At 45.1% G+C, this 57671-nt stretch carries 38 protein-coding genes, 1 tRNA gene and 1 pseudogene (1 of these 40 running past the window's edge); 23 read left to right on the top strand and 17 right to left on the bottom strand.

Going from position 1 to position 57671, the window contains the following annotated elements:
* Positions 1–375: 375 nt before the first annotated feature.
* From QT996_RS03790 to QT996_RS03805, 4 genes are all read right to left on the bottom strand, one after another.
* Positions 376–753, bottom strand: coding sequence for a hypothetical protein (locus tag QT996_RS03790; protein ID WP_333044645.1), 378 nt, complete (start codon positions 751–753; stop codon positions 376–378).
* Positions 754–926: 173 nt separating this feature from the next.
* Complete coding sequence (gene ygfZ / locus QT996_RS03795) at positions 927–1976, bottom strand: CAF17-like 4Fe-4S cluster assembly/insertion protein YgfZ (protein WP_333044646.1); 1050 nt, start codon at positions 1974–1976, stop codon at positions 927–929.
* A 144-nt stretch (positions 1977–2120) separates the two neighbouring features.
* On the bottom strand, positions 2121–2504 hold the full coding sequence (locus tag QT996_RS03800) for a hypothetical protein (RefSeq protein ID WP_333044648.1): 384 nt from the start codon (positions 2502–2504) through the stop codon (positions 2121–2123).
* A 192-nt stretch (positions 2505–2696) separates the two neighbouring features.
* Positions 2697–2768, bottom strand: a tRNA-Val gene (locus QT996_RS03805).
* A 72-nt stretch (positions 2769–2840) separates the two neighbouring features.
* On the opposite strand from QT996_RS03805, the gene QT996_RS03810 reads away from it, so the two are divergent.
* Together QT996_RS03810 and mazG are read left to right on the top strand one after the other, a co-directional pair.
* Positions 2841–3470 (top strand): metal-binding protein, encoded by a 630-nt coding sequence (locus QT996_RS03810; protein ID WP_333044650.1) that lies wholly within the window; start codon positions 2841–2843, stop codon positions 3468–3470.
* A 66-nt stretch (positions 3471–3536) separates the two neighbouring features.
* Complete coding sequence (gene mazG, locus QT996_RS03815) at positions 3537–4364, top strand: nucleoside triphosphate pyrophosphohydrolase (protein ID WP_333044652.1); 828 nt, start codon at positions 3537–3539, stop codon at positions 4362–4364.
* Positions 4365–4500: 136 nt separating this feature from the next.
* On the opposite strand, the gene QT996_RS03820 is transcribed toward mazG, so the two are convergent.
* A complete protein-coding gene (locus QT996_RS03820) occupies positions 4501–4902 on the bottom strand; it encodes a helix-turn-helix domain-containing protein (RefSeq protein WP_172192721.1) in 402 nt (133 codons plus the stop codon).
* A 180-nt stretch (positions 4903–5082) separates the two neighbouring features.
* Here QT996_RS03820 and QT996_RS03825 point away from each other — a divergent pair, with 180 nt between their 5' ends.
* Positions 5083–5466, top strand: coding sequence for a hypothetical protein (locus QT996_RS03825; RefSeq protein WP_333044654.1), 384 nt, complete (start codon positions 5083–5085; stop codon positions 5464–5466).
* Positions 5467–5594: 128 nt separating this feature from the next.
* Here QT996_RS03825 and QT996_RS03830 read toward each other — a convergent pair whose 3' ends face one another.
* Positions 5595–6080, bottom strand: a complete 486-nt coding sequence (locus QT996_RS03830) for an allophycocyanin subunit alpha-B (RefSeq protein ID WP_190746013.1) — start codon at positions 6078–6080, stop codon at positions 5595–5597.
* A gap of 483 nt (positions 6081–6563) precedes the next feature.
* Here QT996_RS03830 and rlmD point away from each other — a divergent pair, with 483 nt between their 5' ends.
* On the top strand, positions 6564–7976 hold the full coding sequence (gene rlmD, locus QT996_RS03835; protein WP_333044655.1) for a 23S rRNA (uracil(1939)-C(5))-methyltransferase RlmD: 1413 nt from the start codon (positions 6564–6566) through the stop codon (positions 7974–7976).
* 42 nt (positions 7977–8018) lie between these two features.
* Here rlmD and QT996_RS03840 read toward each other — a convergent pair whose 3' ends face one another.
* Positions 8019–8315 carry an XRE family transcriptional regulator gene (locus QT996_RS03840; RefSeq protein ID WP_333044658.1) on the bottom strand — a complete coding sequence of 99 codons (297 nt, stop codon included), beginning with the start codon at positions 8313–8315 and terminating at the stop codon, positions 8019–8021.
* Entirely contained in the window at positions 8312–8662 is a 351-nt protein-coding gene (locus tag QT996_RS03845; protein WP_333044660.1) for a type II toxin-antitoxin system RelE/ParE family toxin, read from the bottom strand. Before QT996_RS03845 ends, QT996_RS03840 begins: the two co-directional genes overlap by 4 nt.
* 450 nt (positions 8663–9112) lie before the next feature.
* Here QT996_RS03845 and QT996_RS03850 point away from each other — a divergent pair.
* Together QT996_RS03850 and QT996_RS03855 are read left to right on the top strand one after the other, a co-directional pair.
* Positions 9113–9724 (top strand): annotated as a pseudogene (locus tag QT996_RS03850) (Uma2 family endonuclease); the annotation flags it as partial.
* A 76-nt stretch (positions 9725–9800) separates the two neighbouring features.
* Entirely contained in the window at positions 9801–10214 is a 414-nt protein-coding gene (locus QT996_RS03855; protein ID WP_333044661.1) for a nuclear transport factor 2 family protein, read from the top strand.
* A gap of 250 nt (positions 10215–10464) precedes the next feature.
* Here the strand turns inward: QT996_RS03855 and QT996_RS03860 are convergent, their stop codons facing one another.
* From QT996_RS03860 to QT996_RS03880, 5 genes are all read right to left on the bottom strand, one after another.
* Positions 10465–11997 (bottom strand): ATP-binding protein, encoded by a 1533-nt coding sequence (locus QT996_RS03860; RefSeq protein ID WP_333044662.1) that lies wholly within the window; start codon positions 11995–11997, stop codon positions 10465–10467.
* Between the two features lie 35 nt (positions 11998–12032).
* The gene (locus tag QT996_RS03865; protein WP_333044663.1) at positions 12033–17390 is read right to left on the bottom strand and encodes an ATP-binding sensor histidine kinase; all 5358 of its coding nucleotides are present in this window, start codon (positions 17388–17390) and stop codon (positions 12033–12035) included.
* A gap of 1029 nt (positions 17391–18419) precedes the next feature.
* Positions 18420–19088 (bottom strand): 2OG-Fe dioxygenase family protein, encoded by a 669-nt coding sequence (locus QT996_RS03870; RefSeq protein WP_333044665.1) that lies wholly within the window; start codon positions 19086–19088, stop codon positions 18420–18422.
* 188 nt (positions 19089–19276) lie between these two features.
* Positions 19277–20041, bottom strand: a complete 765-nt coding sequence (locus QT996_RS03875; RefSeq protein ID WP_333044668.1) for an aldolase/citrate lyase family protein — start codon at positions 20039–20041, stop codon at positions 19277–19279.
* A 92-nt stretch (positions 20042–20133) separates the two neighbouring features.
* Positions 20134–20646: a hypothetical protein gene (locus QT996_RS03880; protein WP_333044669.1), complete on the bottom strand. Its 513-nt coding sequence runs from the start codon at positions 20644–20646 to the stop codon at positions 20134–20136.
* A gap of 160 nt (positions 20647–20806) precedes the next feature.
* Here QT996_RS03880 and QT996_RS03885 point away from each other — a divergent pair, with 160 nt between their 5' ends.
* From QT996_RS03885 to QT996_RS03930, 10 genes are all read left to right on the top strand, one after another.
* Complete coding sequence (locus QT996_RS03885; protein ID WP_333044671.1) at positions 20807–22879, top strand: FAD-dependent oxidoreductase; 2073 nt, start codon at positions 20807–20809, stop codon at positions 22877–22879.
* 292 nt (positions 22880–23171) lie between these two features.
* On the top strand, positions 23172–28988 hold the full coding sequence (locus QT996_RS03890) for a HAMP domain-containing protein (protein ID WP_333044673.1): 5817 nt from the start codon (positions 23172–23174) through the stop codon (positions 28986–28988).
* A gap of 144 nt (positions 28989–29132) precedes the next feature.
* Positions 29133–29960, top strand: a complete 828-nt coding sequence (locus tag QT996_RS03895; RefSeq protein WP_333044674.1) for a protein-glutamate O-methyltransferase CheR — start codon at positions 29133–29135, stop codon at positions 29958–29960.
* On the top strand, positions 29914–30639 hold the full coding sequence (locus tag QT996_RS03900) for a chemotaxis protein CheB (RefSeq protein ID WP_333044675.1): 726 nt from the start codon (positions 29914–29916) through the stop codon (positions 30637–30639). The genes QT996_RS03895 and QT996_RS03900 overlap by 47 nt, the downstream gene beginning before the upstream one ends.
* A gap of 7 nt (positions 30640–30646) precedes the next feature.
* On the top strand, positions 30647–32713 hold the full coding sequence (locus tag QT996_RS03905) for a response regulator (protein WP_333044677.1): 2067 nt from the start codon (positions 30647–30649) through the stop codon (positions 32711–32713).
* 143 nt (positions 32714–32856) lie between these two features.
* Positions 32857–33684: a type I methionyl aminopeptidase gene (gene map / locus QT996_RS03910; RefSeq protein WP_333044678.1), complete on the top strand. Its 828-nt coding sequence runs from the start codon at positions 32857–32859 to the stop codon at positions 33682–33684.
* Positions 33685–33889: 205 nt separating this feature from the next.
* Entirely contained in the window at positions 33890–34582 is a 693-nt protein-coding gene (locus QT996_RS03915; protein ID WP_333044679.1) for a response regulator transcription factor, read from the top strand.
* 483 nt (positions 34583–35065) lie between these two features.
* Complete coding sequence (locus QT996_RS03920) at positions 35066–35425, top strand: hypothetical protein (protein ID WP_333044682.1); 360 nt, start codon at positions 35066–35068, stop codon at positions 35423–35425.
* A gap of 285 nt (positions 35426–35710) precedes the next feature.
* Positions 35711–41122 (top strand): nSTAND1 domain-containing NTPase, encoded by a 5412-nt coding sequence (locus QT996_RS03925; protein WP_333044683.1) that lies wholly within the window; start codon positions 35711–35713, stop codon positions 41120–41122.
* 211 nt (positions 41123–41333) lie between these two features.
* Entirely contained in the window at positions 41334–43607 is a 2274-nt protein-coding gene (locus tag QT996_RS03930) for an FdhF/YdeP family oxidoreductase (protein WP_333044684.1), read from the top strand.
* 191 nt (positions 43608–43798) lie between these two features.
* Here the strand turns inward: QT996_RS03930 and QT996_RS03935 are convergent, their stop codons facing one another.
* Positions 43799–45040: a glycosyltransferase family 2 protein gene (locus QT996_RS03935; protein ID WP_333044686.1), complete on the bottom strand. Its 1242-nt coding sequence runs from the start codon at positions 45038–45040 to the stop codon at positions 43799–43801.
* Positions 45041–45371: 331 nt separating this feature from the next.
* Here QT996_RS03935 and QT996_RS03940 point away from each other — a divergent pair, with 331 nt between their 5' ends.
* From QT996_RS03940 to crtB, 6 genes are all read left to right on the top strand, one after another.
* Positions 45372–45779: a hypothetical protein gene (locus QT996_RS03940; protein WP_333044688.1), complete on the top strand. Its 408-nt coding sequence runs from the start codon at positions 45372–45374 to the stop codon at positions 45777–45779.
* A complete protein-coding gene (locus tag QT996_RS03945; protein WP_333044689.1) occupies positions 45773–48295 on the top strand; it encodes a protein kinase domain-containing protein in 2523 nt (840 codons plus the stop codon). Before QT996_RS03940 ends, QT996_RS03945 begins: the two co-directional genes overlap by 7 nt.
* Before the next feature lie 176 nt (positions 48296–48471).
* On the top strand, positions 48472–48864 hold the full coding sequence (locus QT996_RS03950; protein WP_333044690.1) for a DNA methyltransferase: 393 nt from the start codon (positions 48472–48474) through the stop codon (positions 48862–48864).
* Between the two features lie 119 nt (positions 48865–48983).
* Positions 48984–49661, top strand: a complete 678-nt coding sequence (locus tag QT996_RS03955; RefSeq protein ID WP_333044692.1) for a hypothetical protein — start codon at positions 48984–48986, stop codon at positions 49659–49661.
* Between the two features lie 407 nt (positions 49662–50068).
* A complete protein-coding gene (gene pds, locus QT996_RS03960; RefSeq protein ID WP_333044694.1) occupies positions 50069–51442 on the top strand; it encodes a 15-cis-phytoene desaturase in 1374 nt (457 codons plus the stop codon).
* Between the two features lie 92 nt (positions 51443–51534).
* The gene (gene crtB, locus QT996_RS03965; protein WP_333044695.1) at positions 51535–52464 is read left to right on the top strand and encodes a 15-cis-phytoene synthase CrtB; all 930 of its coding nucleotides are present in this window, start codon (positions 51535–51537) and stop codon (positions 52462–52464) included.
* A 142-nt stretch (positions 52465–52606) separates the two neighbouring features.
* On the opposite strand, the gene QT996_RS03970 is transcribed toward crtB, so the two are convergent.
* Together QT996_RS03970 and QT996_RS03975 are read right to left on the bottom strand one after the other, a co-directional pair.
* Positions 52607–53104, bottom strand: coding sequence for a hypothetical protein (locus tag QT996_RS03970; RefSeq protein ID WP_333044697.1), 498 nt, complete (start codon positions 53102–53104; stop codon positions 52607–52609).
* A gap of 386 nt (positions 53105–53490) precedes the next feature.
* Positions 53491–56214 (bottom strand): valine--tRNA ligase, encoded by a 2724-nt coding sequence (locus QT996_RS03975; protein ID WP_333044699.1) that lies wholly within the window; start codon positions 56212–56214, stop codon positions 53491–53493.
* A gap of 158 nt (positions 56215–56372) precedes the next feature.
* On the opposite strand from QT996_RS03975, the gene QT996_RS03980 reads away from it, so the two are divergent.
* Positions 56373–56750, top strand: a complete 378-nt coding sequence (locus tag QT996_RS03980; protein ID WP_333044701.1) for a GxxExxY protein — start codon at positions 56373–56375, stop codon at positions 56748–56750.
* Between the two features lie 71 nt (positions 56751–56821).
* Here the strand turns inward: QT996_RS03980 and QT996_RS03985 are convergent, their stop codons facing one another.
* A protein-coding gene (locus QT996_RS03985) for an FAD-dependent oxidoreductase (protein ID WP_333044702.1) crosses the window boundary here: on the bottom strand, positions 56822–57671 show its 3' portion. Its footprint extends 803 nt past the window's final position; only the last 850 of its 1653 coding nucleotides appear in the window; its start codon lies beyond the right edge, outside the window; its stop codon occupies positions 56822–56824.

The raw sequence follows: 57671 nt of genomic DNA on the forward strand, positions 1-57671 counted from the left end.
AGTTTTTGAGTAACAGCTTGCCGGATATTCAAAGGCAGCTACTTTTGGCTGCAATCATTTTTTAGTCTAAACTACAGTAATTGAGTGAGGCAAATTTTTCCAAATTGAGCCTGGTTGGATTTACTTAACAACAACGGAACTGGAAAATTTGATACCGGGAGCTACAATTGCTCTCGGTATTTTCTATTTGGGAAAGCCGAGCGAAAAGCTACCTACAAATGCCGTGAACCCCCTGTGATTTCAGTAATGCTTATGAGGCAGGCTTTCAGTAAATGCAGGAAAGAGGATGATTCGGATCTGGAAATCGCTACTAAACAAACAAAGTCCGCTTGTGCGGACTAAGAATATGATATTTGAAAACTGGATGCGATTGAATTAGTTGGCTCGATCGCTGCTACCTCGATCTGTAGCTTTTTCTACTGCTTCCCGTGCCGGTGTAACTGCTTCGCCCACGTTATTTTTTACTGATTCTATAAATCTTTTGGTACTGGGGGCAATGGGTTGGTCAAGATTCAGCTTTTCTCGGATATTGTCAACGGCATCATTTCCGCCCTTCTCGATATCGGTTGTTAGCGGCCGATCGGGACGGGCAACTTCGTAAGACTTAGCTTCAGGGGTTAAATGTGTAGCGTTCGCTTGCATTTTGTTGCCCGAAAATTCCAATTCGGAGCTAAAAATCAGCGCTATTCCTACAGCAAAGATTATTCCTACTCGCAGGCAAGTTGTAACTAAGCGCAATGTAAAATTTTTCATTGAAAAACTCAGTTTTTTCTGTGACGACTGTAATACAGAATAATTGCTGTTGTTTGTTTGCAAATCTATCTAAAGATAGGACTTCATGTCAATTTACTGGGTTAACGTTCACCCAAATCAACCTCAACAAAAAAGTTTTTGGCGCTGCGGCGCCCACAGACGACCGATCGCAACTAGGAACTCAAGAAAGGTACATTTACTACTTCCCCTGATACCGATCCGACTTGCACTTTCAGTCCTTCGCCGCCCGCTTTTGTGCGGATGTAAGCAAGACCAAAAAAGCCCGATTCAGTTTCCGTAAAACTGGTGAGTTTGCCGACTTTTTCTTCTCCCATTGTGACTGCTGTTCCGGGTTCAACCGCACCGCTCAACTGCACGCCCCAAAGTTGCTGTTTGACTCCTTTGTAGGTGTTCAACCGCGCAATAGTTTCTTGACCGATGTAGCAGCCTTTGTCATAGGTAATCGTGTGTAAAAGGCGGGCTTCTAAGGGGTTGTAATCATCTGTGAGTTCAAAATCGGGTGCGGGGCGTCCTTGTTCAATTCGCAGTTGTTCCCAAACTCGATCGCCGATCGGTACGGCCCCAGCTTGGACTAATTCCTTCCACAAGTTGGCTGCATCGCTTGCTGGCGCAATTAACGTGTATCCGGGAGTTGCTAAACCGCTACCAACCGCAACTCGGACTTCCATACCTGCAAAATTTATCAATTTGTGAGTAGCGTAAGGTTGATTTTCGAGTTCGGTAACTCCGATTTTTTCTAGTAGTTGAGTGCTTTCGGGCCCGAGGAAACTGAAAGCAACAGTTGTATCGGTTAAATCTGTTAACTCGACGCGATCCATTGGGAAAATATAGCGATCGAGCAATTCCAGCAGTTGGCGGCGGCGGTTGGCTGAAACTAACAGCAGTACGGCATCTTCTGTAGCATAAGCGGTGGCGAGGTCGATCGTCCGGGCGGTGGAAGTCACGAAAACGGTGTCGCAACCTTGACCGGGTTTGAGTATATTGAAGTTATTGGTACTTTGATTGTGCAAGAACCGCAGGCGATCGCTGTCTGAGATTTGAATGCGTCCCCAGTGAGTGCGATCGTACAAAGCCGCACCTTGTTTCGTTGCTGCGATCGCTTCTGCGTCGTTACCAAAACTCACTGGCACAATTTCTTTGGTTGTTAACTCTGCAAAAGTAGCACCGCTGGCTGCTTGAATTTCGTGCAATTCCTGAATCATAAGATTTTGTTGACTGTTAACTGTTGGCTGTTGAGTTTTAACTGATGACTGTTGACTGTGGAGTCTTAACTGTTGACTGTTCGCGGTTCGCTGTTGGCGAGAAAGCTCACCACTGACAACTGTCAACTGACAACTGACAACTGACTATTTGCTCAAGTTGGCGAATATTTCTTGTATTAATTGACTGGCTTTGGCATCAAGACGATTCCAATCTACATCGCCCGTGTCCTCCTCAATCAAGCTAGTATCAATTACAACTTCTTGGCTTTGCAGTTGAGTGTGGGCGGGCTGGTAGTTGACAAAGCAGACTCGATAGCAAAGTTCCCAAATATCGACGCATCTTTGCTCACCTTGATGCTCTAAAATTAGTTGATAGCCCGGAATCGGAATCTGCACTTCTTGATAAGTACCCGTCCAAACAGACTCCTCTAATTGTTTGCGGATGTTGTCGATCACTCGGATCATCGCTGGCTGCATGAGCAGTTCAGCTTGCTGCCACGCGATCGGGCTAGTTATTTTAGGCTTCATATACACGGTTCTAAAAAAGAAAATCAATAAATTAATTTTCTAGCATTGGGTGCCAACTTTTGAGACCTTTGCCACAGAATGTTAAATTTAGTCGTCACCCAATTCAAAAGTCAACCGTCAACAGCAACAGTTAAAGCCGTTCTTGGCTTGACGGCTAAAAACGGCTTTAACTGTTGATATTAAGTTATCGGATGGGTAATGTAGGATTTGAACCTACGGCATCCTGCGTGTAAAGCAGGCGCTCTACCACTGAGCTAATCACCCAATTGCACTCACCGGGATTTATCATATCACAGTAACTCAGAAAGATCAAGTAAAAAAAATCCTAAACTTTAAATGCCCTCTGGCCGCACCCACGATCAAATAACCATGTGGAGTTTGCCCTTCGTGGCAGCCCTCACCTTTGGCCAGACTCAGAGCAGCAACCTGACTTTGCTCGTTTCCGGCAGTTTCTTATTCGGCGGGCTGATGTTTGGCCCCGACTTGGATATCTACTCTTGCCAGTATCAGCGCTGGGGATGGTTCAAACCCATTTGGCTCCCCTACCAAAAAAGCCTGCGCCACCGCTCTTTTTTGTCCCACGGCCCTCTGATCGGTACTGCTTTGCGAATCTTGTACCTCGCTATCTGGATCGCGGTTTTCGGAGTGTTGGGATTGGCAGTTGCCGAAAAAGTCGGGAACTTCGGCGGGAATTGGCAGGATGTGGTTTTGAGTTACGGGCGATCGATCTGGGAACACCACATCGAAATTTTAGCCGTTTACATCGGTCTAGAATTGGGCGCTATGAGCCACTATCTCAGCGATTGGGGTGGCTCGGCTTACAAAAGATTCAAAAAGAAAAGATTGAGCGGGCTGCGCTCTCCTAAGACAATTAAGAGACCCAAAATCAAAGCTCCGACTCGCACATCTAGCAAATCCATAGCAGAAGGAAGAAGGAAGAAGGAAGAAGGAAGAAGGAAGAAGTAATAAAATCAATAGTTGGAGTAACAACGTTATAACCGTCTTGGCGGTTGATATAAAAGGTAAATTATTATGTCTAATTCTGAAAATCGATCGCTCACAGCACTCGAAGAACTCATAGAAGTTGTGGCTAAATTGCGATCGCCCGACGGCGGATGTCCTTGGGATTTAGCCCAAACTCCCCAAACTCTAATTCCTCACATCATCGAAGAAGCTTATGAAACCGCCGACGCGATTCGCAAAGAAGATAAAGATGCGATCGTGGAAGAATTGGGCGACTTACTGTTACAGGTAATTCTGCAAGCTCAAATTGCCAGCGAATCCAATCAGTTTACCTTCGCCGAAATCGCTGCGGGCATTACAGAAAAACTAATTCGGCGACATCCCCACGTCTTTGGCGATGTCGAGCTCAACAGCGTCGATGAAGTCAACGAAAACTGGGAAAAAATCAAAGCAGCAGAAAAAGGCACAACTTCGGAAAAGCCGCCAACTTTAGCCTCGAAAATGAGCCGTTATGCCAGCACTTTGCCGCCGATCGCCGCCGGGATGAAAATCTCTCAAAAAGCTGCGGAAGTGAGTTTTGATTGGGACAGTGTAGACGGGGTTTGGGATAAATTTCACGAAGAAATGGCAGAATTTGAACACGCTCTCAAACACGAGGATAAGGCAGCGCAGCAGTCAGAATTGGGAGATATTATGTTTGTGTTGATTCAATTAGCTCGCTGGTACGATTTAGATCCGTCGGCTGCTTTGCAAGGAACAAACGATCGCTTCGTGCAGCGGTTTGCGAAGGTAGAGGCTGCGTGCGATCGACCTTTGTCAGATTATGCCCCAGAAGAGTTAGAATCTCTGTGGCAGCAAGCTAAAGCTTTAATTGCTAAACAAAAGGGCGATCGGTAATAACTCACTCCCGATCGCTATTGTTAAGAACCGGCAAGATGCCTGTTCTACAACAACTCAATATTTTGCTTGTGGGGTGGGCTTCTAGCCCGCCCTGAAAACCTGATTAACAATACTGCCAGATGTCAGCAATCAACTACTCGTAAAGCTTCGCATCATTGTACGGCGGATGTTCGCAGGCGATATAAAGCGCATTTGTCGGTTCCAGGGCTTCCCCAGTCACCGGGTCGATCGGCTTGAGGACAAAGCATAACAGAGAGAGCGATCGCCAATCCAAATTATCTAGCTTCCCACGTTCGTAACGGTTGACTGTTGCGGCACTGATACCCACATCTTTGGGTACGGGTTGATTTGTAGCTGTAAACAGCGCCTCTTCATATCCCTTTGTTTTGAACTCTGTTTCGCTTACAGACCAGCCTGTTGTCTGTCTTGCTGCTTTTAAAATCTTCCCCAAACGCATCCGCCCCGTCTCAGTGAAGCGAACGGGACGCAATTCCTGCTCTTTGTCTACCACAGCCTTGTTAGAGAGTCCTGACATTTTTCCCACCTACGTTAACTCTCAAACTAGCACAGCATCAATGATTGAGGGTTCACGAGCAACATCTGAGCTTAAGAAGTGTAAATTAAGTTTTCTTGCACTTGTGCAATAAGAGTCTGATATAGTAATATGTAATTGACTCTAAACAGAACTTGCCTCTCAAGCCCTGAGTATACAGCCATGACAGCACTGTTTCGCCGCATCCAACCCTCGAAAAAGCTCCGTATCACCGTCAGGTCGATCGCCCAACTGCTCAAAATCAGCCAAAATCAAATTAAGCGAGTCGAATCCTGGGCTTTCGTGGTGTTTGTGCATCGGCGGGATAGAGGCGGCCTGTTTGTCAGCTACCGCAGGCTGGAAGAATGGCAAAATGCGATCGCCCATCATATCCAAACCTGCCCCACCCTTGGAGAACTCTCGCAGCTCAAAACATCCATTCACTACGACAGCCGGAAATTCAAAAAACAATCTCTCCCAAAAACACTTGACTTTTTAAATCAAATGTGCATTGAAAGACAAGACGAACTCAACATCTGGGAAAGCTTAAACTGCATTGCTTCCTAGCAGAAATGAGGCAAATTTCCTTTCCAAAAAACAGAAGCGAAACATTTGCGAGCAATTGCGAGATAAAATCACCCCAAAAATCACCCGCGAATGCTCCGCCACATTGATGAAAGCAATCACCAAAGCAATTAAGACATTGCCTGAGCGATATAATCAAAATAAGGAGCTGCTTCCTTAGCATCATCCTGATTGAGCAAAGCCAAAGAAGCTTCCTTCAAACAGCGGATAGCTTCGACCATACCAGGAACAGGAACGCCCAGAGAATTATACATTTCCCGAACGCCAATCAAACCGATGCTTTCGATCGGCTCCTTGTCACCCGCCAAGATACCGTAGGTAATCAGGCGCAAGTACCAGCCGTAGTCGCGCAGACACAAAGCCCGTTCGCGTTGGCCGTAAGCATTACCTCCGGGGGAGATAAAGTCAGGGCGTTTTTTCCAGAGTTTTTTGCTAGCTTCTTCAACAATTTTTTTCTCACTGTCAGACAGCGCAGTAGCAATACGCACCCGCTGTTCTCCGGTTTTAAAAAAATCTTTGATGCTTTGAAGTTCGCCGGTACTGGGATAGCGAAGTTCGTCGTCGGCTTGGAGAATTAGTTGGCTAACTACGCTCATTGTTATTCAAAAGAATTGAGGATATTTGAGAGTAAGATTAATTGACATTCTCATCCCTTAAAGATGAGATTCTTGGTTTGGCGATTTACTTTACTTCTAACATTGATCAACATTAGAAGTAGCGGGTAAATCTCCGCAAACGTTATGCTGGATGTTCAAGCCAGTTTCCCTGTGTTCCAGGGTACTGCGGGAAAAACTCAAAAACTGCGAGTGAGAGTTTTGATGTCGGCAGACACTTTGACTGTTTAACGAGTTTTTGCTAGCTCGCCCCAACAGCATATCGCACAGGCACGGGTAGGGGCAACTCACGGCAGGCTTGACTTGCAGGTTGAAGCTTGGCTTTAGCAGCAAGAGGTTCAGCAGCAGGAATACAGCCTGCAATTGAGCTTGAGTGCGATGGATGGAGCCCCGCTTCGCTACGACTTATCTCAGGAAAGAGAGAGCGATATTGCATTACCATATTAAATCCTACCATGACTACTTGTGACCAAATCTAAATTCCCCACCCCAAACTCGACGAAATTGGCAAACCCTTGCCAGCAAGGTCAACTAATTGAGATAGAGATTACCGACTTGACAGACACCGGCGACGGAGTTGGTCGTTTTGGTGAGTTAGTAGTGTTTGTACCCGATACCGTGACGGGCGATCGAGTCCTTGTCCGCCTCGTGCAAGTCAAATCCACCTATGCTACAGGCAAGCTGGACACACTTCTCGAAACATCCGAACACCGCATTCGAGCTAACTGCATTGTCGCCGACAAGTGCGGCGGCTGTCAGTGGCAGCACGTAGACTATCAATATCAGCTTGCAGCCAAGCAAAATCAAATCATTCAAGCCTTAGAACGGATTGGCGGATTTAGCAATCCCCAAGTTGATGAAATTTTAACGGGAAAAATCGAGGGATTTTCCCAATTTTTGGGATACCGCAACAAAGCGACTTATCCCGTGGCAATATCTGCAACAGGTCAAGTCCAAGCAGGTTACTATCAAAAAAGCACCCACAAATTAGTCAATCTCAATCAGTGTCCGGTGCAAGACCCGCGCCTCAATCCTTTGTTAAAAGAAGTCAAAGAAGATATCCACTGGCGGGATTGGCAAGTCTACGACGAAAAGAAACATACAGGAGAATTGCGTCACTTATCCTTGCGGATCGGACGGCGCACCGGCGAGATGCTGCTAACTTTAATAGTTCGCACTGGAGACTTGCCGGGACTCGAAGAGCAAGCATCAGAGTGGCTGAAACAATATCCTCAACTGGTAGGTGTTTGTTTGAATATAAACCCCGCTCAAACTAATGTGATTTTTGGTGCAGAAACTCGCTGCATTGCGGGTCGTTCTTATCTGCGAGAAAGATTTGCTGGGATGAATTTTCAGCTAAGAGCCGATACTTTTTTTCAGGTTAATACAGAGGCGGCTGAAGCGTTGTTAGAGGTTATGGTAGGGGAATTGAATTTGCAGGGGAACGAGATTTTGGTGGACGCTTACTGCGGAATTGGTACTTTTACTTTACCCCTGGCAAAACAAGTAAAAATAGCCATAGGTTTAGAAGTGCAACCGGCGGCGATCGAACAAGCCCAATTAAATGCTGAGTTAAATGACGTGAGAAATGTCGAGTTTCAGGCCGGAACTGTAGAGAGTTTGCTGCCTTCTTTGGGATTGACACCGGATATTGTGCTGCTAGATCCGCCGAGGAAAGGGTGCGATCGCGCAGTTTTGGAAGCTATCAAGGAAATCAAACCAAATCGCATTGTTTATGTTAGCTGCAAGCCTGCTACTTTGGCTCGCGACCTGAAGATTTTGTGCGAAAATGGGGATTATAAGTTAGCGCGAGTGCAGCCGGCGGATTTCTTTCCTCAGACTTCTCATGTTGAGTGTGCGGCTTTTTTGGTGAGGTAAATCAAAAGGGCGATCGGTTTTTGGAATGAAAGGGCGATCGTCCTAAGCTACCTTGGGGCAAATTTCGACTTTGACAGTCATGCCTACTTGGTTGAGCATTATAATCAGAGTATCAACGGAGAACTGCCCAATTTTACCTTGAGTCAAAGCTTTGATTTCGTCGCTTGACTGTTTGAGATGTTGAGCCGTTTGGTCAATAGTCCAACCGTGATGTTTAATCTGATTTTGTAGGGCTAGCATTAGTTGCGATCGGATTAGTAAGTTATCAGCTTCTTGGGCTGAAAATCCGAGGTCTAGAAAGATATTATCAGGGGCTTGGGTAATGGTATTTTCGCTCATTGTTCAGACTCTCTTAAATTCAAACGATTTTGTAAAAGTTGCTGGTAGCGTTTCTGTCCAACTTCGAGATTTTTCTGAGCTGTCTTCTGGGTGTTTTTCTGGAACGCATGGAGAACGTAAATAGCTTCTTCAAATCTAGCAATATAGAATACCCGATAGGCATCTTCTGTCCGAATCCGAATTTCTTCAACGCCTTTGCCTACTATCGACATGGGTTTAAAATCTGATGGTGGTATGCCCTGCTGGATAGTCCAAAGTGCAAAACCAGCTTCTTTTCGGGCATCTTCAGGAAGAGATTGGATTTCTTCGCGGGCAGCACCAACCCACCGAATCGGTTTGATGGTCATCGGGTTTGTTGAGAATCGAATACTCTAACAATTGTAACGGCGATCTCTTAAAATCATCAATAACAGGACTTATGGACTCCGACAAAGAAACCGGGTTTTTTGCCAAATCTGCGGGTTACAATGCGTCTTTTCGTAAAAACCCCGTTTCTGGGTCCCCATGGGTAAGTCCTAAATAACTATCTCAAGCCCGTTGATGAGACACTTAGGCTATAATCAAACAAGATTGTACAATGTGATTCCTTTTCAACTTAACTCTTTAGCGATTCTAGTTTGGTATCTAATGATGCTATAGCAAAACCATTTGATTTGTAAACAATCGATTCAATCATCACAATCGTTTGAGGTTGTTCTACATTCATGACTCAAATAGACTTGCTATATCAATTGAACAACTGATGAAAGAAGCTTTATCTTTGCCAAATGCGTTGAGAGCGCAGTTAATCGGCAACACTTGACGGTTTTCGCCGTTCTTATGTACTTTGGCGGGAACACATGGCTCCGTTCATTGCTTGAGAATTTGCTAGCGGTAATGGAGAGGAAGAGCGCGATTCCCTTCGGGATAGCTTCGCTTCACGTACTCCCTTGACTGTGGCCGCTGACGGTACAACAATTAAACCTGGTAAGTTTTGGGTGTAGGAGAGAATTGTCCGCATTCCTTATTACGGCATTTATGAAATGAGAACTGGCAATTGAGAAGTCTATCACTTAATAGATTTTGGGTATCGAAGGATGGAGCCAAACGAACGCGGTCAGTATCCCATTCCTGTACTAGATGTAGAATTGGGACTGTGGCAGGGAAACTATCAAAATAAAGAACTGCTTTGGCTGCGGTGGTGGGATTCCCAGGGGAATTTGCTGTTAACTGGCTCCGAACAAGTTGAAATTGAGCGGGCTAGAACCGAGCAAGAACGGCAAAGGGCCGAGCAAGAACGGCAAAGGGCCGAGCAAGAACGGCAAAGGGCCGAGCAAGAACGGCAAAGGGCCGAGCAAGCGGAGCGAAAAGCCGCCCAGTTAGCCGATCGACTGCGAGCAATGGGAATCGATCCCGATGCTGAGGATTGATATCAAATTCCCAAAACTCTTTCTGTAGCGCTACCACTTCGCACCTTATCTTTTATAATCACAAACAACAAAGCTGATGGAAACTAAACCACCTCTACCGCCTTTTACCTTGGAAACGGCTAAAGCCAAAGTTCAAGCTGCTGAAGATGCCTGGAATACCCGCGATCCAGAACGAGTAGCCTTAGCTTATACGGAAGATTCTCAGTGGCGAAACCGTGCCGAATTTTTCAGCGGACGGGAACAAATCAAGGCTTTTTTAAGACGAAAATGGGCAAAAGAACTAGATTACCGTTTAAAGAAAGAACTCTGGAGTTTTATAGACAATCGGATTTCTGTTCGCTTCGAGTATGAGTGGCACGATGATTCTGGCTACTGGTATCGCGCCTATGGTAATGAACAGTGGGAATTTGCAGAAAATGGGTTAATGCGAAGACGTGAAGCTAGCATTAATGATGTTCCCATTCAAGAGTCTGAACGGAAGTTTCGATAAGATTTATCTGTCCTATCCTTTCCGGCTGCATCGTCAGGTGATAAAGTAGAGGGCAATTCATGAATGATTGTTACAAGTCGCCACCTATCTCGGCGCAATTTTCAGTGGTTCGATTCACAGTCAACAGTCAACATCACCTGACGGTACAACCGGAATAGATATCCGAACTCAGATTAATTAGCAATTAGCAATTACCCCGTTCTCATTCAACTGAAAACCGCTATATGATGAATTGGGCCCGATGAGTTTCCTAGACCATAGCTACCGCGACATCGGTTGCTATACAGAGAGTTGGCATATCAATAATAAACTGCGTTCCCTCGTCGGGTGTAGAAAAACATTGCAATTGACCGCAGTGTTTTTCTAGCATAATTTTTTTGCTGATTGACAATCCCATCCCTGTACCTTTTCCGATTGGCTTAGTAGTAAAAAATGGAGTGAAAAGTTTAGAACGAACAGTCTCAGTCATGCCAGCGCCATTATCAGCAATTGTTACCCGAATTCCCGAATCAAGGCTAATGTTCTCCTGTGAGGTGCCCGGTAAAAATTCAGTCCGAATTAATATTTGAGGCTCAAAAACTGTACCTTTTTCTTTACTTACCCGCTCTTCCAAAGCATCTATAGCATTCGCTAAAAGATTCATAAATACCTGATTAAGCTGACCTGCATAACAGGTCAAAAGCGGCAATACGTCATACTCTTTAATCACATTAATAGCAGGACGATCTGACCTAGCTTTTAGTCGGTGCTGTAAGATCATCAAACTGCTATCAATCCCTTCGTGGATATCTACTGATTTGATTTCTGTTTCATCTAACCGCGAAAAATTGCGTAGAGACTGCACAATAATGCGAATGCGTTCGATGCCTAACTGCATGGAAGAAAGCAATTTTGGCAAATCGTCTATGATAAATGACAACTCTCCATCTTCTATGGCATTGAGAATTTCTGCTTTTGGTTGTGGGTAATGCTGTTGGTAGAGATTCAATACATAGATGAGTTCTTTAATATAATCCTTGGCGTGCGAGATATTGCCGTAAATAAAGTTAACCGGATTGTTAATTTCATGAGCGACACCTGCGACTAATTGACCGAGACTCGACATTTTTTCACTTTGAACTAGCTGGACTTGTGTTTCTTGCAGTTCTTTGACAAAATGCTCTAAGGCCAGAGCTTTTTGGTGTTCTTTTTCTTCACTGAGCCGAAGTGCTTTCTCTACTTGTTCGCGCTGCTCTATTTCCGACTGCAATTTATGACCTAGACAAAAACTTCTCAAAGCTGTTAGCACTGTAGTGTATAGCTTTGATGTCGTTAATTCAGTTTTAGTTTTATAGTCATTTATATCGTAATTGATAATAACGCTTTTTTCGGGTACTTGTCCGGGTTGACCTGTGCGTAAAATAATTCGCACTAACTGATTGCCTAACACTTCGCGGACATATTTAACAAACTCTAAGCCAGCATCATCCGTTTCCATGATTACATCAAGCAGGATGATAGCCACATCAGGATGTTCTTGAATTAACTCTTTAGCTTCCTTAGCGGAATAAGCACTAATAAATTTTAAAAATTTATTTTCATAAACAAAATTTATTAAGGCTATATTGGTAGCTGTGTGAACGTGAGATTCATCATCTACAATCAAAATTTTCCAGCTTTCTGTCGGAGAATCTTCTGATACTTCATCGGCAAAGAATAACTCTTCATCTGAGTTAACTTCATCCGCAAATAACACTTCTTCAGATGATATTTCATTTGAAAAGCCGTAAATACTCTTGTCCATTGCTGCTTACCTTTCTTTGTTACTGATGTTGGGATTTAGGAAACTACGGTTGTGAATTTATGTGAATTTATTTGGACGGGTAGCTTAATAATAAATTTGGTGCCGACTCCCACCTCACTTTTACATTCTATTTCACCCAGAAGTTTTTGGGTAACTAAATTGTAGACAATATGCAATCCCAACCCGCTACCACCCTGACCGCGTTTTGTAGTAAAGAATGGCTCGAAAATTTTACTTAAATTTTCTGGGGGAATGCCTTGACCGTCATCGGAATATTCAAATCTAAGCCGATCGCCCTCTTGTTGCCAATCAAAAGCGAGCTGACCAGATTCGCCCGGTTCGTAAGCATGAATCAGAGAGTTCATCAGTAAATTTGTGACAACTTGGGATAAAGCACCTGGATAAGAATCTAGGGCTATTTTGGTGTCTCCCTTAATTTCGATCGAATGTTTGCTATTTCTCAATTTTGGTTTTAATTGGATTAAAATTTCATCCAGATAATCTCTTACTATGAAAGTTCGTCGTTCTTCGCTAGAGCGATCGACTGCCACTTCTTTAAAGCTCTGAATCAATGCCGCAGCCTGATTTAGATTAGTTAGAAGGGTGTTGCTGCTTTGGGTGGCTATATCCAAAAATTTTTCTAGCTCGGAGCGCTTCATTTTGCCACTGTTATAAGTAGAAGCAAATTCTGTGGTATGTTCTGCCAAAGCTGACGCAACGGTGACACCTACGCCGATGGGAGTATTAATTTCGTGGGCGACGCCTGCAACTAATCCTCCCAGCGATGCCATTTTTTCAGATTCCACTAGCTTGCTTTGAGTAGCTTTTAAATTATCTAGGGCATTAGATAATTCGTGGGTGCGATCGCACACTAATTGTTCTAAGTTTTGATTGAACTCTTGCAAGTTATTGTAGAGTTGGGCATTTTCGATGGAAATGGCTATTTGGGCTGATAACAATTTTAGCAGTTCTAGTCTATCTGTGGTAAAGGCTCCTTCGCTCAGGTTGTTTTCTAGGTAAAGGATGCCTGTGAGCTTGCCTTGGTGCAGCAGAGGGGTGCAGAGAATTGATTTGGGTTGGGTGGCTGCTATGTAAGGATCGCGGGTAAATTGGCCTTCTTGGGTGGCGTTATTTAATACGACGTTTTCCTGGGTGCGGATGACGTAGTTGGCGATCGCACTTGCGAGTTTTGGTGTTTCCCCAGAAGCTGCTTCTGCATTGAGGGGATGCGAGCGCAGCACGCTAATTTCATCCTCCTTCACGGAACCTTCAGCCTCGATGGCCCAGTTTCCCGCTTTTTCTAAAATTAAAAATCCTTTTTGGGCGCCTGCATTTTCGATGGCGATTTTCATCAACCTTTCCAGCAACTTACTCAAAACTATTTCACCTGAAATTGCTTGGGAAGCTTTCATTACTGTGCCTAAATCTAGCGTCTCTCCCAAATTGGTACTAGTGCTATTAGGCGCATTGGTTGTTGTGTTAACGTTCGTTTGACTTGTTGTCTTGGCTGAGGTTCTAGCTAGGAATTGGGCGTATTTTTCTTCTAAATGCTTAACTTTAGCTACAGCGCCCCAAGCTTGGTAGCTATAATGAGCGTTTTGCATATAAACTTGGGCGATCGTGTCTTTGCCCCATGAAAGATAGAATCTGCCAGCGAGTTCGTGAGCTAGTGCTTCTTCGTTGATGTACTCGTTTTCTTTCGCAAGAGCAATAGCTTTCTCGTACATTTCTATTGCCTCGATTTTTACCCCTAAAACCCGATACCGTTCTGCCTCTACTAGATAGAATTTGTGTAGATAATTCATTGGGGCATGATGCGCCCATTTCTGCATTTTCTCTTGATTAGCTTGTACTCTGTCAAGAATGATCTGTTGCTCTGACTGTGGAGTATCAGAATACACGGCCAACCGCACCAAAGAATCGTAAAAATGGAAGATAGGAATAACGGGCAATCCTACCATTGCATCTAAACACTTCTCTGCTAGAGCAGTATTTTCAATGCCTTCTGAGTAATTTTCAAACAAATAACAAAGGTAAATTTTGTTCAAATATATGTATGCAACTGCCGATTTGTCCTTTGCCTGCTGGTATAATGGCAACTTCAGCTCCTCATCACAGGCTTCACCCTTCAGAATGCAAGGTTTTTCGCTTTTTCCCAACAAATTTAATATAGCTTGCCAATTTATTTCTATATAATTAAGCGCTATTTCTTGCTTGACATTATAAATAGCATCTCTGTTAATTGCTATCTCTCTGTCCAGCACAGTCAGTTCTTTGCCACTATAGTAAGCTGCACAGGAGGAATGTATTAGACTAAAGCCTGCAAACTCTAAATCTCCTGTCTCTATTCCGCTAGAGTAAGCAGACACTAAAGGCTCGCAGGTTTCTCTCAGATGCTCTTTCCAATGTCGGGTAAATATATTTACAATGACAACTGTCTTGGCTTTGATTTCTTGAGCATTCAACTTTGACAATAGACTTAAAGCTAATTGACCGAACTGATAACCCGAATCAATATCCTCCACAATTCCACAAAGAAGAAAACCATAATTGGCATAAGCAAAGGGAGAAACAGAAGCATTACCATATTGGACGGATAAATCTACTTGTTTACACACCGTCAAGAGCAACAGTTGTGGAGCAGCAATGTATGCAGGAGCAAAGATACTTGATATAAGTCTCATAGCTGCTAGTTTATAGGGATCTGTCATTTGAGGCAGGTCACTTAAATCCTCAATTCGCTTCCCCTTCAAAATTGCCGCCGTTTCCCCCAGTGCTTGCCCAATATCTGACGGGTTTGGCTGAGAGGGAAACTCCACCCCTAACAGCTTTAAAACTTCTAGCCCTCTATTAACTGCTTCTAGTAGCTTTTTCTGCGACACGGAAGCTTGAATCTGGACTTCATAGATTTTTATTTTTTCCAATAGGTTTTTGGAACAGTTTTGCACGACCTCAGCTAATTTCTGCATCCGGTCAAAGTCACCACTGAGAAATGCTGCCTCTGCTGCTTCGGTATGCAGTGCTAATGTCAGTTCGTACTGATGAGTCCAGCTAGAATTTGCTAGCAGTCCCAAACCTGCTTGCAAATATTGGGTAGCCGCAGCATGAGCCGTTGCTGCTTTAGCTTTTTGACCTGCGGTTAAATTAAGTTTTGCAATTTCAGTTCGTTCGGATTCATCACTAATGAGTTCAATTCCAAGATTCAACTGATCGACGATCGCAAATATATCTTCCGCTCGTTGCTCTGGCGAGGTATTTTGCCACAGCAGGCGACCGATTTGTAAGTGAAGTGTTTTTTTAGAACTTTCCTCAATCAGAGCATAAGCTGCTTGTTGCACGCGATCGTGCAAAAACTTATAAGTAGTAATGACCAGATGAGATTTAACGATTTCTTCTTCTGTTACGCCGAGTTCAGAAGTGGCTAAAATTAATCCATCTTGGATTGCTGGCAATAGCTGCTGAAAGGTTTCAACGGTAGATTTTTCATTGACAATCGAGAGAGTAGTTAAGTCAAAACTATTGCCCACACAAGCGGCTAACCGTAAAACCTGTTGAGTTAAATCTGGCATTTTTCTCAATTTACCGACCATCAACTCAACGACGTTATCGGTAATCCCTACGGCTTCAATTTGTGAAATATTCCAATCCCAGTTTCTTTTCTCAGAATTAAAAATCAGGAGGCTTTCTTCATAGAGAGTTCTGAGAAACTGATTGACAAAAAAAGGATTGCCTTGAGTTTTACCGACGACTAACTCAGCTAGGAGGATGACTGAGCCTCTATCCCTCCGCACAGTATCAGCTATCAAGTTAGTAATATGTTCGATATCTAAGGGAGTTAAGGTAATGTGGTTAATAGTCGCGCCTTGATTTTGCAGCGCCTCCAGAGTCATGATTAAGGGATGCGTCTGGCTCACTTCGTTATCTCGATAAGCACCCATTAGAAATAAGTATTTCGTTTCTTCATCTGCCATCATTACTTGCAGCAGTTTCAAAGTAGCGGAGTCAGCCCATTGCAAATCGTCTAGAAAAATGACTAAGGGATGCTCGACTGAACAAAACACCCGGATAAATTTTTGGAATACTAAATTAAAACGGTTTTGTGCTTCCGTAGCACCTAATTCTTGGACGGGTGGCTGTTTGCCAACAATGAATTCTACGTCGGGAATGACATCTATAATTATTTGACCGTTATCACCAAACGCTGCTAAAAGTTTTTCTTTCCAGGCGCCCAGTTGCGTTTCGCTTTCAGTTAATAGTTGTTTGACTAAAGACCCAAAAGCTTTAACAATAGCTGAGTAAGGGATATTGCGTTGAAATTGGTCGAATTTTCCGGCAATAAAATAGCCGCTTGCCTTAGTAATCGGTTTATAAACTTCTTGCACTAAGGCTGATTTGCCAATGCCCGAGTAACCCGACACTAACATGATTTCTGTTGTGCCATTGCTGACGCGCTCGAAGGCTGCTAATAAGGTTTCTATTTCGCGTTCTCTACCATAAAGTTTTTGAGGTATTTGAAACTTATCTGTAATATCTTTTTGGCCGATCGCAAAATCTGTAATCGTTCCTTTCCCCTCTAGTTGTTTCAGGCATTCTTCTAAATCTACGATGATTCCCGAAGCACTTTGGTATCTTTTTTCAGCCGTTTTTTCTAACAGTTTCATTACAATATCAGAAACCGCTTTAGGAATTTCTGCATTAATTTCATGGGGCGGCACTGCTTGTTTAGCAATATGACAGTGTACTAATTCCATTGCATCTTTGTAATCCCAGGGCAGTTGCCCCGTTAGCAGTTCGTAAAAAGTGACTCCTAATGAGTAAAAATCAGTGCGGTAGTCGATCGCTCGGTTCATCCTGCCTGTTTGTTCGGGCGATATATAGCTAAGAGTGCCTTCTAAAACATTAGGATTTTTTAGGGTAGGATTCTCACGCGATAAGACAGTAGAGATGCCAAAATCTATGATTTGGACTAGCCCTGTTGTCGAGTTAATAATAATATTGCTGGGGTTGATATCTTTATGAATAATTTTATGTTGATGAATGTCGCCTAAAGCTCGGGTTATTTTGATAGCTGTTAACAAAAACTCTTGTAAGGTAAGTTTTTGAGAAGCCAACCCCAGCTTTAATGATTTTCCACCACTATCCTCGAAAATAATAACTAAACTGTTTTGGTATCTTTCTAAGTTGTAGGTTTTAGGCACACTTTCTAGGTTAAGATTGCGTGTAATTTCGTATTCCTGCTTGTATCTAACTAACGAAGCTGGCATGGGATAATCTTGCTTGAGAAATTTGAGAATTATCGCTTGGTTGTCTTGCTTTCTCAGGCCTCGGTAAACTAAGGAATTGTTACTTTCATGGATTTGGTTGGTAATCTCGTAGCCGGCTAAGTTAATCATCCTGGCAGTCTCTGTTAAATATTAATACACAAGTTTTTGAGGAAGTGTCAATTTGTAAGTAGATGGATGCTCTGATACCTCATTGTACTCTGCACTTTAAGCCAAACTTAAGTGTTACTTAAAAAAATATGTTTTAACATTTCTTAAAAAAAATACAAATAAAGATTCATGTGAGGAGGGCGATTCCCTGCGGGATAGCTTCGCTTCACGCAGTTTCCTCCAAAAGCAGGCAGAACAAAGTGAAGGGATCTCGCCCTTGGTCTACATAGGAGATTTGTACGGCTTGGTATAGTTACTAGATCGATCGTCAGATATGGGTAGGCAGACTCAGATATAGGACTTACGCATTGACAAATTAAGTAAAATGTGTAAAAAGTGCAAAAATAAGGTAATCCCGACGGCGGATTAAGCTTGTGCTTTTACAAAAAGTTGCAAAAACCACGGATATTTGTTGAGATGCGACAAGTCCAATTAATGCTGCACTTAGCGAGCCGTTAATATTCAGTTTTTAGACCTACTTTTTGATTCAGATAATTGAGAATGAAATCACGGGCTACCTGAAGAGAAAAATTCCGTTGAATTTCGTACCAATTATCAATCTGTTCTTCTGCTCTGATTAACCTCAGATGTTGCACCATTGTCAAGAACGGGCTCTTCGGCCCGTTCCACAAAGAATGAGTTTTTTTGTGGAACAGGCCGGAAAGCCTGTTCCTAAACAAGTAATTGACAATTGTGCAAGATGTGAGTTAACGGGACTTAGACAAAAACTGCTGCTAAAATGGCTTCAAGCCCAAATCGAGAAAGACTTTTAGCTCGAATGGGCTTGAATTTAGTTATACCAAGGGTTTTAGGCATTTTTAGGTCATAGATCTCTTTCCCTGGCGAGCTAGGGGGTTTGCGCTCCTAAATGCCCTAGAAAATGTCTAATTCCCCTTAGCAAAGCTTATATCTCTAGTAGCGAGCGGGGACGATCGCACTCATATAAAAGCTCTCACGCTCGATCCTCCCCGCCCAATTTCCCAACTCTCCTCAATCGCAAAGCAAACTCGGAGAAGTCAGCACAAAGACATCCCTGGTTCCCACCCCTTCAGATTCGGGTTTAATCGGCGTAGTAAAGTGGAAAAACTCATGGTCGTTAACTAACAGCAATTCTCCCGGATGCAGAATTTTATTAAAAACAGGCTTCTCTTTTTTAGCCAAGTACAAATGCGTTTCCCCGCCTACAATATTAGTTCTGTCAACCGAGAAAATCCCGATAAAGTCAGTACCGTCTTGGTGAATGCCTTCCGGTGCGGGGTTGCCAAAATTGTGCGCCGAACAAGTCGTCCTGATTTGATGGATACCGATTTCAGCTTCCGGGTGAATTTTGCAGGAATCGAAAAAAGCAAAAATCATCTGTTTGAAATTATCGAGGGCGATTAGTCGATCATCCAATTCCGCAAATTCCCGCCTGATATCACCCACTAGCGGATTGTATGTTTTGCTTTGATACAAATAGCCGTGAGGTAACTTAACTAACTCATTTCCGTTGACGGCAAACCGCGACAATCTTCTCGAACGATACTTACCTTTCACATACGGATCGACAGGCATATCGTCAAAGAATTCCTTGAAACCTTCGAGCTTAATCGAGTTTACTTTCTTAAAAGTAAACATGAAGGCATAATCCAAATGAATGGATTCTAATACCGTTTTCATAGATATTTCTCCCTGAAGCCTTGCTCCCCTCCCCAGTTTTGCCTTAAGGAGGTGTATGCTTCTACTCTAGCGCAGGTTTTTTGTATGTGTCGTAAAAGACACTACAAAAATTGCAAAGATATCGTAAAGCTTGCAAGATGAATCCGGGGGCTTGTTCTTCTTTTAATCCAAAATCCAAAATCTAAAATCTAAAATCGATTGACTGCTTTCACCAGCGACTGACAGGCCCGCAGGAAAACGGCAACATCGACCCCAAGTGCGACGTACTGAACGCCAGCATCAATCCACTGCTGGGCGATTTCGGGGTTTTCGGCAAAAGTACCGGCCGCTTTGCCTGCTTTGCGGATGGTTTGCACAGCCTCCTGCATCATGTCGATGACTCGGGGATCGCGGACTTGCCCGGGAATGCCGATCGACTGCGACAGATCGTAAGGCCCCAGAAAAATCACGTCCACCTCTGGCACAGTAACAATTTCTGCCAGGTTGTCGATGCCGCCTTTGCCTTCGACATGAATCACAACTAAGGATTCTTCGTTGAGTCGATCGGTGATATTTGTACCTGCAGCGGTGTAAAGTCCTGCCCGCGTAGCGAAGGAAAGGCCTCGCGTACCCAGAGGACTGTATTTAGCGCTTTTGACAGCGGTTTCAGCATCGATTTTGCTTTCAATTTGAGGTACTTGAACGCCTGCACTGCCGATATCAAGAGCTCGTTGAATTTGCGGCCCGTCGTTTTTGCGGACACGAACAATCGGTGCAATTCCGGTACAGTCGGCGGCGCGACACAAATCTTCAGCAGCAAGCGGGTGCAGCGGCCCGTGTTCCATGTCGATAACGGCGAAATCAAAGCCAGCGTGACCGCATATTTCCATGAATGCGGGATAAGCGCAGTTTATAAATAAACCGAGGACTGTCTCGCCTTGTTTAATTTTTTGTTTGAGTTGGTTTTGACGCATGGGTAATCCCGGAAAGTTAAGTTTTTTTTTACCGCAGATGAAGCCAGATTGTTTTTAATAATACAGCTCAAATATAGTCGTGATAAATTACTTTATGTTAAGAGAATTGATAAAAACTTTATAGCTGCTTTTGCTTCTATTTTAAAAGGAATCAAGCACAAAAGCCAGCCGAAAATAAACATTCCTAAAATTGGTAAAAATATTGGTCCCACGGAGGGTTCGACTAACCAAGCAAATAAAGAAAACATTCCTATACTGCCAGTTGTCCACAGCCAAAGAATCAAAAATCCTAGGACTATTTTATGTAAAGTCATCCTAATTTTGATGGAACAACCGAACTGTTGAGTGTATATATTTCCTTCTATAATTGGGAACAATAAATTTCGACCGATGATGATGCGATTAATTTTGAAACTTTTGCCAGAAATTGTTCCTTCATAAGGTTTTGGAGGTGGCGGGCCAAAGGGTATAATTATTCTAACAACTTTGGGATGAGTGACAACTTCGTCCAACCTGCGCCCCACTTCCGAAAAAGTTAAACTGGTGGTAATTGTTAAACTCTCAAAAGGAATAAATAACCTAAAAAATTTGACGATCTTGAGCATAAGGTTCATCCGGCTGTTCAATAGTTGTTGCTGGTATTAATGCCTCTTCTCTAAAAAAGTTTTCCCTGACAACACCGCGAAATACCAGTATACTGCAAAATAAACATTTAGATGAGATGAGTGTTTTTCGCTTATGTCAAAATTAATTCCCCAATCTCCGATGAAACTTCGACATTATCTATTTTTGCTCAAAGGTCGATCGATCTTTAGCCTCACCCTCGGTATAATTTCGGCGATAGGGAGCATTTCGCCAGTCTTTGCCGAACCTCCGCGTAATCCAGACAATGCAGAAACTTGCGACATTCTAGTAGCAGGCGGCGGGCTCGCAGGCGCTGCTACCGCTTACGAAGGTTTGCGGGCGGGGCGCACAGTTTGCCTTACTGAAATTACTGACTGGGTAGGCGGTCAAATTTCCTCCCAGGGAACTTCCGCACTCGATGAAAGAGAGACTCAGCGATCGCTCTTATTTTACCCCCGTGGCTACCTAGAATTGCGGCAGCGGATTAAGGAACATTACGGCCGGCTAAATCCCGGAGGTTGTTGGGTTAGCTCTTCGTGTTTCATGCCCTACGACGGTCACAAAATTCTATTTAACATCTTGCAGGATGCCGCTAGAAAAGGCAAAGGTACGCTGAAGTGGTTTCCCAATACGGTTATTAAAGAACTAGCAATTACTCCTGCTGTGGCGGGGAATACGGCTGGGGGTCAACAAATTAAAAGTGCGATCGCCATTCAACACAAACCGGCCGCCAATACCCCGCCCATCAACACCGAAACTCTTTCTCAGACTATCGAAGATGCCTATCGCTATGAAAATTCTGCACGATTTAACAAAACTATTATTCGGTTTATTCCAAAACCACCTAACCAGTCAAATTCCAAACCTAGACCTGCTGATTGGTACGTGGTAGATGCCACTGAAACAGGCGAATTGATCGGACTGGCGGATGTTCCTTACCGCCTCGGAATTGACCCGCGTTCCCCTCTTGAACCTTCCTCCCCCAGCCCAACCGGCGATGCTTACTGTACTCAAGGTTTTACCTACACCTTTGCGATGCAGGCAACGAAGGAACCCCAGCAGCATCAAGTGCCGTCTTTTTATCAACAATATGCTCCTTACTACAGCTACGAATTGCAGAGATTGGCGAGCTTTCCCTTAGTTTTCACCTACCGCCAAATCAGGAGCATGAGACCGGAGGAAAAGCGACCTTCCGACCCGAAGCAATTCCCGATTTATCCCGGGGATATTTCGATGCAAAACTGGACTTGGGGCAATGACTATCGTCCCGGTTCTGCCCAGGATAATTTAATTTATTCTCGCGAGCAGTTGGAAGAAGCAGGTCAACTGCAACCGGGGGGATGGATGGGCGGTTTGCGAACGGAAACTTTGCGAAAGGGAGAGGAAAATGCCAAAGGATTTTTCTACTGGCTGGTAACAGGAACTACTGACTCGCAGCTAGGAGAGGGAGTCAAAAAGCCTAATCCAAACAATCGTTTTTTGAGCGGGTTGGATTCGCCGATGGGGACGGTGCACGGACTTTCTAAATATCCTTATATGCGGGAGGGCCGGCGCATTATTGGGCGGCCGAGTTTCAATCAGCCTCAAGGTTTTACGGTGTGGGAAGTTGATATGTCTCGCACTGACTTTACGGCTGATTTTTACCGCCAGAATTTGTCGGAGGAAGAGTATCGCAATTTGTGGTTGGCTGTGGGTGGTTTGAATGCGCCGGCTTTGGCTGTGGGAAGTCAATCTGTTGAGGATACAAAATCGCGATCGCGCGCTACGATTTATCCTGATTCTGTGGGTATCGGTCATTATGCGATCGACTTTCACCCCTGCATGACCAACAGTCCGCCGGAAGCACCAGGAAATACCGAACGGGAAGGTACTCGCAAAGCTCAAGGGCAAGCTTATCCCTTTCAAATTCCGCTGCGGGCCATGATTCCCCAGAAAATTGACAATATGTTAGTTGCAGGTAAAAGTATTGCTGTTAGCCACACAGCGGCCGCTGCTTATCGAGTGCATTCTTTTGAATGGTCTGCCGGTGCGGCGGCGGGAGTTACGGCTGCTTTTTCCCTAGAAAAGGGGATTATACCTTATGAATTAGTGGACGAATTGCCGTCCCGCGAGCCAAATTTGGAAGTGTTGCAGTTGCGGTTGCAACAAAATGCCAATCCGATCGCCTTTCCGGGTACTTCTATTTTCAATAGTTCGTGGCAAAATTGGAAATAATCGCAGTTGATAATCTGTAGGGCGGACATCCTGCCCGCCCTACAATAAAATTCACTCTTTGTGGAATAGGGTAAAACAGGCTTTCGGGCCTGTTGCTGACACCCGGCAATTAACTCGTTACCCAGGAGAGCCTGCTAACCACTCCAAAATAACAAATAATAAAATAGCTGATCAACAGCAATTTGTCATCCATCTTTCGATAGAAGCAATCAGACACTGCTTTAGTTGGATAATATCAATAATCTCAAAAATATTCCCCCCTTCCCCTTCAAACTCGTCAAAGGTAACGGTCATGTCAACTGCACAGATAACAAGCCCCAATTCCAATAATGGTTATGCCAAACAGTTACTTAGAACCTTAGTGGCAGTCAAAAAAGGGGACTTTTCAGTTCGGATGCCCATAGACCAGACCGGTCTAGCGGGGAAAATTGCTGACGAACTTAACGAAATTATCGAACTCAATGAGAGAATGGCGGCTGAACTCGAGCGAATTGGCACAGTTGTCGGTAAAGAAGGCAAAATTGCCCAGCGGGCCACCATCGGCAGCGCCGAGGGGTCATGGGCAGCTAGCGTCAACTCTGTCAATACCCTAATTACAGATTTAGTGCAACCAACCTCTGAAACCGCCAGAGTAATCCGGGCCGTAGCAAAAGGAGATTTATCGCAAACCATCGCCTTAGAAATAGAAGACAGACCCCTCAAAGGAGAATTCCTCCAAACAGCGCAAATTGTTAACACAATGGTAGACCAGTTGAGCTCCTTTGCGTCGGAAGTAACGCGGGTGGCTAGGGAGGTAGGAACCGAAGGGAAATTGGGCGTGCAAGCTGAAGTTAAAGGAGTTGCTGGAACCTGGAAAGATTTAACGGATTCAGTTAACTCGATGGCCGGGAATTTAACGGCCCAAGTCCGCAACATTGCTGACGTAACAACGGCTGTGGCTAATGGCGATTTATCCAAAAAAATTACAGTAGATGTTAAAGGGGAAATTCTCGAACTGAAAAACACGATTAACATCATGGTGGATCAGTTGAGTTCCTTCGCATCTGAAGTAACGCGGGTGGCGAGAGAAGTAGGAACCGAAGGGAAATTAGGCGTACAAGCTGAAGTGCGGGGAGTGGCCGGAACCTGGAAAGATTTAACGGATTCAGTTAACTCAATGGCCGGCAATCTTACCGCACAGGTAAGGAACATTGCCGACGTGACGACGGCGGTAGCAAATGGTGACTTATCTAAAAAAATTACTGTAGATGTTAAAGGTGAAATTCTCGAACTGAAAAACACGATTAACATCATGGTGGATCAGTTAAATTCCTTCGCATCTGAAGTAACACGGGTGGCGAGAGAAGTAGGTTCCGAAGGCAAACTCGGCGGTCAAGCAGAAGTGAAAGGAGTTGCGGGAACGTGGAAGGATTTAACTGATAGCGTTAACTTCATGGCAGGCAGTTTGACAGCACAAGTGCGGAACATCGCTGAAGTGACGACTGCTGTGGCAAAAGGCGATTTATCTAAGAAAATTACTGTAGATGTTAAAGGCGAAATTCTTGAACTCAAAAACACCGTCAACACGATGGTTGACCAGTTAAATTCCTTCGCATCAGAAGTAACCAGGGTTGCTAGGGAAGTGGGGAACGAAGGGAAATTAGGTGTACAAGCTGAAGTGCAAGAAGTAGCAGGAACCTGGAAAGATTTAACGGATTCAGTTAACTCAATGGCCGGTAATTTAACAGCACAAGTCCGCAACATTGCTGAGGTGACGACGGCTGTTGCTAACGGTGACTTATCTAAAAAAATTACGGTACAGGTTAAAGGGGAAATTTTAGAACTGAAAAACACCATTAACGTGATGGTGGATCAGCTTAATTCCTTCGCATCTGAAGTAACGCGGGTGGCGAGAGAAGTGGGTTCGGAAGGTAAACTCGGCGGTCAAGCGGATGTCCGAGGCGTAGCAGGAACTTGGAAAGATTTAACGGATTCAGTTAACTTTATGGCGGGTAGTTTGACGGAGCAAGTACGGAATATTGCTGCTGTTACGACTGCTGTGGCAAATGGCGATTTATCTAAGAAAATTACTGTCGATGTTAAAGGTGAAATTCTTGAGTTAAAAAACACTGTCAACACGATGGTGGATCAGTTAAATTCCTTCGCTTCGGAAGTAACCAGGGTTGCTAGGGAAGTCGGAAACGAAGGGAAATTAGGCGTGCAAGCTGAAGTTAAAGGGGTGGCCGGAACCTGGAAAGATTTAACGGATTCAGTTAACTCGATGGCGGGTAATCTTACCGCCCAAGTGCGGAACATTGCGGAAGTGACAACCGCTGTGGCAAATGGCGACTTGTCGAAGAAAATTACTGTAGATGTGAAAGGGGAAATTCTCGAACTGAAAAACACGATTAACATCATGGTGGATCAGTTGAGTTCCTTCGCATCTGAAGTAACGCGGGTGGCGAGGGAAGTAGGAACGGAAGGTAAATTAGGTGTGCAAGCTTACGTGCGGGGTGTAGGGGGAACTTGGAAAGATTTAACGGATAACGTTAACTTGATGGCCGGGAATTTGACGGCGCAGGTGCGGAATATTGCGGAAGTGACGAAAGCGGTAGCAAATGGCGATTTGTCTAAGAAAATTACCGTAGATGTCAAAGGCGAAATTCTCGAACTGAAAGACACTATTAACGTGATGGTGGATCAGCTTAATTCCTTCGCTTCTGAGGTAACGCGGGTGGCGCGGGAAGTGGGAACTGAGGGTAAATTGGGCGGTCAAGCTGAGGTGAAAGGAGTTGCGGGAACTTGGAAAGATTTAACGGACAACGTAAACTCGATGGCGGGAAATTTGACAGCGCAAGTGCGGGGTATTGCTAAAGTTGTGACGGCGGTGGCGAATGGGGATTTGAAGCGGAAGTTAATGCTGGAAGCTAAGGGAGAAATTGCGACTCTGGCAGATACGATTAACGAGATGATCGACACGCTGGCGACGTTTGCGGATCAAGTTAGTACGGTGGCGCGAGAGGTGGGAATTGAAGGGAAGTTAGGCGGTCAGGCGAAGGTTCCGGGGGCGGCGGGAACGTGGCGAGATTTGACGGATAACGTGAATGAATTGGCGGCGAATTTGACTACGCAGGTGCGCGCGATCGCCGAAGTGGCAATTGGTGTTACTAAAGGGGATTTAACGAGGTCAATTTCCGTTGCTGCTGAAGGAGAAGTTGCGATCGTCAAGGACAACATCAACCAGATGATTGCCAATCTCCGGGAGACTACGCAGAAAAATACCGAGCAAGATTGGCTCAAGACCAACCTGGCTAAGTTCACTAGAATGCTGCAAGGTCAGCGGGATTTAGAAACGGTTTCTAAATTAATCCTCTCGGAATTAACACCGCTGGTTTCTGCTCAGCATGGCGTCTTCTTTATGATGGAAACTGTTGAACACGACCCTTTCCTCAAACTGTTAAGTACCTACGCCTACCGGGAACGTAAAAGCTTAGGAAATAAATTCCATTTAGGCGAAGGTTTGGTCGGACAGTGCGCCCTGGAGAAGGAAAGAATACTGCTGACGGAAGTGCCGGACAACTACGTTAAAATTAGCTCGGGTCTGGGAGAATCTACGCCGCTGAATGTCGTGGTTTTACCTGTACTGTTTGAAGGGCAGGTGACGGCGGTAATTGAGCTAGCTTCGTTCCGCCGCTTCAGCGAAATTCACTTAACCTTCCTCGACCAACTCACGGAAAGTATTGCCATTGTTTTAAATACAATTGCGGCGAGTATGCGGACGGAAGAGTTGCTGAAACAGTCGCAATCTTTGGCTGAAGAGTTGCAAGCTCAGCAAAAGGAACTAACGGAAACTAACAAGCGGCTAGAACAGCAAGCGCAGTTGCAGCAGACGAATGAGGAACTGCTGAAGAAGCAGCAGGAAGAGTTGCAACAAACAAATGAAGAACTAGAAGAACAAGCTGAATTGCTAGCGCTGCAAAATAAGGAAGTTGAGCGGAAAAACCGAGATATCGAACAAGCGAGGGGCTTGTTGGAAGAAAGAGCCGAACAGTTGGCTCTCACTTCTAAGTATAAGTCGGAGTTTCTGGCAAATATGTCTCACGAGTTGCGAACTCCGCTGAATTCGCTGTTGATTCTCGCTCGATTGCTTTCTGACAATAGTGAAGGGAATTTGACTCTGAAGCAAGTTGAATACACGCGCACAATTTACTCGGCGGGAACAGATTTGTTAGGGCTGATTAATGACATCTTGGATCTGGCTAAGATTGAATCAGGCACGATGTCGGTGGAAATTGAGCAAGTGTTGTTTCCCGACTTGCGAGATCATTTGGATAGAACTTTCCGCCAAATCGCCCTGGATAAGAAGTTGAGTTTTCAAATCGAGCTTGAGGCTGGGTTGCCAAAAGGTCTTTATACTGATGCTAAACGGCTGCAACAAGTTTTGAAGAATCTCCTCTCTAATGCGTTTAAGTTTACAGAGCGGGGTGAGGTGAAATTGCTTGTCGAAGTAGCGCGGGAAGGGTGGAGTTTAGAGATAGAAAGTTTAAGGAGTTCCCCTAATGTTTTGGCTTTCTCAGTTAGCGATACGGGAATTGGGATTTCTGCTGAAAAACACAGGGTGATTTTTGAGGCTTTCCAACAGGCTGATGGTAGCACTAGCCGCAAATACGGGGGCACGGGTTTGGGTTTGTCAATTAGTAGAGAAATCGCTAATTTGTTAGGCGGAGAAATTAAATTGACAAGTCGCCCTGGTGAGGGTAGTAGGTTCACGCTTTATCTGCCGCAAACTTACCAAGAATCGCGAATCATGAATGATCAGGAATCGGGAACGGGTAAGCAAATGGCTCAATTGTCGCCTGCTATTTCTTCTACAGTTCCTTCGCCGAATTTCAACTTGCCGATCGCCCCTTATCCATCACCGATTATCGCTGACGATCGGGAAAATGTCGAGTTGGACGATCGCGTGCTGTTAATTGTCGAGGATGATGTAAACTTCGCTCGAATTCTGTTGGATATGGCGCAGGAACACGGTTTTAAAGGTTTGGTGGCTTTGCGGAGCGATATCGGTTTGGCGATGGCGCGAGAGTTCAAGCCAACGGCGATTATGCTGGATCTAAATTTGCCTGTGATGGATGGTTGGACAGTGCTCGATCGCTTGAAGCACGATCCAAGTACGCGCCACATTCCGGTTCACATTGTATCAGTTGAAGAAGGGCGGCAGCGCAGTTTGCAGTTAGGGGCGATCGCGTACCTACAAAAGCCTGTCAGTCGCGAAGCTTTGAGCCATGCTTTAACTGATATTAAGGGGTTTGTGGAGCGGCCGGTGAAGAATTTGCTAGTCGTGGAAGACGACGAAACACAGCGTATGGGCATTGTGGATTTAATCGGCAATCACGATGTTTCTACAACGGCTGTGGGGAGTGGTGCAGAGGCGCTAGCAACTTTGAGATCGGGGCATTTTGACTGCGTTGTACTCGATTTGGGACTACCAGATATGACTGGTTTTGAACTGATCGAGCAGATCAAGCAAGACGCTAGCTTTAGAAGTCTGCCGCTTATTATTTATACGGGCAAAGAGTTGACAAGAACCGAAGAAACTCAACTCAAGCGCATGGCGGAAACAATCATTATTAAAGATGTGCGATCGCCGGAACGTTTGTTAGATGAAACAGCTTTGTTCTTGCACCGAGTCCAAGCAAATTTGCCCGAACCGAAGCGCCAAATGCTAGAGCAATTGTATCAAACAGATTCGACCCTCGCGGGCAAAAAAGTCTTGATTGTTGACGACGATATGCGGAATATTTTCGCCCTCACAAGTATGTTGGAGCGCCATAAAATGCAAATTGTGTATGCTGAGAATGGCAGAGAGGGCATTGCTAAATTGCAAAATACGCCTGACATAAATATTGTGTTGATGGACGTGATGATGCCAGAGATGGACGGTTACGAAACAATGCAAGCAATTCGTAAAATGCCTCAATTTGCTTCCTTGCCAATGATTGCTCTTACTGCGAAAGCTATGAAGGGCGATCGGGAAAAATGTATCGAAGCTGGGGCGTCTGACTACATTACCAAACCTGTTGATACGGAACAGTTGCTCTCGCTGCTGCGTGTCTGGCTTTATAGATAATGAAGTGAGTTGACTGTTGGCAGTTGTCATTAGTGAGCAGTCAACAGTCAACAGTCAACAGTCAACAGTCAACAGTCAACAGTCAACAGTCAACAGTCAACAGTCAACAGTCAACAATGCCCAATAACCAATTAGTAATTAAAAATGCCCGAAAGCCATGAACTTGAAACAATCGAAATTCAACTCCTACTAGAGGGAATGTTTCGCTATTACGGATTTGATTTTCGCAATTATGCTCTTGCCTCTCTCAAGCGGCGTATTTGGAACACTATACGCTCGGAACGGCTCACCACTGTCTCTGCACTTCAGGAAAAGGTACTTCACAATCCTGGTTACCTAGACCGTTTACTGCTGGACATTTCTGTCAATGTAACGGCGATGTTTCGCGATCCCAGCTTTTACATTAGTTTCAGAAATAAAGTGGTGCCGCTGCTACGTACTTATCCTTTTATTCGGATTTGGCACGCTGGATGTTCAACGGGAGAAGAAGTCTATTCTATGGCAATCTTGCTGCAAGAAGAAGGACTCTATGACCGTTGTCGGATTTACGCTACGGACATGAATGAATTAGTTTTGAAAACAGCCAAAACAGGGATATTCCCGCTGAAACAAATGCAAGAATATACACAACTCTACCACCAAGCGGGAGGCAAGAAAGCGTTTTCTGAGTATTACACTGCTGCCTATGAAAATGCGATTTTTCGCTCTTCACTTAAAGAGAACATTGTCTTTGCTCACCACAACCTAGCAACGGATAATTCTTTTAATGAATTTAATGTTATTTTATGCCGTAATGTGATGATTTATTTCAATTCACACCTGCAAGAGCGGGTACACAAGCTTTTTTATGAGAGCCTGGGAATGTTTGGGGTTTTAGGACTAGGACATCAGGAGTCTCTGACTTTTACACCTTATGAAAAATACTATGAACCAATTGAAAGTAGTGATAAAATCTACCGAAGAGTTAAATAAAAAAAATTTTGAAATAGTGGTTGTGGGCACGTCTTTGGGAGGGCTAGAGGCTCTGACTGTGCTGCTGGCAGATTTGCCACAAAGCTTTCCTTTGCCTGTAGTTATTGTCCAACACCGCCATAAGAGTTCTCAGAATAGGCTTACTTATTTTTTACAAAAGCAATGCTCTCTCCAAATCACAGAGGCCCAAGACAAAGAAGAGATCGCACCTGGACGGGTTTACTTGGCTCCTGCTGACTATCACTTGCTAATAGAATCGCCCTCTGAGGAGGAGTTTAGCCTGTATGAAAACGAGTTTACAGAATGGGGGAGCGTGGCAGTGGAGTCAATCCATAATTCAAAATCCCCAATCCCCAATCGCGGCACTCCTAAATTTGCACTATCAACTGAGGCTCCAGTGTCCTACGCGCGGCCGTCAATCGATGTGCTGTTTGAGTCTGCTGCGGATGCCTTTGGGGAGAAAGTTATCGGCATAATTTTAACGGGAGCTAATTCGGATGGCAGTAAAGGGCTGGCAAAAATTAAAGCTGAGGGAGGATTGACATTTGTGGAGGAACCGGCTTCAGCTCTATGCCCGACCATGCCAGCGTCGGCGATCGCAAATGTTGAAGTAGACTGGATTTTACCCCTCTCTAAAATCGCTCCCTGTTTAGTCAATTTGCTAAGAATTAAAGATTAAAAGAATTATGAATCTGCAGTCCCCCCATCGAGTAAATGTCCTTTTAGTTGACGATCGCCCCGAAAACTTGGTAGCTCTCGAAGCTATTCTCAACAGCCCCTCTTATAATCTAGTACAAGCTAGTTCGGGCGCGGAGGCTCTGAGATGTCTGCTTAATGAAGATTTTGCGGTAATTTTGCTTGATGTGCAGATGCCGGGAATGGATGGATTTGAGACAGCAACATTGATTCGCTCAAGAGATCGATCGCGCTCGACTCCGATTATTTTTATCACAGCATTCAGCAGTAATGACACCCACGTGTTTAAAGGTTATTCTCTGGGTGCGGTGGATTACCTCTTCAAACCCTTGGAACCGGAAATATTGACATCGAAGGTGGGGGTATTTGTGGAATTGTTCCAAAAAACAGTCGAGGTGAAACAGCAAGCAACACAGTTAGCTGCTGTTAATAGTGAACTAAGTAAAAGTGAAGAGCGGTTTCGCACTTTGTGTGCTTGTTCGCCGCTAGGAATTTACTTGGCAGACGTTGAAGGCCGCTGTACTTACATCAATCCCCGTTGTCAAGCGATTTGTGGGTTAACTTTGGAGGAAAGCTTGGCCGAGGTTTGGCAGCGGGAAGTTCATCCAGAAGATCGCGATCGCGTAGTCACAGATTGGTTAGCTTGGATGAAAAAAAGTCAGGAATATTCTAACGAGTTTCGATTAGCTGGTAGCGAAACTGTGCGTTGGGTTCACGTGCAGTCGTCGCCAATGTTTTCGGATTTGGGAAAACTGATCGGTCACGTGGGCACGGTTAGAGATGTCACAGACCGCAAGCAAGCAGAGGAAGAACGCGGCAGACTACTCCGGGAACAAGTGGCGCGGCAAGAAGCGGAGAGATCTAACCAGATGAAGGATGAATTTCTAGCTATTCTGTCTCACGAACTCCGTACTCCTTTAAATGCAATTCTAGGCTGGTCTAGGCTGCTTCGGGCCAAAAGATTTGACCAAGAAACTATTGATAAAGCCCTAGAAACAATTGAGCGCAATGCTAAATCTCAAGCGCAACTCATTGAAGATATTTTAGATGTTTCGCGGATTCTGCGGGGGAAACTGAATTTAAATAAGCATCCGATTCGGTTGGAATCTGCAATCAAGCTGGCAATAGATTCTTTGCAACCGCTGACTGAGGAAAAATCAATAGTCATAGAATTAACGGGCAGTCCAAATGTAGGTGAAGTTATCGGCGATTTCGATCGCTTGCAGCAAATTGTGTGGAATTTGCTGTCAAATGCGATTAAGTTTAGTCCGCAAGAGGGTAAAGTAGAGGTGCGATTAGAGTCAGTTGGCGATGAGGCTCAAATTGAGATAATTGATAGCGGCATTGGTATCGCTCCTGATTTTTTGCCTTATGTTTTCGATCGCTTCCGCCAAGCTGATAGCAGCACAACTAGGTCTTACGGGGGTTTGGGACTGGGATTGGCGATCGTCCGTCACTTGGTGGAACTGCACGGCGGTAGGGTGCAGGCAGAGAATAATCCGGGCGAGGGTGCGAAATTTACGGTGGCTTTACCTGTGGCACAGAGAAACGCCCTCGCTGCTGACGATGATTGGTCGCCGCTCAATGACGCGACAGAGGTTCTCCCCACTCTGGCTAATTTGCAATTGCTGGTGGTGGATGATGACGATGACACGCGGGAGTTTTTGATTGCTTTACTCGAGGACGAAGGAGCTCTGGTGCGATCGGCGACATCGGTGGCCGAGGCTCTAGCTGGACTGGAGAGTTATTGGCCGGATCTGCTGCTGAGCGACATTGGAATGCCGGAAGCAGACGGCTACGAGTTGATCGGGCGGGTGAGAGAAATGGAAGTGCTCAGGGGTGGAAAGATGCCTGCGATCGCTCTGACGGCCTACGCCAGAGAGGAAGAGCGCCAGCAAGCGCTGGAAGCGGGTTTCCAGATGCACTTATCTAAACCAGTTGACATAAATAAGTTAATTGCCGCAATTGCTAACCTCACAGGAATGCTCGGAAATCCCGCTCCAACGGGCTCGGCGGTTAAAACCGCTTTGTTGACCCCCCAATCCCGTGCCGATTAGTGAGAAAAATATTAAGCTAGCTTAAAGGACAAGCGATCGACAGTTCGGAACAAGACACCCGTTTTTCCACAAAAAACTGGATATTTGCCGTTTTTTTTGCTTCAACCTGCCGTCAAAGTACAAAATTACCCGCCAATCAATACATGAATATTTTTAGCAGTCTGCTTTCTAGCCCAACTCAAGCACCCCAAGTCAAAAAACAGCGTCGAGGCATTGAAATTAAGTCGGAACGCGAAATCGAAATTATGCGGCAAGCAGCAAAAATCGTTGCAACGGTACTCAAAGAAATTTCCCAAATGGTGAAACCGGGAATGACTACTGCTGATTTGGATGCTTATGCGGAAAAACGCATCCGCCAAATGGGTGCAACTCCGAGTTTTAAAGGCTATCACGGTTTTCCAGGATCGATTTGCTCTAGCATTAATAACGAAGTTGTTCACGGCATTCCCAGCGCCAAAAAAGTAATTCGGGCAGGAGATGTTCTTAAGGTAGATACGGGGGCCTATTACCAAGGTTTTCACGGCGATTCTTGCATCACGATCGCAGTTGTGGAAGTGACTCCCGAATCTGCCAAATTAATCCGAGTCGCAGAAGAAGCTCTCTACAAAGGCATCGAACAAGTGAAGGCTGGAGCCTATTTGCTAGATCTGGCGGGTGCGATCGAAGATCATGTCAAAAGCAACGGTTTTAACATCGTTGAGGAGTTTACCGGCCACGGTGTCGGGCGAAATTTGCACGAGGAACCGTCGGTTTTCAATTTTCGCACGCGGGAAATGCCGAACGTGAAATTGCGAGCGGGGATGACATTGGCGATCGAACCGATTCTGAATGCCGGTTCTAAGTACACTCGGACGCTTTCTGACAAGTGGACTGCTGTAACGGTTGACAATGCTATGTCTGCTCAGTTTGAGCATACTGTGTTGGTGACGGAAACTGGTTATGAAATTTTGACCGATCGTTCAAAAGTTTAAGTGGAAAAGTTCAAGAATAATTTTGAGTTTTGAGTTTTGAGTTTTGAATTAAAGATTTAATCAGTTTTTAATCGTTAGATCAAAACCTAACTCAAAACTCTTGAGTTGAACAACAAGTTTTTAACTTCCTTCGATGGATGGAGTGACAAGAAGAGTTAAATTCGGCTAAATTAAAAATTAGTGGTAAAGCGTAAGGGTAACAACTATGTCAGCACGATTATTATTGGTAGATGATGAACCGGGCTTGCGGGAAGCAGTACAAGCTTATTTGGAAGATAGCGATTTTGCTGTTGAGGTTGCCAGTAATGCTCGGGATGGGTGGGAACTCTTGCAGCAGACTAATCCGGATTTGGTGATTTCAGACATTATGATGCCGCAGGTGGACGGTTATCAATTTCTCAAGCAAGTACGGGAAGATCCTCGCTATAAGGCTTTGCCGGTGGTATTTTTGACGGCTAAGGGGATGACGAGCGATCGTATTCAAGGCTATCAAGCAGGTTGCGATGCTTATCTTTCTAAGCCCTTCGATCCCGATGAATTAGTAGCAATAGTAACCAATTTGCTGGCCCGCCGCGCGGCTGCGAAGGATACGAGCGAAAATGCTGAAAGTCCCGATATTGCTGCTTTGACAAGCCAAATGGCGAGAATTGAGTCTTTGCTGAGTGGGCGGAGTTCGATCGCCCAGAGTCCTTCGCCGATTAAAATTGATTTGACTCCGCGAGAACAAAGTGTTTTGGATTTGGTTGCTCAAGGTTTGATGAATAAGGAAATTGCCCGCCGCTTGGAAACTAGCGTGCGTAATGTGGAAAAGTACGTCAGCCGTTTGTTTAGCAAGACGGGTACTAACAGCCGTACTGAGTTGGTTCGCTTCGCTCTCGAACACGGCTTGACGAAATAGGAGCCCTCTCGACTTGGCTGGAGGCTGTGCCTCGCCGAGCTGCGTTACCAGGCTCTTCCTGGTAACGAGAATTATGAAAAAACTTAGAAATGTTAAGATATAAGTATTGACAGGTATCCGGTGGCTGTGGTATGTCACATCAGCTTGCTGGTGGCAGCGCGGGAGTCCGAAAACTGGTGTGCGAAAACTGGTGTGCGATCGAACTTCTCACCCACTTTGCTTTGACTCTGAGATGAACACTCGCAAAGGCTGGGGAATTACTTAACGGGAAAACCTGACTGTTTAAGAGTTTTCACGTAGTAAATACAAAGGCAAACACTTGACCGGATACCCTCCGTTAAGCAAACTTGTAGCGAAGTGTCACAGATGAGCTTATATTGTATCAGAAAATAAACCCCTATTAATTAATGACAGCGCAGGAAAGTAGCGCCGGATGTTGAATGTCTAGCAGCACCAAAGTTGAGTTTATACTAGGAGGATACCATGAGGAAAATCAGGGTGCGACAAACGATAAGTGCCATAGTAGCACTGCCGCTCGTACTAATAGCCAATACCACTCAAGCTTTTGCCACTGATACCGGTCAGAAAATAGAGCCAATTAAGAAAGTTTCGGATTTGGGCGATGAGCTTGATTTTGATATGGCGACACCAACAACCATCAGCATTGAAGAAAGCGAGGATTGGGATGAACCTGATTTTACAGCTACTTTAGATATTGAGATTAGTAAATTTATGACAAACAATCTTCAAGCTGTAATTGATGAGCCGCCGCCGGTAGTTTATCTCAGTGATGTGAGGGGCCAGGCAAGCAAGGAATGCCGCATTTCAGCGATATGCGAATAACTGAATCGGATTTGGGCGATTGGGGCGATGGCTGGGAACCCCGCAAACAAAGACTCTTTTGCTGGGTAGAATTTGAGCAATTATCAAGATTTCAGTAAAATTCGGTTGATTTTGCTGGGAATATGCGAATAACAGAGTATGTATTTTTTTGGGTATGCTTTAATGCGATCGGCTAAAACAATAAGTAGGTAGGTTGAAATAAAATTAACTAATTGATAGTTCCCAGTGATTGGAAATCGCCCAAAAGGGCAGAAATAAAATTAATCATGTGATTCTTTGCTGTGATTGGCAAACGTAAAAACTGGTAAAAGTAAAGTTAGAGCAACTGCCAAAACGGTGAGGACGTTCTTAATTGCACTTTCCCCTGCGATCGATTCCTTCCATCCGTTACATCCGTTAAATAATCCGTTGCCGAAATTCCATCCGTTACATCCGTTAAATAATCCGTTGCCGAACTTCCTTTTGTCGGCGGTTTACAGCACCTATCCTCAGAAACTTTTTCAAATATTAATTATGATTAATTCGCACTGCCAGCAAGACACCGCAGCACAGCAAAACAAAAGTTCGCTGCAAACTCTCTCCCGAGCTCTGAGAATGTCTCAGGGACAATTTTCGCTGATTTTGGTGCGGTGCAATTACAGTGCTATGAGAGAGGAAACTGTACGGCAATTGCGGGAGGAGTCGGGTATCGAGATTCGAGAAATTGTCCTCCCGCCATCTGTTAAAACTCTTTACACGACGATAGAAACCAAACTTTCCTGCAGCCACCCGTCAGCTTTAATGGTGTTTGGATTGGAATCGGTAAGCGCGATCGATCGACTGCTGACTTCTACCAACTACGTGAGGGAAGAATTTCGGAAGAATTTTCCCTTCCCGGTGGTGCTGTGGGTGACAGACAAAATCTTAAAAAAACTGATTCGGTTAGTAACAGATATCGAGACTTGGACGACCACTGTTGAATTTGTGCTCGGCCCAGAGGACTTGGTGGATTTCCTGGGAAAAAGTGCCGATCGCATTTTTTCCAAAATTTTAGAAAGTGGCAATTGGCGTTTAAGTAATTCTGCCATTCTCGGAGCCAACTCTTTGACTGAATTAGAGTCGGCTAGCCAAGACTTGCAAACTTGCAACATCAGGTTAGAACCAGCTATTGAAGCGAGTTTGCAATTTATTCGCGGTAGGCACGAATATGCTTGTCACCGCATCCCGGCGGCTATTGAATTGTATCAAAAAAGTCTCACTTTTTGGAAGTATCAAGTAGCATTTATTGGCCCCAAAACAGAATTTAGCGATTTGTTATTTACCGTTCACCCAGCCCCGGTGTTAGAAGGAATTCTGCTATTCCACATCGGTCTTTGCTACCGCTTCCAAGCAGAACAACACCGCAGTGGCAACCGTCCTTACTGGACGGAAGCTAAGAATTATTTTCAGGAATGTATTGATGTTTTAGAACGGGCGGGACGGCCGGATGCCGTTGGTATATTCATCAATCAACTTGGCGAAGTATTGCAGCATTTAGAAGATTGGGATGCACTGTGGAATTTAGCTATCAAAGCTCGGAGGTTACATGAAAATATGGAAAATTCAGCAGTTAATTTGGCTCAAGATTACGGCTTTTTGGCTAGAGTAGCCTTAGAGCAAAAGAACTGGCAAGGGGCGAAAAAATGGGCTTTAACCGCTCTAGACGTTCTCAATTCAAATTTAGAAGCGACAGGACAGGGAACCCCTGTAAAGTCGCAGCATCTAGGCTTGTATCTGTTAATTTTAGCAGAGGCCCAGAGTCAGTTGGGTGAGGTACAGGAGGCGATCGCACATTTAGAGCTTGCTCGCTTGGAAACCGAACCTTGCTACAATCCGCAACTGTATTTGCGGGTTTTAGAAATGCTGCGATCGCTCTATTTTCAGAGGGGAGAATATCTCGAAGCATTTCAAATTAAGCAAGATTATCGAGCGGTGGAACATACTTATCGGTTCCGAGCTTTTATTGGAGCCGGAAAGTTGCAGCCGCACAGAGAAGCGGTTAATTCCGTCGCCGAAACTGTTGCCGGCGCTGCTACTATTGCGGACGAAATTACTGCTTCCGGCAGAGAGCAAGACCTCAACCGCTTGATATATAGGATGAACAATACCCCCGACAAACTGACAGTAATTTACGGTCAGTCTGGAGTGGGCAAAAGTTCAATACTCACGGGAGGATTAGTACCAGCTCTCAAACAAAAAAAAATAGAAAGGCGGACTGTTTTACCCGTAGTGCTGCAAGTTTACAACAACTGGCCACGGGAATTGACCAGACAGTTATCTGCTGGGAAAGCTGAAATATTCGATCCGGAAATTGCCGAAGCACTATCAGAAATTGCTCCGGTAGATTTTCCAGTAGAAGCAGGTGCAGTCAAGGGAAATCTGATTTCGGGCTTTGACGATGGCTCGACTGGGAATAATGAGGATCAAAGGGAGCAGCCACAGCCAGTAGAATTAATCATACAACAACAGGCGATCGAATACAAAAACATTATCAAGGAGCTGCAAAGAAATTCCGAACATTTAGTTACTGTTCTGATATTTGACCAATTTGAAGAATTTTTTTTCGTGTGGAAAGAGCCAGCGGAAAGACAAATATTTTTTGATTTTTTGCGGGAATGCTTGAAAATCAAATATTTAAAAGTCGTCCTGTGTTTGCGGGAAGATTACCTGCACTATTTGCTGGAATTTTCCCGACCCAAAAACCCGACAGGATTGGTTAATAATGATATTTTAGAGGACATTCTCAGCAAAAATATTTTGTTTTATTTGGGAAATTTTTCGCTGCTAGATGCGCGATCGGTAATTCGCACTTTAACTGAGCGAGCGCAGTTTTACTTAGAACCGGATCTGATCGAAGAATTAGTCAAAAATTTAGCTGGAGAATTGGGAGAAGTCCGCCCGATCGAACTACAACTTGTCGGCGCTCAACTGCAACAAGAGAACATTAGAACTTTAAGTCAATATCAGGAACTCGGCAACAATCCGCAACAAAAATTAGTCGAAAGGTTTCTCGAAGAAGTCATCAAAGATTGCGGCCCCGAGAATGAAGTAGCTGCACGCAGAGTATTGTATTTGCTCACAGATGAAGAGGAGATACGTCCGCTAAAAACCCGCGCAGAATTAGCCTCTAATTTAGCGACATTTGCTGAAGGTGATAAATTAGATTTAGTCTTAGAACTGTTAGTAAACTCGGGTTTAGTTTTTCGATGGACGGAACTACCGGCCGAGCTTTATCAGCTCGTTCACGATTATTTAGTTAGCTTCATTCGCCAGCAGCAAGAATTAGATCAAAAGGCAGAATTTGAGGAACTGCGAAAGCAAAACCAAATTAACCGAGATGAAATTGAACAAATTCGCAAAGACAGAGAGCAAGATGCTTTGCTGTCGGAAGCTAGAGACAAACAGTACCAAGCGGAAGCTCAACTTTACCAAAGTCGGAGATGGCAATTGCGGGCGGCGGTTCTAGGAGTGCTTGTACTCGCAGGTGTTTCCGGCATGGCATTCGAGCAAGCAAAATTAGCAGAAAGCGCACGGCAAGAAGCAGAAAAAAGTCGGACTGATGCCCTAAATTCGGCGTCGGAAGCTTTGGTGCTTTCTAATGAAAAAAATCAATTAGGAGTGTTGGGAAATAGTATCAAAATCGGTCGTGATTCTCAGAAAAGTACAGCGCTACCTGTGGAGACTAAAAATCAAATTGCTGAAAGACTCAGACAAGCAGTTTCCGGGGTGCAAGAACGCAACCGTTTCGAGATGCACAGCAAGTTTGTTTTGGATGTGAGTGTCAGTCCCGACGGCAATTCAGTTGCTTCGGCAAGTGCTGATAAAACTGTTAAATTGTGGAGCAAAGAAGGTAAGTTATTAAAAACTTTCAATCACCCAGATAGCGTGACGAGTGTTAGTTTTAGTCCCGATGGGAAAACGATCGCTACTGGTTGTGCCGATCGTACAATTAGAATTTGGCAAGTAGATAACGACAAAAGTGCGATCGCCATTCTATCCGGCCACCGCGATATCGTCACCAGCGTCAGTTTCAGTCCAGACGGCAAAACCCTAGCTTCCGCCAGTCACGACAACACCGTCAAAATCTGGAACCTGACAGACAAAAAATTGCTGCAAACCTTAACCGGACACAAAGACTGGGTGCTCGGCGTCAGTTTCAGTCCCGACGGCCAAACAATTGCCTCAGCAAGTGTTGACAAAACTGTCAAACTTTGGAACCGAGACAGTAAAACCCAGAAATTTAAAATTAATCCCAAAACATTAACCAAGCATTCTGGAATTGTTTACAGCGTTAAATTCAGTCCAAATAGTAGAGAACTTGTCTCAGCAAGTGCCGACACCACAGCCAAAATTTGGAACCGAAACGGTGAGGAAATCAGAACTCTCAAAGGACACAACGATGAAGTTGTCAGCGCGAGTTTCAGTCGCGACGGCGAAAAAATTGTCACCGGCAGTGCAGACGATACGGTGAAAGTTTGGAGTCGCAGCGGCACTTTGCTCAACACTTTTCGAGGACATCAAGACGACGTGAGGGCCGTAAGTTTCAGCAGCGACGGCACTATTGCTTCCGCAAGTAAGGACAAAATGGTAAAACTTTGGAAACCGGACAGCACTCCGTTGAATAAGATTTTATCGGGGCACGGAGACTGGGTTTACAAAGTCAGTTTTAGTGCTGACGGCAAAACAATTGCTTCTGCTAGCGGGGACAAAACGGTGAGACTTTGGCACGCTGACGGTAGTTTATTCAAAACCTTAGAAGGTCACAATGATTCTGTTACCTGGGTGAGCATTTCGCCTGATAATAAAACAGTTGCTTCTGCCAGCGATGACCAAACAGTGAAAATCTGGAGTTTAAACGGGAAACTGTTAGATACTCTCAGCCACAGCGGCATTGTCAGAAGCGTGAGTTTTAGTCCAGACGGAAAGATAATTGCGGCCGCAAGTGCCGATCGCAAATTGTACCTCTGGCGCTGGAACGGTTCTAAAGCAACTTTGTTTGCCAAACTCGATCACAGCAATCCAGTAATTAGCGTTAGCTTCAGTCCTGACGGCAAAACTATAGCTACTGCTACGGCTGCTGAGGGCAAGGCAAGCGGGAAGAAAAAGGCTTTTGAAATTACCGGAGAAAAGAGAGTTTACCTGTGGCAATTTAACGGTTCGTCGGCGAAGATTCTGAAAACTCTGGACCACCAAGACAGCGTTAAAAATGTTAGTTTCAGTCCCGACGGCAAGACTATTGCTGCTGCTTGCGCTGACAAAAAAGTTTACTTGTGGGGGTTTGATGGCAAGGTAACAAATTTAACTGAAAAACTCGACCACAGCGATACTGTAGAAAGCGTGAGTTTTAGTCCCAACGGCAAATTGATTGCGGCGGCGAGTGGGGGAAATACTGTTAAGCTGTGGGATTTTGACGGCAAGAAGGCGCTGCTATCGAAGACTTTGGAATCGAGCGATCGGGTGTTGAGCGTTACTTTTAGTTCGGACAGCAAAACTCTGGCTTTTGCTAGTAGGGATAGGACTGTAATTCTGTTGCCTGTGGAGAATTTGGAACTGAATAATATTATTGCTCGGAGTTGCGAGTGGTTGGGAGATTATTTGCAAAATGACCCGAATGTTGCTGAGGGCGATCGACTGCTTTGTCTTGGATTTGGGAAACAGGCGTTAAATAAGAGGAAGTAAACCCTTTAGTGAGGACTGCATCCCTTTGTCGGCGGAGGAATAAAAACTTGCATTCGTGACTGCGAACCTCGATTTTAATTTAGATTAAAATATCTATCTGTTGACTGGTTTTTTATGCTTTAAATTTGCGGTAAAATTCCAGTAATAAACTTAACTCCTTTGGCGGTTCGCCCGCCGCCTCAATCTGCAATTCCAACAAAAGGTAAACCGCATGGATATCAACTCCCAAAATGTCCAACCACTCCCGCCCTTCAACGAGACAAACGAGGAAACACCAGAGATAGGTGGCGGTTTGCCCGTAATAGAATATTGGGCAAAACATACATTGTCCCCCGAAGGCCCGAAACTTTGGAAAACTTTGCTGCACAAAAGTGCTTGTTTGTCCTGTTCTTGGGGCACTGGCGGGCAGAAAGGAGGTTTTACAAATGAAGAGGGCGAAAAACTTCAGCGGTGCATGAAAAGCGTCGAAGCAATCTCCGCTGAAATCAAGCCGGCTATCTCAACTAAATTTTTTGAACAGCAGAGTATTGCACAACTTCAGCAATTAACTTCAATGGAAGCCGATAGGTTGGGAAGGCTGAGTTTTCCGATGATTTTGCGGGCTGGTTCCTCTCATTACGATCGCATTTCTTGGGAAGAAGTTTATCAAATTGCCGAAGCTGCTTTTCGCAAAACCCCCGAACGAGTGGCATCTTACAGTTCCGGCCGCTCTTCCAACGAAGCGGCTTTTCTGCTGCAATTGATGATGCGGGCGATGGGTTCCAATAACTTAGCAGATTGTTCAGATCTCTGCCACGCTCCCTCGACAACTGGCTTAAGCGAAATGTTTGCCACCCGCACCTCGGTAGTGAGCCTAGAAAACTTGAAGCAAGCAGATTGCGTCGTGCTCGCGGGCAGCAATTCTTCCTACAACCATCCCCGCTTGATGAACGAATTGATTAAAATTCGCGACAAAGGCGGTAAAATAATTGTAATCAATCCGGTGATGGAAATCGGGTTAGTCAAGTTTGGTTCTCCGGCTTTTCCTGTCAAGTCGCTCATCCCCGGTTCCGATATTTCCTCGTTATACTTGCAGCCAATTCCGGGCAGCGATACGGCGCTATTTGTCGGCATTCAAAAGTCTGTAATCGAACAAGGATTGCTGGACAAAAAATACTTGCAAGCTCATACAGAAGGCTGGGAAGCAGTAGTACAGCACGCCCGCGAAACCTCTTGGGAAACTATTACTAAAACCTGCGGAGTTTCCCAAGCAGAAATAGAGGCAGCAGCCAAAATCATAGGCACTTCAAAGCGGGTTGTATTCGGTTGGGCGATGGGAATTACCCAACACGATAACGGTGTAGATAATGTTTTCAGCATCGCCAATACGGCATTGATGACGGGAAATGTCGGCAAAGAAGGGGCGGGATTAATGCCCGTCAGAGGACACTCAAACGTCCAAGGATTCGGCTCTATGGGCGTCACTGTGAAGCTGAAAAAAGAAATCCAAGAGGCTCTCGAAAAACTGTTAGATCGTCCCCTCAGCCCTGTTAAGGGTTACGAAACTCGATCGCTAATTGAAGCAGCATATGCAGGCAAAGTCGATACGCTGATCTGTCTGGGCGGTAATTTGTACGGGGCGAATCCAGATTCAACTCAGGTAAAACGCGCTTTAAGCAATGTTGAAACCGTTATCTACCTCGCCACCAAACCGAATTTAGGGCATTTTCACGGATTAGCCAAACACAATACAATTGTGATTCCGGTACTGAATCGCTTTGAAAATCCCCACAAAACAACGGTGGAATCGGGAAATAATTTTGTGCGTTTAAATGATGAGGGTGAAACTCATCTCAAAAATGCCGATCTGATTCCCGAGGTACAATTTTTGACGGAATTAGCCAGCCGAATTCACGGCGATTTTCCCGTTGATTGGCGCCAACTTCAAGACACAAAATACGTTCGGCAATTGATTGCTAAAACTATTCCGGGCTATGAAAAAATAGCGACAATTGATGAAACCAAAGAGGAATTCACCATCAGCGGTCGCATTTTTACTGAACCTAAATTTCCTACAGAGTCTGGAAAAGCGAAGATGTTTGTCACGCCTTTACCTAAGCTGAAACTACCGCAACCTCAAGAGTTTGGAGTATCGGAATCAACACAGGGTATTGTTGTGGCATTGATGACGGGACGCAGCTATTCTCAGCACAATACTGTGGTTTACAAAATTGATGATAAGTACCGGGGAATGCCGCACCGCAACTGCATTTTGATGAATCGTGCGGATGCAGAAAGCGCGGGTTTGCAAGAACATCAGCGCGTGACCGTGCAGGGAAATGTGGGGAAAATGGAAAATGTCGAGGTGATTTACGGGGCGGTTCGTGAGGGTGCTGCTTTGATGTTTTATCCTGAAGTTAATGTGATTTTTCACCCGGAGATTGAAAGGCGATCGGGTACGCCTGCTTACAAGCGTGTACCTGCTTTTGTATACGCGGCAGTATAGAATATCTTACACCATTCTCAAGAACAGGCATGATGCCTGTTCCACAAATTACACCATTCTCAAGAACAGGCATCATGCCTGTTCCACAAAGAGTGAATTTTATTGTGGGGTGGGCATCCTGCCCGCCCATAAAAGGGTTATTGAGAATCGCAAAAAAAACAGGTTTCTGGGACTCCATGCGTAAGTCTTAATTAACTCTTAATTTGTAAAGTTCTACCGCGCCAAGTCCATCCCCAACCGGTTTCGGTTTTAATCGCAGAACCGATCGCAATCGCCGCCACTAACGCACCTCCCAAACCTCCCAACCACCAGTATTTCGTCGGACACTCAGAAATCTCGGCACCCAAGTGGCGCAAATTGTAATGCTGCCAAATTACGATTACGGATAAACAAATAGTTAACCACGTAATTGGCAATTGGTAATTAATAATTGGTAATTGGTAATTGGTGATAGTCAGAATTTCTGCGAAGTCCCCGTTGACCAGCAAAATACCTAATGCCAACCACGGCATCGAATAAAGAAATAACATAATTGCAGCCATGTAAACCATCAAGCCCCAACTGCGGTTAGCGCCGAGATACAGATTCTTTGTCCAGCCTTCCCACAATGCGCTCCAAGACCGATACATCCGCACGGATGCCAAATTTGACCCGGAATAAAGTCCGAGCTTTAAACCCGCACGTTTGATGCGCCTAGCTAATTCCACATCTTCCACAATTTCGCTTGCAACTGCTTCGTGACCTCCAATTTTTTCGTAGCCCGATCGCCTAAATAACATGAACGGCCCGCCCGCAAAAGCACTGTTTGTTGTCGGATCGTTGACGGCGGTAAAGTCGTAGCAAACTGCTAGGTGACTGAACATTATCGGCTGCACCAACCACTCGGCAAAACACTCGCAAACCAGGGCTGGCATACAGGTGAACAAATCTATTTTCTCAGTTTCTGCTGTTGCAATAGCGGTTTCGATCGCCCCTGGTTTGAGTCGCACGTCGGCATCGATAAATAATAAGAAGTCTCCGGTTGCTATCTCAACAGCTTGGGCGCAGGCCCAGTTTTTGCCGGCCCAATATTGGTTCGCAGGTCGCGGCTGACCTGCTAATATTTTAAGCCGGGGGTCGTTGAGATGCTGTTGCAGGGATTGCCCGATCGCCTTGGTGTCGTCTGTCGAGCGATCGTCTACAATTAAAACCTCTAAGTTGTCCACAGACAGCGGTGTACTCTCCAAAATGGCGATCGCGCAATCCCGAATATTCTCTGCCTCGTTGTATGCTGGTACGATTACCGAAACTTTAGGGAACTGCGCGGCCGATTCCGGTGAGGGCCTGGCGGAACTTGTGTCGGTTCGAGGCGCCTTTTTGACCGATTGGCGCAAATTCTTAGTGTAAGCTCTACTTACAATGAGAGAAAAAATTAGCAGGGTTAACAATATCAAAGCGAACTGACCTCAAAATTTCGGTACACGATTTGTCTCCCTAAATATTAAAAAATATTAAAACAAAAAGCTAGTTGATCGCCCGAAAAGTTATTTTGACCGCCTCTTTTGCTATAATTTGTGAGCATCTTTCGGCTCGCCCGCAGCGAGGGGCAAGACCCCTCACCCAGACAGCGACCGAAAAGCCGAGGATAGATATCAGTTTTCAGAGGATATTGCAATGGGCGAATTTTTTACAGTCGATGTGTTTGCGAACACGATAGCGGTACTCGGCGCTTTGGGTTTTTTCTTTTTGGGATATCAAGCTTTGCAGATGTTGAAAAGATAAAGTATGTCAGAACTGAGATGTTGCACTATTGTCAAGAACGGGCAAGATGCCCGTTCCACAAAGAATGAGTTTTCTTGTGGAACAGGCATCTTGCCTGTTCCTAAACAAGTAATTGATAATGGTGCACTATCTCAGTCAGAAGCCAGAAGTCAGAAGTCAGAAGGAAAGAAGTCAGAAGGAAAGAAGTCAGAGGGAAGAACTCCGATGAAAGTCGGAAGAAGGAAAGAAAAAAGAAGGAAAGAAACAACTATTCCGAATACCCCATGCCCTGTTTGGCCAATGCCCAATGCCCTGTTTTGCCAATGCCCAGGAACACCTAATTTCCCTGAAAAAGGCTATACAACTGACTCAACATTGCAACTGTTTCTTGCGAAAATCAACCAAAAAAAGGCTGCGTTATTATCATGGTGAGCCAACTTTTAGATGGACGCTATCAAATCATTGAAGTCATAGAAACAGGAGAATTTGGACAAACCTATCTGGCCAAAGATATTCGCCGTCCGGGAGAACCGCAGTGCTTTGTCAAGCACCTGCGTCCCGGTACCACAGAACCGAAATTAATTAATACTACGCGCCGTCTTTTTCAAAAAGAAGCAGAAGTTCTAGAAAGGCTCGGTCAACACGACCAAATTCCTCAGCTATTCGCTTATTTTGAAGAAAACGAAGAATTTTTCTTAGTTGAATCCTTTGTTGCCGGTCACTCGCTATCAACCGAGATTGTACCAGGTAAACCCGTAAGCGAAGAAAAAATGATTCCTTTGCTGAAGGAACTGTTAGAAATTTTAGTATTTGTACACGGACAGGGAGTAATTCACCGAGATATTAAACCAGCGAATTTAATCCGCCGCTATTCAGACAACAAGTTAGTTTTGATCGACTTTGGCTCTGTGAAAGAAATTCACATCGCTCAAAGACAAGCGCCGGTAACTGTGCGGATTGGCACGCTGGAATATATGCCGATCGAACAATTTCAATACAACCCGCAACTCAACAGCGATATCTACGCTTTGGGAATGATTGGCATCCAAGCAATGACGGGTTTACCCGCTTACGATTTGCCGAAACTGCGGGATTTGAAAAATTCTAATAAAGGCGAAATTGTTTGGCGGCATTTAGCCACGTGTTCCCAAGCGCTGGCCGATGTTTTGGATAATATGGTGCGCTACGATTTTCGGGAGAGATACCAGTCGGCGGCGGAAGCTTTAGCCGATTTGAGGAAAATTGGCGATCGATCGCGGGCGCGGATTCCCAAGCTGACAATATATCGCGAAGAAGTCGATCGGCGCAGCAGCAGCCGCGGTGACATTACAGTCGTCGGTCGGAGAATATTAGATGAACTGCGCGTCAGTTTAGAATTGCTACCAGAAGAAGCAGAGGCGATCGAAGATGAGGTATTGAACCCTTACCGGAAATACAGGGAAAAAGGCGAACGCTACGAACAATCACTGCAAGAAGCAATGCAGCAAGAATATCCCTTTTCTCTGGAAACTCGCGACGAGTTAAAACGCTTGCAGCAAGTTTTAGGGCTTACTGACGAAGATGCCGCGATAATCGAAGAATTAGTCATTCCTAAATCTTTATTTGCTAAATTGTACAAGGCGATATCCACAGTTTTGGAGGGACATCGCAACCCCAATCCGCCACCAGCGAGCAGCGCCCCTCAAGTCGAATTGCAGGCAAGTCCGGCGGTATCCCCGCAGGTAAATCAGAACGGAAAAACCGATTTCTCGTTAGCGCAGCCCTCGGAGAGGATCGCCAGCCCAGCAGTGCTTGTCCCCAAAGAAACTCGCAAATTCAATCCTTATCTTGCCGGGGCAACAATGGCGGCTATCTTAGCTGCGATCGGCGGAATTTACGGCTATCTCAAATGGCAAGAATGGCAGCAGCGAGCCCAGAAAGAATCCCAACAGCTCAATCAAATTGAAGCTCTTTATAAAGCCAGCAATTATGAAGACTGCATCAGCCAAATACCAACAATTGCCAACACCAACAGCAGCGCTGCGTCCACTCAGAAGTTACAGGAACAGTGCCAAGCAGGTCTGCTGTGGAAGAACGCCAAAGTCAAAAATTTCGCTCAGCATTCAGATGCAGTTGGATCTGTTGCTTTCAGTCCAGACGGCTTAATGTTAGCCAGCGGTTCTAAAGACAAAACCATCCAAATTTGGGATTTAGCTACAGGCAAGTCGATCCGCACTTTTCCAGGAGATTCATCCACCATTTGGTCGGTTGCTTTTGACTCAAACGGTACGAAACTGGCGACTGGAACCGGTTTTTGGCGAGTCATGCTGTGGGATTTGAAAACAGGGCAAGTGATTCGCAGTCTCGACCACACTGCTTCTGTTTGGTCTGTCGCTCTCAGCCCCGACGGACAGCTTGTTGCTAGCGGTAGCGGAGACAAAACCACAAAGATTTCCGATGCAGCAACTGGTCGTTTGATTTACAATTTGCCAGACCATACAGATTTTGTTTATTCTGTGGCTTTCACTCCAGATGGAAAAAGTTTGGTTAGCGCTTCTAAGGATAAAAAAATTACAATTGTTGATGTAGCAACAGGGGCGTTGCTCAAAACTATTGAGGGACACGGCGAGCCCGTGAGGTCGATTGCTGTTAGCCCAGACGGCAAGACAATTGTTAGCGGTTCCTACGATGAAACTATTAAAATCTGGAATATCGAAACAGGAGATTTAATTCGCTCCATCAAGGGACATTCTGACGATATTGTCTCGGTTGCTATCAGCCCGGACGGGAAGTTTATTGCGAGCGGGAGCAAGGATAAAACTATTAAAATTTGGGATTTTGCTACCGGAGAGTTGCTGAATACTTTGACGGGACATTCCGATGAGGTTTATGTGGTTACTTTTAGTCCCGATGGCAAAACTATTGCTAGCGGTTCTAAAGACAATACTATTAAGTTGTGGTTGAGGTAATACCATTTTAGATTATAGATTTTAGATAGGAATGACGGCGTTGCTGATTCACGGTATGAATTACCTTTTCGCTTGAAGTTACAAAACTCACCCGCTTATTCCTTCATATATAACTATGCCACAAACACTTCAAGAATCTCGCGAACTTTTCCAAGACTTTGAATTCAACAAATTGTTTGTCCAAAAACTCGGTTGGGATAATCCATCTTCCCACCAATCAGGGCAACTACGGCACAGAGGGCGGGCACGGGGGCACCGCCCCTAGCTTTGAAACCATCACCGGACTCCTTACAAATCTCGACGCCAATCTCTGCCACCACCTGCTAACAGAAATCCTCCCAAACTTAACATTATTAGACCCAGCCTGCGGTTCCGGCGTGTTTTTAGTCGCAGCCATGAAAACGCTGATTTACATCTATTCAACAGTCATCGGTACAAGTAATTTTTTAAACGATCGCTACCTCAATGACTTACTAAAAACCATAGAAACCGAGCATACTTCACTCAACTACTATATAAAAAAACGGATTATTAGCGACAACCTCTACGGCGTGGACATCATGCCATAAGCAGTGGAAATTGCGAAATAGCGACTGTTTTTAGCCTTAGTTTCGGCGGCGCAGAATGTCAACGACTTGGAACCGTTGCCGAATATTGACTTTAACATCATGGCGGGCAATCACCCGGGATGTTAGCTCTTTATGAAGGTAAGATGATTCATCAGTTTACTCATCTCTACGCTGAACCGAGGTATTGGGTGGATGAAAAGGAAGCGAGAAAGGCTTTATTGGGAAGGAATGGTATAGATAACGGTCAAAATTTTGATTATCAGTGTTACCGTTTTGGATATCGTGCAATTGCTAGGAGTACCGATTCTAGAACTCTTATTGGTACCATACTGGCTTCAAAAGTAGTTTGTGGTAATTCGCTCAATATTGCCTCTCCAACTCAAGAAAATAAATATACATTATTCATTTGTGCTGCGCTGAATAGTTTTTGTGTAGATTTTGCATTGCGTCAACAAGTGGCAGCCAACATTAATATGTTCTACATATACCAACTTCCCGTACCGCGATTAACAACTCGTGACAAATACTTCTCGGATATCGTACAGCGCGCCGCCAAACTAATCTGTACCGCCCCAGAATTTGACGAATTAGCCCAAGAAGTCGGCTTAAACTCCCACCGAGAAGGTGTTACCGAGGAAACAGAACGGGCTAAATTGCGTGCCGAATTAGACGGCATCATCGCCCACCTTTACGGCTTAACCGAAGCAGAATTTGCCTATATTTTGACTACTTTTCCGATCGTCCCCGAAACCGTGAAACAAGCAGCATTAGCAGCCTATCGCACCTTTCGCGGGTGAGTCAAGAAACCGGGTTTTTTGGGGTTTCTACACGGTGTAACAAAGTTTTCTGGCAAAAACCCGGTTTCTGAGTACCTCGATGGTCATTAGTAGCAAATTAAGCCGACCATCTGCCAGTCCGTCAGTCCGCTAGGAAATGAATTCCCTGTCTAGTCTAATAGCGAAAGTCCTCGCTCAAGAGGACTGAAGAACTCATTAGTCCTCTTGAGCGAGGACTTTCGCTTTGAGGCAGGGGTTTCAACCCTTGCCGGACTGTCGGGTAGGCGGGAGGACTGTCGCACTGTCGGTTTAACGTGTTTGTTGACACCTACGGGCAGTTCCGCGTCCCTACAGATTTCCGCAAAAAAATGTAACGAGTTGTAAAGTATAATTAAACCGAAGCGAACACAGAGGCCAAGTAGTATCAAATGCGAGTTGCGATCGCCGGAGCAGGCTTAGCAGGACTTTCCTGCGCTAAATATCTTACCGACGCGGGCCACACCCCCATCCTCCTAGAAAGTCGGGACGTACTCGGCGGCAAAGTCGCCGCTTGGAAAGATGCAGACGGCGACTGGTATGAAACCGGCCTCCACATCTTCTTCGGTGCATACCCGAATATGCTCCAACTCTTCAAAGAACTCGACATTGAAGACAGGCTGCAATGGAAAGAGCACTCGATGATTTTCAATCAGCCGGAAACCCCCGGAACCTATTCCCGCTTTGACTTTCCCGACCTTCCCGCCCCCTTCAACGGCGTCGCAGCCATCTTGAGCAACAACGATATGCTCACCTGGCCCGAAAAAATCCGCTTCGGTATAGGTTTGATTCCGGCGATGCTTCAGGGTCAAAAATACGTCGAAGCAATGGACAAATACTCGTTTTCCGACTGGCTGAAAAAGCAAAACGTCCCCCCCAGAGTCGAAAAAGAAGTATTCATCGCCATGTCCAAGGCGCTCAACTTCATCGACCCCCACGAAATATCCGCAACCATACTGCTGACAGCCCTCAACCGCTTCTTGCAAGAGAAAAACGGCTCGAAAATGGCCTTTTTAGACGGTTCCCCCACAGAGAGGTTGTGTCAGCCGATGGTAGACTACATAACTGAGCGCGGCGGTGAAGTACGGCTGAATGCACCCATCAAAGAGTTTTTGCTCAACGATGACAACACGGTGCGCGGCTTCCACATTCGGGGAGTAAAAGGGGCAGAGTCAGAAATTCTGACGGCCGATATTTACGTTTCCGCGATGCCTGTTGACCCGCTCAAGTTGATGATGCCGAAACCTTGGGGCGAAATGGATTATTTCAAACAGCTTGAAGGTTTGGAGGGAGTACCCGTCATTAATGTACACTTGTGGTTCGATCGCAAGCTAACTGAAATCGACCATTTGCTGTTCTCGCGATCGCCCTTGCTGAGCGTCTACGCCGACATGAGCAACACCTGCCGCGAATATGCCAACCCAGACAAATCCATGCTGGAACTGGTTTTAGCACCGGCCAAAGACTGGATAGGCAAATCTGACGAAGATATCGTCGCAGCCACAATGGTCGAGTTAGAAAAACTCTTTCCCGATCAAATCCCAGAACCAGCCAAACTGCTCAAATATCACGTAGTCAAAACCCCTCGTTCCGTCTACAAAGCCACTCCCGGACGCCAGCAGTGCCGTCCCACACAAACAACTCCCATTAGCAATTTCTATCTAACGGGGGATTATACAATGCAACGTTATCTTGCAAGTATGGAAGGTGCTGTGCTTTCTGGTAAGCTGACAGCGCAGGCTATTTCGACGGCCAATAACAAATGAAAAATTAAGAATTTTTCATAAAGACGTAAAAGAATCTCCCGTTTTCTAAACGGGGGAAAATCAGTTCTAATCTTTAAATTTCTTATTCTCGGATGCTGCAACTGTCAAAACTCCAGTGCATGAGAACTCTGGCTTCTGTGGATGACTCCTACGAACTGTGCCGCCAAGTCACGGCGAGTTATGCCAAAAATTTTTATTTAGGCACTCAACTCATGCCCGAAGCCAAGCGTCGGGCGATTTGGGCGATTTACGTCTGGTGCCGCCGCACCGACGAACTCGTAGACGGGCCGGGTTCTGATGCAACGACCCCTGAAACCCTCAATCTGTGGGAAAAACGGCTAGAATCTGTGTTTGCCGGCCATCCTCACGACGACTACGACGTAGCTTTGGTGGATACGCTGTCTCGTTTCCCGATCGACATTCAGCCGTTTCGAGAGATGATTGCGGGCCAGCAAATGGACTTGTACCGTAGCCGCTACGAAACTTTTGATGAGCTCAATCTTTACTGTTATCGAGTAGCGGGTACTGTAGGGCTGATGTCGATGTCTGTCATGGGTGTAGGCGAATCGAGTTCCGCTGCTAACTGGAATTGGCATTGGGGGAATAGAATTCCCAAAGAAGAAGCGATAGCCCTGGGTATTGCTAAGCAGTTGACTAATATTCTGCGCGATGTCGGAGAAGACGCCCGCCGCGGCCGCATTTACATTCCCTTAGAAGACTTAGCCTTGTTTAACTACACCGAAGAAGATTTATTCAACGGTGTAATTGACAACCGCTGGCGGGAATTGATGCGGTTTCAAATTCAGCGAGCTCGCAAATTATACGCCAGCGCCGAACCGGGAATTAAAGTGCTCAGTCCCGATATCCGCTGGACTGTTTGGGCGGCTACTATGCTGTACAGCAGAATCTTAAATGCGATCGAACGCAATCAGTACGATGTTTTCCAGAAGCGGGCTTATGTTAGCAATTCTCAGAAACTGCTGTGTCTCCCCGCCGCTTGGATGAAGTCAAAAGTGCTTTAACCGCAGGCAATTTTGCTGGCGATTAGGAAACGGGTAAGGGGTATTTGTCAAGTTACAAATTATATGATGTCCAGCAAATTGCATATTAGGTTTGTGGGGATGCGCTAGTGCCGTGTCCCTACCTGTTGTGTGTTAATTGGAGTCAAAGTGGCGGTGTAGCGGGTGAAATTTTCAATTGGGCGATCGAACTTTCCAACAATTGCTTTTCCTGCTGGAGTTTTGCTTCTAAATTTTGAATTTGTTCTCGGCGGGCTTCAACTTCAATCAAGCGGCGAGACAATTCTTGACTCTGCAAAGTGAGAGATTGCCTCCAATCTTCTGCTTTCTGGGCTTCTTGCTGCAAAAAATCGGGAGTAAAGCCTGTTGTTAAATATTTTTCTACTAATTGTAGTACCCAGTTTGTAGCTGCTTGAATATGCAAAACCTGGCTATTTTCGTCAACATTTGCTAATACTAAAATTCCTTCATTTAAAACATTCGTTGCAGAGTTAATTGAATTTTGAGCAAAATCTTTCTGTAATGTCAAGAAAAATTTTTCACTAAGAATAGCCCAAGTATTATCAGAATTTTGGCAAGCCAGCAATTGCAGACTTATGTCGCCTAAATTTTCCTGATTTTGTACTTGGGCTAAATATAACATGAGGGTGATTTGTTATTAGTTATTAGTTATTGGTTATTCGTATATCTCGCTTGTAGCCGAGACTCTATCCCTCTAAATCCCCCTTCTTAAGGGGAGTAGGGGTTGACTTTGAGCGCTCTTGTCCCCCCCTTTTTAAGGGGGGTTAGGGGGGATCTAGACTTCGATAAAAACAAAAGAGAGGGTATGTTTAACGTGTTTGTTGTCACTAATGGGTACAGCCTGGGAACAAGATTACAGTCAACAGTCAACTCTTAAAACAACTTTAGCCGATCGCGCCAGCGGTGGGTGAGAGTCAGTATTTTCATTGGAATTCCAAGATTTTTCGCCCTCACGCACCCTACAACTTGACTACAAACAGTCACCAGTCACCAGTCACCAGTCAACTCTTAAAACACCTTTAGCCGATCGCGCAAAATCTCCGCTTGTTTTTCGGCTTCCGCCAAAGCATCCCTCGCCCCCTGAACAACATCAGGAGTAGCCTTATCCACAAACTTCTGATTAGTCAAGCGCGCCGCAGTATGCTTAATTTCAGCTTCCACCTTACTCAACTTTTTTTCTAATTTAGCACGCAAAGCCACCAAATCCACCACCCCAGCGAGAGGAATCAATACTTGCACAGTACCGACAACCCCAGCAATTGTCTGTCCCAAATCTGCATCCAAACTAGCAGTAACTGTCAGATTTTCGACTTTGGCCAAATCCTGAATGTAAACACCTCCATCTGAAATTATTTGGCGTTCTTTCTCGCTTTCGCTTTGCAAAATCGCCGTCACCTTCACACTGGGTTTGATATCAGCATCTGCCCGCAAATTGCGAACTGTGCGAATTGTACCGAACAACAACTCAAACTGCTGTTCTAATTCAGCATTAATTAGCGAGATATCCGCCTCTGGATAAGCTTGCAAAGCCAAACATTGATCATCACCTGTTTGAGTCAGAGTGTGCCAAATCTCCTCAGTAATATGTGGCATAAAAGGATGCAGTAGTTTCAGAATCCCTTCCAACACAAAAGCAAAAGTTTGCTGTGCCACTTTCTTAGAATTTGGTTCAGCATCCTGTTGCAAGCGGGACTTGACTAACTCAATATACCAGTCACAGAAATCGCCCCAAATAAACTCATAAAGTCCCTTCGCCGCTTCCCCCAAACCGTAATTTTCCAAACAATTGCGGCTTTGCTGCACAACTTGATTGTAGCGAGAAAGAATCCAACGATCGCACAATTCCAAACCACCTTCCCCAGAAGGACTTCCCAACTGTTGCGGAGTCTGTCCCTCCAAATTCATCATCACAAACCTGGCCGCATTCCACAACTTATTCGTGAAGTTCCGGGAAGCTTCCACCGATTTCGATTCATCAGTTTTGCGATCGTACTCCATGCGAATATTTTGACCTGCCCCTACCACTTCCTTAACCAAAGTGTAGCGCAAAGCATCAGTACCGTACTTACCAATCAATAGCAGCGGGTCGATACCGTTATTTTTACTCTTAGACATTTTCTGACCGTTTTCATCCAACACCAAACCGTGAATGTAAACAGTATCAAAAGGCATCTTTTCAGTAAAATGTCCGGCCATCATCGTCATTCTAGCAACCCAGAAAAAGATGATATCAAAACCTGTAACCAAAGTAGTTGTCGGATAGTAAAACTCCAAATCTTTAGTTTCGTCCGGCCATCCCAAAGTTGAGAAAGGCCACAACCCGGAAGAAAACCAAGTATCCAATACGTCTGGATCTCTTGCTAGCTGCACGTCATTACCAAATTTAGCCGTTGCTTTTTCCCTCGCCTCAGCTTCAGTTTTCGCAACTATAAAAGGTGTTGTATCAGTAATTTCTCCTTGGGTTTCGCTAACAGCATACCAAGCCGGGATTTGGTGTCCCCACCACAATTGGCGGGAGATACACCAATCTTTCAGCTTCACCAACCAATCGCGATAAACCTTTGTCCATCTGTCAGGAACAAAGACTGGTGAGTTACTTCGATCTAATGCTTCTAAAGCACGCTGAGAAAGAGGATCTATCTTCACAAACCATTGCGTAGATATCAAAGGTTCGACCGGAACTTTGCCGCGTTCGCTGTAGGGAACTGTATGCTTATAATCTTCTATTTTAACCAAAACCCCGTCAACTTCTAAGCGCTGCACCACATTTTTCCGGGCAACAAATCGGTCTTGTCCCTGGAACTCTCCGGCATTTTCATTTAAAGTGCCGTCCTTATTCATAATATTAATAAACGGCAAATTGTGACGCTTACCCATCTCGAAGTCATTCGGATCGTGGGCAGGAGTCACCTTGACACAACCAGTTCCGAAAGTTGGATCGACAAACTCATCAGCAATGATTGGGATTTCGCGATTCACGATCGGCAAAGTCACAGTTTTACCGATAAGATGCTTGTAGCGATCGTCCTGTGGATTCACCGCCACCCCGGTATCGCCCAACATCGTTTCCGGCCGAGTCGTCGCCACCTCCAAATAACCAGAACCGTCCGTCAAAGGATAGCGGAAATGCCACAAATGGCCCTCAACTTCCTGCTGATCAACCTCCAAATCCGACACAGCAGACTGACTAGCCGGACACCAATTCACCAGGTAATTGCCGCGATAAATCAACCCCTCATCGTACAGACGAACAAACGCTTCTAAAACCGCAGCGGATAAGCCTTCATCCATCGTAAAGCGTTCGCGCGACCAATCGACAGACACGCCCAAACTGCGTAATTGATTAGTAATAGTATTGCCCGATTCAGCTTTCCACTCCCAGGCCCGTTCCAAGAATTTTTCTCGACCTAAATCGTGGCGAGTTTTGCCTTCTGCTTTGAGTTGTTTTTCGAGAATAGTTTGAACTGCGATGCTAGCATGATCCGTTCCCGGCAACCACAGGGTATTGCGTCCAGTCATGCGGTGATAGCGGACGAGGACATCAATCAGCGTCTCTTCAAAAGCGTGTCCCATGTGGAGGCTGCCGGTGACGTTGGGCGGCGGAATGACGACGCAGTAAGGTTCGCCGCCGGCTTCTGGGTCAGCTTTGAAGGTTTGGTTGTCTTCCCAGTATTTTTGCCACTTGGTTTCGGTGGCTTGGGGGTCGTATTGGGGGGGTAGGTTTGCGGTCATTGGCGAGAGGGTGCAGGTTTTATATTAAGATTGTGCCACAGGAGAGGGAGGAGAAGATGTTTGAACCGCAGAGGGCGCAGAGGGCGCAGAGGGAAGAGTGTTGGGAGGGTTTTGGATTATGATTGTGATTATTGGTTTGAGAAGAGGAGAGAGGAGAGTTGGGAGAGGATCTTAATGAGTTGACTTATGCTGTGATTGGGGCGGCGATGGAGGTTCATCAGGAGTTGGGGCCGGGGTTTTTGGAAGCGGTATATGAGAATTCGTTGCGTGAAGAACTCTCGCGCCGGGGAATTCCTTTTCAACCTCAACCTACAGTAAATGTAACTTATAAAGGTGTTGTGGTTGGGGAAGGCAGATACGATATGCTGGTTGCCAACACTATCGTAGTTGAATTAAAGTCAGTCCAAACTCTACTTCCTATTCATGAGGCTCAAGTTATCTCCTACCTCAAAATGACTGGTTATCCTCTAGCCCTTCTTATCAACTTTAATGTCCGCTTTTTAAAAGAAGGAATTCGCCGCCTCATCCTCTCCTAACAAACCGTCTCATCCCTCTCCTCTCTGCGCCCTCTGCGCCCTCTGCGGTTCATTCCTCTTAATATCTTTAATTATTTCACCTCCTTATAATCCACCCCATAACTCGTATCTCTCCCCGACAAATACGTCGTTTTCCCCGTTAAAGTCTCCAGAGTTTTTTTCGTTTCAGCCGAAGTAATCGAATTCAGCGGCACGCCGAACTTGCTAGCCAAACCAGCCGCCACGCCCACACCTTGTCCTTGATAAATATTCACCGTCGCAATTCGCCCGACGGATACAGCCATACCCACATAACCGGACGATCGCCCGACAATAGCTAAATTCTTGACTTTGCTAGCTAAAGCACTTTCTATGCCGAAATTATACACTGGCAGCGGCGGAATTCTCGCAGATAAATTCTTGACTCCGCCCCGCATATCGAAATCGTAGGAAAAACTGCCGATCGACTTTTCGGGTACTGTTCCCCCTTTGATAATCTCCTGCCCCGTCAGCGGATCTACCACATCGCGAACGTTCAAAGTTTGCCTGATATAAACCTCGTCTGGAAGAAATACTCTCACATCTTTACCAGACTTCTTTTGTAGCCAGTATTGGAGAAATGACATTTCTCTAATCATTTCAGGAGTCGGTTTTCTGCCGTTAGCTTCCATCTTCATGATTTGGTCAACTTGGTATTTAAACAGAAACCCGTTCCAGGACAGCACATTTTTGTTATAAACGCAGACATTGCCTTTATCAAAAAAGAATCCTTTATTTTGACTAAAGGGCATATTTCTATCTATGTGATACGCTGCGCCTATCGCTACGCTTCTGATGTCGTAGCCGTCTGTATATGGTTGATAGATGGTACTCCAGAAATTTCTCATCCAGAATTTTGTACTAGCCGGATCTTTAGATTTTGTAATGCTTTCTTTAATTTTC

The organism is Microcoleus sp. S13C4 (assembly GCF_036700865.1).
In the GTDB taxonomy this organism is placed as follows: Bacteria; Cyanobacteriota; Cyanobacteriia; order Cyanobacteriales; family Microcoleaceae; genus Microcoleus.

Bases quoted from the DNA above. Each gene is read 5' to 3' on its own strand.
- QT996_RS03810 (WP_333044650.1), top strand. From the start codon at position 2,841: ATGCCCTCTGGCCGCACCCACGATCAAATAACCATGTGGAGTTTGCCC.
- mazG (WP_333044652.1), top strand. From the start codon at position 3,537: ATGTCTAATTCTGAAAATCGATCGCTCACAGCACTCGAAGAACTCATA.
- QT996_RS03825 (WP_333044654.1), top strand. From the start codon at position 5,083: ATGACAGCACTGTTTCGCCGCATCCAACCCTCGAAAAAGCTCCGTATC.
- QT996_RS03875 (WP_333044668.1), bottom strand. From the start codon at position 20,041: ATGCGTCAAAACCAACTCAAACAAAAAATTAAACAAGGCGAGACAGTC.
- QT996_RS03955 (WP_333044692.1), top strand. From the start codon at position 48,984: ATGTTAGCTCTTTATGAAGGTAAGATGATTCATCAGTTTACTCATCTC.
- QT996_RS03975 (WP_333044699.1), bottom strand. From the start codon at position 56,214: ATGACCGCAAACCTACCCCCCCAATACGACCCCCAAGCCACCGAAACC.
- QT996_RS03940 (WP_333044688.1), top strand. From the start codon at position 45,372: ATGTCAGAACTGAGATGTTGCACTATTGTCAAGAACGGGCAAGATGCC.
- QT996_RS03845 (WP_333044660.1), bottom strand. From the start codon at position 8,662: ATGACCATCAAACCGATTCGGTGGGTTGGTGCTGCCCGCGAAGAAATC.
- QT996_RS03880 (WP_333044669.1), bottom strand. From the start codon at position 20,646: ATGCTCAAGATCGTCAAATTTTTTAGGTTATTTATTCCTTTTGAGAGT.
- QT996_RS03800 (WP_333044648.1), bottom strand. From the start codon at position 2,504: ATGAAGCCTAAAATAACTAGCCCGATCGCGTGGCAGCAAGCTGAACTG.
- QT996_RS03865 (WP_333044663.1), bottom strand. From the start codon at position 17,390: ATGATTAACTTAGCCGGCTACGAGATTACCAACCAAATCCATGAAAGT.
- QT996_RS03855 (WP_333044661.1), top strand. From the start codon at position 9,801: ATGGAAACTAAACCACCTCTACCGCCTTTTACCTTGGAAACGGCTAAA.
- QT996_RS03885 (WP_333044671.1), top strand. From the start codon at position 20,807: ATGAAACTTCGACATTATCTATTTTTGCTCAAAGGTCGATCGATCTTT.
- QT996_RS03970 (WP_333044697.1), bottom strand. From the start codon at position 53,104: ATGTTATATTTAGCCCAAGTACAAAATCAGGAAAATTTAGGCGACATA.
- QT996_RS03790 (WP_333044645.1), bottom strand. From the start codon at position 753: ATGAAAAATTTTACATTGCGCTTAGTTACAACTTGCCTGCGAGTAGGA.
- QT996_RS03860 (WP_333044662.1), bottom strand. From the start codon at position 11,997: ATGGACAAGAGTATTTACGGCTTTTCAAATGAAATATCATCTGAAGAA.
- QT996_RS03915 (WP_333044679.1), top strand. From the start codon at position 33,890: ATGTCAGCACGATTATTATTGGTAGATGATGAACCGGGCTTGCGGGAA.
- map (WP_333044678.1), top strand. From the start codon at position 32,857: ATGAATATTTTTAGCAGTCTGCTTTCTAGCCCAACTCAAGCACCCCAA.
- QT996_RS03830 (WP_190746013.1), bottom strand. From the start codon at position 6,080: ATGAGCGTAGTTAGCCAACTAATTCTCCAAGCCGACGACGAACTTCGC.
- QT996_RS03890 (WP_333044673.1), top strand. From the start codon at position 23,172: ATGTCAACTGCACAGATAACAAGCCCCAATTCCAATAATGGTTATGCC.
- QT996_RS03895 (WP_333044674.1), top strand. From the start codon at position 29,133: ATGCCCGAAAGCCATGAACTTGAAACAATCGAAATTCAACTCCTACTA.
- pds (WP_333044694.1), top strand. From the start codon at position 50,069: ATGCGAGTTGCGATCGCCGGAGCAGGCTTAGCAGGACTTTCCTGCGCT.
- QT996_RS03905 (WP_333044677.1), top strand. From the start codon at position 30,647: ATGAATCTGCAGTCCCCCCATCGAGTAAATGTCCTTTTAGTTGACGAT.
- crtB (WP_333044695.1), top strand. From the start codon at position 51,535: ATGCTGCAACTGTCAAAACTCCAGTGCATGAGAACTCTGGCTTCTGTG.
- ygfZ (WP_333044646.1), bottom strand. From the start codon at position 1,976: ATGATTCAGGAATTGCACGAAATTCAAGCAGCCAGCGGTGCTACTTTT.
- QT996_RS03840 (WP_333044658.1), bottom strand. From the start codon at position 8,315: ATGAGCGAAAATACCATTACCCAAGCCCCTGATAATATCTTTCTAGAC.
- QT996_RS03920 (WP_333044682.1), top strand. From the start codon at position 35,066: ATGAGGAAAATCAGGGTGCGACAAACGATAAGTGCCATAGTAGCACTG.
- QT996_RS03945 (WP_333044689.1), top strand. From the start codon at position 45,773: ATGGTGAGCCAACTTTTAGATGGACGCTATCAAATCATTGAAGTCATA.
- QT996_RS03900 (WP_333044675.1), top strand. From the start codon at position 29,914: ATGAACCAATTGAAAGTAGTGATAAAATCTACCGAAGAGTTAAATAAA.
- QT996_RS03930 (WP_333044684.1), top strand. From the start codon at position 41,334: ATGGATATCAACTCCCAAAATGTCCAACCACTCCCGCCCTTCAACGAG.
- QT996_RS03820 (WP_172192721.1), bottom strand. From the start codon at position 4,902: ATGTCAGGACTCTCTAACAAGGCTGTGGTAGACAAAGAGCAGGAATTG.
- QT996_RS03870 (WP_333044665.1), bottom strand. From the start codon at position 19,088: ATGAAAACGGTATTAGAATCCATTCATTTGGATTATGCCTTCATGTTT.